The organism is Arhodomonas sp. KWT2 (genome assembly GCF_041949875.1).
Classification (GTDB): domain Bacteria; phylum Pseudomonadota; class Gammaproteobacteria; order Nitrococcales; family Nitrococcaceae; genus Arhodomonas; species Arhodomonas aquaeolei.
Genome location: NZ_JBHFPQ010000053.1, coordinates 53,346 through 95,733, shown reverse-complemented (window position 1 = coordinate 95,733; position 42,388 = coordinate 53,346). Strand labels below are relative to the sequence as shown.

Genomic DNA, 42,388 nt, shown 5'->3' with positions numbered 1-42,388 from the left:
GTGTCACCGTCCCTGGTCGATCGCCGGATCGCGCCGGTGCGGCGCGTCATCGCCTTCCGCCCTCCTGGCGGTCGGCATGGGCCCGGGGGCAGGCCCCGGCCCGGATATCAAAAGCCTACCGCAACGCGGCGCGGATGCCGAGTCCCGCGCCGCGCTGTTTCCCGGTGGCCCTGCTAGGGGCAGGGGTTGGCGTTGTCCCGGTGGATCGCCTCTATGCCCTCGATCACCGTCTCCGGCAGCGCCAGCGTCTCGCTGTCCATGTTGCTGTGGAGCTGCTCCATGGTGGTGGCGCCGATGATGTTGCTGGTGAGGAACGGCCGCGAGTTGACGTAGGCGAGGGCCATCTGCGCCGGGTCCAGTCCGTGCTCCCGTGCCAGCGCGACGTAGCGTGCCGTTACCGTCTCGCCGGGCTCGCCCAGGTAGCGCTTGAACTGGGTGTAGCGGGTCAGGCGGGCGCCCTCCGGGCGTGCGCCGTTCAGGTACTTGCCGGTGAGCGCGCCGAAGGCTAGGGGGGAGTAGGCCAGCAGCCCGGTGTACTCGCGGTGCGCGATCTCCGCCAGTCCCACTTCGAAGCTGCGGTTGACCAGACTGTACGGGTTCTGCACCGAGACCACCCGGGGCAGGCCGTGACGCTCGGCGAGCTGGAGGAAACGCATCACGCCCCAGGGGGTCTCGTTGGAGAGGCCGATATAGCGGATCTTGCCCTCGTCGACGAGGTCCGCGAGGGCGCGCAGGGTCTCCTCGATCCCCGGCTCCACGTCCTCCTCGGGATAGGTGTAGCCCAGGCGGCCGAAGTAGTTGCTCGGACGCTTGGGCCAGTGGAGCTGGTAGAGGTCGACGTAGTCCGTCTGCAGGCGCCGGAGGCTGCCCTCCAGGGCCTGGCGCAGTCCCTGGGCGTCGTAGCTCGGCCTGCCGTCGCGGATGTGCTTCACCCCCGGGCCGACGCACTTGGTCGCCAGGAACACCGAGTCGCGGGGCGCGCCGGCGGCGAAGTAGCTGCCGATGTAGCGCTCCGTGGTGCCCCAGGTGTCCGCGTGGCTCGGCACGGGGTACATTTCGGCGGTGTCGAAGAAGTTGATCCCGCGCTCGCGGGCGGCATCCATCTGGGCGTGGGCCTCGGCCTCGGTGTTCTGGTGGCCCCAGGTCATGGTGCCCAGGCAGAGCCGGCTGACCCGTACGTCGGTATCCCCGAGTTGGCGGTATTCCATGCTGTCCCTCTCGTGGCTGGTGGGTGCCATAAGGCGGATGGGCGATCTTGCCGGAGGCATTGCCATGCGTCAGCCGCGCCGGCGCCCGGGGGCCCGAACGGGTGGCTGTATCGGCGCACCTGTCGCCGCGGTCCCGCGGTGCCCTGACGTGTGGGAATGCCTCTGGACGGATTAGTGTGCGGTGTGCCGGCCACGCGCGTCCAACCCGCGGCGGGGCCTGCGTCAAAGCTGGTATCCTCGCGGCTTCCGTTGGGTCAGGAGGGATGGCGGATGCGCGAGCTCGTACTCGGTGGCGTGAAGTCGGGCAAGAGCCGTTATGCCGAATCCAGGGCGGCGGAGACGGCCGACGTCGTCTACGTCGCGACCGCCTGTGCCGGTGACGACGCGATGGCCGAGCGTATCCGCCGCCACCGGGATCGTCGTCCCGTCCACTGGCGGACCCGCGAGACTGATATGGATCTCGCCGGGGTGCTTGCCGGCGAGGCCGCGCCCGGACGCTGTCTGCTGGTGGACTGCCTGACCTTGTGGCTGACGCGGTTCCTGGAGCAGCCGGACGCCTGGCCTGACGCCCGTACCGATCTCCTTGATGCCCTGCCCGGCCTGCCCGGCCGGGTGCTGATGGTCAGCAACGATGTGGGAGGCGGCGTGATCCCCGCCGACGCGGTGTCGCGCTGGTTCGTGGACGAGGCCGGCCGGCTCCACCAGGCCGTCGCCGAGCGCTGCGAGCGCGTCGCCCTCGTGACCGCCGGTCTCCCCCAGATACTGAAGGACGAGCGATGAGCACATCCCCAGCGATCGCACCGCCGGACACGGCGGCCATGGACCGCGCCCGGGCGCGGCAGGCCAACCTCACAAAGCCCCCGGGTTCACTGGGCCGGCTGGAGGAACTGGCCGTGCGCATGGCGGGGTTCCAGGGCAGCGAGCGCCCCTCGGCGGACCGGGTGGGCATCGTGGTGTTCGCCGCGGATCATGGCGTCGCCGCCCGGGGCGTGTCGGCCTTTCCCGCCGAGGTGACGGTGCAGATGATCGCCAACTTCGCCGCCGGCGGTGCCGCGGTAAGCGTGCTCGCTAACCGGCTCGGCGCGTCGCTGCGGGTGGTGGACGTCGGCTCAGCCACCGACTACTCGGTCCCCGAGGGCGTGACGCTGGCGCGTGCCGGCCGCGGGACAGCCGATTTTACTGTCGGGCCGGCGATGTCCGCGGAGGCCCTGGCGGCGGCCTCGGCCAGCGGCCGGGCCGCGGCGGACGAGGCCGTGGACGCCGGGGCGCAGGTGTTCGTCGGCGGGGAGATGGGTATCGCGAACACGACCGCCGCCGCCGCGGTCGCGTGTGCGCTGCTGGACGCCGAGCCCACTGAGCTGGCCGGGCCGGGCACCGGCCTCGACGCCGCCGGCGTCAGCCGCAAGGCGGCGGTGATCGGCGAGGGGCTGGCACGGCACCGCGATGCTATCAACGGGCCGGACGATGCCCTCCGTTGCCTCGGTGGTTTCGAGATCGTCGCTCTGGCGGCGGCCATGGAGCGGGCGGCGGCCAGCGGCGTGCCGACCCTGGTGGACGGGTTCATCGTGACCGTGGCGGCCCTGGCGGCGGTCCGGCGCACGCCCTCGTTGGCACCGTGGCTGATCTTCGCCCATACCTCGGACGAGCCCGGCCATCGCGCGGTGCTCCGGGCACTGGACGCCGACCCCCTGCTTGCGCTCGGGCTGCGGCTCGGCGAGGGCAGTGGCGCCGCGGCGGCGGTGCCGCTGCTGCGTCTGGCCTGCGAGGTGCACGGCGGCATGGCCACCTTCGAGGAGGCGGCGGTGGCCGCCGGGGAGGGCTGAGCGATGCAGCGTATCGACACCGGTGATGCGGTGTTCATCGATCTTATCCGCCATGGCATGCCGGTGGGCGGGCGCCGCTACCGGGGGCACCGGGACGACCCGCTATCGGAGGAGGGCTGGGCGCAGATGTGGGCGGCGGTGCCGGAGGCGCCGCCGTGGCAGCGGATCGTGACCTCTCCGCTCACGCGTTGCCGGGCATTCGCTGAGGCCCTCGGCGAGCGGATCGGCGCGCCCGTGGCCGTGGAGCCGGCCTTCACCGAGATCTCCTTCGGCGAGTGGGAGGGTCGTGAGGTCGCGGAGATCCTGGCGCAGACGCCGGAGGCGATGCAGGCCTACTGGGCGGATCCGGTGGCCGCCACGCCGCCCGGCGGCGAGTCGCTCGCCGGGTTCCGTGAGCGGGTGGTCCCCGGCTGGGAACGGCTCGCCGGCGCCGCCGACGTGCACACCCTGGTGGTGGGCCACGGGGGGCTCATTCGCATGCTGCTGGCCCACGTCCTCGACATGCCGCTGGCGGCGGTCCTGCGCCTGGAGGTGCCGAACGCCGGCGTGACCCGGCTGCGGGTGCAGTCCGACATCAACGGCCGGCCGGCGCCGAGCCTGGTGTTCCACGCGAGGTCACGGGCATGACGGAGCCGCTGCGCGTGGCCTTCGCCTTCCTGACCCGTCTGCCGGTGCGGCCGCGGCGGATGGACGCGGCGACCACCGGGCGCTCGCTCGCGTGGTATCCGCTTGTCGGTGCCGTGATCGGCCTGCTTGCCGCCGCAGCGGTGCTGCTCGCCGGCACGGCGGGGCTGCTCGGCGGGGCGCTGGCGGTCGCAGTGCTGGTGGTCGTCTCCGGGGCGCTGCACCTGGACGGGCTGGCCGACAGCGCGGACGCGTGGGTCGGCGGCCTGGGGGATGCGGAGCGCACCCTGGCGATCATGAAGGATCCGAGCTGCGGACCGGTGGGCGTCGCGGCGGTGGTCGTGGTCCTGCTGGTGGAATTCGCGGCGGTGGCCACGCTCGCCGGCACCGGTGCGGTGGCGGCCCTGCTGGTCGCCGGCGTGCTCAGTCGTGCTGCGGCCCCGGCGCTATTCCTGACGACACCCTATCTCCGCTCCGCCGGCCTGGGCACGGCGCTGGCCGGCGGTGCGGACCCAACCGCCGTGCGCCTGGGGCTGCTGGCGGCCGCGGCGGCGAGCCTGCTGGCCGGCGGTGCCGGGCCGGTGGCGCTGATTGCCGCCGGGGCGACGGTCTACGCGGTGCGTGCGGCCTGCCTGCGGCGGCTCGGCGGTATCACCGGCGACACCACCGGTGCCGCCATGGTGCTGGTCGAGGTCGTGGTGCTGGTGGTCCTGGCGCTGCTGGGCTGACGCGTTACCAGAACACGAACAGCAGCACCGCCCCGAGCAGGAGCCGGTAGATCACGAACGGGGTCATGCCGATGCGGTCGAGCAGCGCCAGGAAGGCCGCGATGCAGGCATAGGCTGCCACGGCGGAGACGCCGGTGCCGATGGCGATCGCGCCCCAGTCCACCGGTGTCGCGGTGGTGAGCAGGTCGAGTCCCTTCCAGGCCCCGGCGATGGCGATGGTGGGGATGGAGAGCAGGAACGAGAAGCGCGCCGCCGCGGTCGGCGCCAGCCCCACCATGAGCCCGGCGGTCATGGTCACGCCGGAGCGTGACGTACCGGGGATGATCGCCAGGCACTGGGCGAGGCCGATGGCGAGTGCCGCGGGCAGGCGGATGGCCTGCTCGTCGCCCGTGCCGCGGCAGTAGCGCGCGGCGGCCCAGAGCGCCACGGCGAAGACCAGATTGGCGGCCGCGATGACCAGCGGTCCGCGCAGGGCGTCGTCGCCGGCCAGGGCCTCGAAGGCGCCCCCGGCGAGCACGATGGGCACTGTTGCCGCCACGATCATCACCCCGAGCCAGCCCTCGCCCCGAAGGTGGCCGGTGCGCAGGCCGAGCAGTGTCTCCGTGATCAGCCGCCAGAGCGTGTGCCGGAAGTAGGCGAGGACGGCGGTGAGCGTGCCCACATGGACGGCGATGTCGAAATCGAGTCCCTGGTCCGGCCAGTGGGTGACGATCGGCACGAGGATCAGGTGGGCCGAGCTGGAGATGGGCAGGAATTCGGTCAGTCCCTGCAGCAGGCCGAGAATCAGTGCGTGCAGCCAGTCCATGATCGTCAGTGTTGCTCCGTGGTGGTGACGGGGGCGAGAGAGTACACACGTACGGGGGCGGCAAGTCCGCGCAGGCGGCGCTCGCGCGGGCGCGCGAAGGGCAGGCCGTCACCGGCGAGATGGCGGGCCGCCTCCGAGACCAGGACCTGGCCGGGGCGGGCGGCGCTGCACAGCCTGGCGGCCACGTTCACCGGGGCGCCTATGGCCGTGTAGTCCAGGTGCTGCGGGCTGCCCAGGTCCCCCAGCGCGACCTGGCCGGCATGCAGGCCGGCGGCGAGGGGCAGGGCGGTGTGGTCGTCGCGGTCTGTGGCGAGGATCGCCAGGGCACAGGTGGCGGCGCGCCGGCCACGCTCCGGGCCGTCGAACAGGGCCATCAGCCCGTCGCCGCTGAATCCGGCCACGAAGCCGCCACGGTCGTGAATCGCCGTTACCTGGGCCGCGAGGCGGGCGCTCACCATCCCGAACAGCCTCTCCGCGGACCCGCCGGTCTGCGACAGCGCGGTAAAGCCGCAGAGATCCGTGAACAGGACGCAGGCGTCGACCGTCTCGGTGTCGCCGTGACCGGTGGCGGTGCCAGCGGTGAGCCGCTGATGCAGCCGTGGTCCCAGGTGCCGGGCGGCGGCGCGCTGGTAATCGGCACGCCGCAGCAGTCCGTCGATGCGTGCACGCACGACCGCCGGTGGGCACGGGGGGGTGAGGACATCGTCGCAGCCGGCGGCGATGGCCGTGCCGATGGCGGGGTCAGCGGGATCCGTGGCAGCGACCAGGATGGGGGTGACGCCGTCCGGCTCGTGCCCGCGGAGCTCGCGTACCAGCTCAAGTGACGCCGGCCGGGGGCCGACGACTACGGCCGCGGGCCAGCGTGCGGCGAGCCATTCGCGGGCGGCGTCGGTGTCGGCATGGTGGATCATCCGGAGGTCCGCGGCGCGCAGGGCGTCGGCAATGCCGCCCTGCTGTTCGCCGATGACCAGGATGACGGACGTCATCGCCTGCTGGTCAGCGCCCCGAGGCGCCCGGTCTGGTCGGCGACGGACAGGCCGGTGAGCGGCTCGTTCATGCCCCGGCCGAGATAGAGGACCTTGAAGCGCTCGCCCATGCCCGCGGGCATGACCAGCGGTTTCGCCTGCTGTGCGGCGATGACGCCGGCCTCGGTGCCGGCGGCCATCTCCGCCTCGATCAGCCCGGGCAGCCCGGCACCGAGGAGGAAGTGTGCCTGGGTGGTGAAGCCGAGCACGTCCAGGCCCGCGGCGCAGGCCGCGCGCGCGGCGGCGGTGAAGTCCACCGACGCCGTGATGTCCTGGAGACCGGGGTACCAGAGCGCGTCGTCATGGGCGCGGTGGCGGTAATGGCACAGCAGCGTGCCCATGGCCCGCTCCGGGTGGTAGTACTCGCGTCGCGGGTAGCCGTAGTCCACGAGCAGGGCGACGCCGTGGCGAAGGCTGTCGGCGAGGGCGCCGATCCAGCCGTCCAGAGCGGGGCAGTACTCGCTGCTGTATCCCCGCGGCAGGGGGGTGTCCAGGTCCGCCTCGATGGCGGCGACGGCCTTGCGGGTGGCGGTGTCCGGTTCGCTCAGGCGGTATGCCAGGTGTCCGCGGTCATGGCCCACCGCGAGGCTGTGAAGGCCGTCTTCGCTGACCTGGAAACGCCGCACCGGCAGGGCGTCGAGCACCTCGTTGGCGAGGATCACCCCGTCCAGCGGTGCCTCCGGCAGGCGTTCGAGCCAGTCCACGCGTTCGTACAGACCGTCAGGCAGGGCGTCGGCGAGGGTGCGCGCCTGCTCCTCGCGCAGCGCGGCACTGACCTCGAGGATGAAGTAGCGCCGGGGCGCCTCGCCGAGGGCGTCGAGCTCGAGGAGGATGTCCGCGGCCATGCGGCCGGTGCCGGCGCCGAACTCCAGGATATCGCCGCCGTCCATGCGCGCCAGGACCTCCGCGCACTGCCGCGCCAGCGTGCGCGAGAACAGCGGCGTGGTCAGCGGCGCGGTGGTGTAGTCGCCGCCGGCGCCGAAGCGGGGCTGCCCGGCGCTGTAGTAGCCGAGCCCCGGTTCGTACAGCGCCATTTCCATGAAGCGGTCGAAGCCGACGGTGCCGCCGGCGGCATCGATGGCTGCGACGATGCGCTCGACCAGCCGCCCGCTGTGTGCGGCGGCGTCGGTATCGGGCAGTGGCAGGGCATCGGCCACGGGATCACTCCAGGTGGATGCGGCGCATGGCCTGATCGCTGGCGTCGAAGTCCGCCCAGAGATCCGCGTAGCGCCGGCCGAGGGTGGGGTGGCGGCGTTCGCCGGCGATGTCCGCGAGGGGGCGCAGGACGAAGGCGTAGCGCTGGATCTCCGCCCGGGGCAGGTGGATGCGGCCGTCCTCGTAGGCCTCCTCGCCCCAGGTGAGGAGATCGAGGTCCAGGGTGCGGGAGTTGTAGCGCCCCTGGGCGCGGCGCTCACGGCCGTGCTCGTGTTCCACCGCCTTGAGCTCGTCGGTGAGCGTGGCCGGGTCGGAGTCGGCGTCGAAGCCGACCACGAGGTTGAGGAAACTGTCCCCGTCGAAGCCCACGGCCTCGGTCTCGTAGACCGGCGAGATCTCCAGCTCGCCGTAGCGCGCGCGTAGCGCGGCCAGCGCCGAGCGGACGTTGCGCTCGCGGTCGATGTTGCTGCCGATGCTGACGTAGACCCGCGTCATGCCTGCCCGGTGGCTCCCCGTTCGATGCGTACACCGACACCCCGGGCGCCGGCCACGGCGCCGGGCTTGGTCAGCGACAGACGCAGCCAGGACACGCCGAAGCGCGTGCGCACGCCGTCCGCCAGGTGTTCGGCGAGGGCCTCGAGCAGCCGGAAGTCGCTGGCGCCGGCGGCCTCGACCAGCCAGGCGGCGACGTCGGCGTAACTGACCGCATCGGCCAGCTCGTCGCTGGCTGCGGCGGCGGCGACGTCGGCGGCGAGCTCCAGGTCCAGGCGCAGCCGCTGGTTCAGCGCCCGTTCCCAGTCCCACACGCCGATGCGTGCGCGCAGCTCCAGGCCCTCGATGAATACGCTGTCCATGTTGGTGATCCCGTAACGAGTCGCGTCATGATACCCGCGGGGCGCGGTGGCTTACCAACTCACCGGGCCGTGCGCCGGGCTTGACCCCGGCCCGGGCACCGGCTGGAATGGCGGCACTATGACGATTGTACTCGTGCTCATCGGTTATCTGGTCGGCTCGGTGTCCTCGGCGGTGCTGGTCTGCCGGCTCATGGGCCTGCCCGATCCCCGCGGCGGGGGCTCCGGCAATCCCGGCGCGACCAACGTGCTGCGTCTCGGCGGGCGGCCCGCGGCGGCACTGACGCTGGCTGGCGACTTCTTCAAGGGCACACTGCCGGTATGGGCGGCGATGGCGTTCGGGGCCGCGCCGGTGGTGGTGGGGCTGACCGGCCTCGCCGCGTTCCTGGGGCACCTCTACCCGGTCTTTTTCGGTTTCCGCGGCGGCAAGGGCGTGGCGACGGGTCTGGGGGTGCTGCTCGGCTGGTCCTGGGCGGTGCTCGCCGTCACGGCGGCGACGTGGGTGCTGGTGGCTGCGGTGACACGACTCTCGTCGCTGTCTGCCCTGACGGCCTTCCTGCTGGCGCCGCTCTACGTCTGGGGGCTGACCGGCGAGCCGGCGCTGGCCGCGGCCATGGCGGCGATGACGGCCTTCTCCTTCTGGCGCCACCGCGGCAACATCCGTCGTATCGTCGCGGGGGAGGAGCCGCGAATCGGTCAGCGCAGCGCCTGACTACGCTCCGCCGGAGGCGTCCTCCTCCCCGTCGGCGGGCTCCAGACGGCGTCGCAGCCAGCGCAGCACCCGCTGGACCCGTGGGGAGGTCAGCCGGAAGGCCTCGTCGAAGTCCATCCAGCGGTACTCCTGGTGCTCCGGGCGCCCGAGCTCGGGATTGATGCCCATCACGACCTCTTCCTCCGGCGTCTCGGCGATGTAGTAGCGCGCGAGCTTGCCCTGGGCGTAGGGGCCGGTCTCGAAGTAGCAGTGGCCCCAGTGGAACGCGAGCCGGGTGATTCCGGTCTCCTCCGCCACCTCCCGGCGCGCGCCTTCCAGGGGCGTCTCGCCGGACTCGACCTGCCCTTTCGGGAAGTCCCAGTACTGGTAGGCGCGCAGCATCAGCAACCGCCAGTCGCCGGAGTCGTCGTCGCGGCGGATCACGGCGACCCCGGCCGAGAGCACGCGGACACCGCCGCGGTGACGGTTGCGTGGACGCCTAGCGGCCATGGCGGGCGGGGCTCAGCTCGTGGACCGCCTCCACCATGGCGGCCACGTGCTCCGGCGGGATCTGCGGATGGACCCCATGGCCGAGGTTGAAGACGTGTCCGGGACCGTCACCGAACTCCGCCAGAACGCGGGCGACCTGCTCGCGGATCACCGACGGACGGGCGTAGAGGATGCTCGGGTCGAGGTTGCCCTGCAGCGCCACGCGGTCACCGATGCGCCGGCGCGCCTCGCCCAGATCGATGGTCCAGTCCATGCCCAGGCCGTCGGCGCCGCAGTCGGCCATGGCCTCAAGCCACAGCCCGCCGCCCTTGGTGAAGAACACCACCGGCACCCGCCGGCCCTCGCGCTCGCGCACGAGTCCCTCGATGACACGCCGGGCGTAGGCCAGGGAGAACTCGCGGTAGGCGTCATGGGCCAGTGCCCCGCCCCAGGTGTCGAAGATCATCAGCGCCTGGGCGCCGGCGGCGCTCTGGGCGTTGAGATAGTCCGTGACGGCGTCGGCGGTGCGCGCGAGCAGGCGGTGCAGCGCGGCGGGCTCGTCGTAGGCCAGGGCCTTGATGTGGCGGAAGTCCCGGCTCGACCCGCCCTCGACCATGTAGGTCGCCAGCGTCCAGGGGCTGCCGCTGAAGCCGATCAGCGGGACCCGGCCCGCGAGCTCGCGGCGGATGACCGAGACAGCATCGGTGACGTAGGCGAGTTCCGTACCCACGTCCGGCTGCGGCAGGGCGTCGATGGCGGCGACGTCGCGCAGCGGGCGCTCGAAACGCGGGCCCTCGCCGGGCTCGAAATACAGTCCCAGGCCCATGGCGTCGGGCACGGTGAGGATGTCGGAGAACAGGATGGCAGCGTCCAGATCGAACCGCTCCAGGGGCTGGAGGGTGACCTCGCAGGCGAGGTCCGCGTTGCGGCACAGGTCCATGAAGCTGCCGGCATGCTGGCGCACACGGCGGTATTCGGGCAGATAGCGGCCGGCCTGGCGCATCAGCCAGACCGGGGTGCGGTCTACCGGCTCGCGTGCGAGCGCGCGCAGGAGTCGGTCGTTTTGGAGTTCACTCACGGTGGCGTCCCGGCCGGTTGGATGACGCGCGGCAGTGTATCACGCCAGGGTCGGCCGGCCCGGTACGCGCTGTCCTGCAGCCGTAGTGCGACCGCGGCGGCCGGGATCGGCCGCCGCTCAGGTGCACGGGCGCTGGCGGTTCACACCCCGAGGTAGGCGAGGATGCCCTTGGCCGCCTCGCGGCCCTCCCACACGGCGGTGACCACGAGGTCCGATCCGCGGACCATGTCGCCGCCGGCAAAGACCTTCTCGTTGCCGGTCTGGTAGGGGTAGCGCCCGGCCTTGTCGACGATCACGCGGTCGCGATCGTCCACGCCGATGGCGTTGGACTCGAACCACTCCGCCGGGCTCGGCCGGAAGCCGAAGGCGATGAGCACGCGGTCGGCGGGGATGACCTCCTCGGTGCCGGGCACGGGCTCCGGGCGCCGGCGGCCGCGCTCGTCCGGGGCGCCGAGCTGGGTCTCGATGACCTTCACGCCCTCGACCCGGCCGTCGCCCAGGATCTCCACGGGCTGGCGGTTCCAGCGGAACTGCACGCCCTCCTCCTTGGCGTTGTAGACCTCGCGGCGGGAGCCCGGCATGTTGGTCTCGTCGCGCCGGTAGGCGCAGGTCACGCTCTTGGCGCCCTGGCGCAGGGAGGTGCGGTTGCAGTCCATGGCAGTGTCGCCGCCGCCGAGGACCACCACGCGCTTGCCGCGCATGTCGATGTACTCCGAGCGGTCGCGCTCGAAGCCCATCAGGCGGTTGATGTTGGACACCAGGAAGGGCAGGGCCTCGTAGACACCCTCCTTGTCCTCGCCGGGGAAACCGCCGCGCATGTAGTTGTAGGTGCCCATGCCCAGGAACACCGCGTCGTATTCCTGCTCCAGGGTCTCGAAGCTGACGTCGCGCCCCACCTCGACGCCGAGGCGGAACTCGACGCCGGTGTACTCCATGATCTCGCGGCGCTTGGCGATGACCTCCTTCTCCAGCTTGAACGGCGGGATGCCGAAGGTCAGCAGGCCGCCGATCTCCGGGTAGCGATCGTAGACCACCGCGTCCACGCCGTTGCGCACGAGGATGTCCGCCGCGCCGAGGCCCGCCGGGCCGGCGCCGATGATGGCCGCGCGCCGGCCGGTGCGGACCACGCCGGACATGTCCGGGCGCCAGCCCTGCTTGAAGGCCTCGTCGGTGATGTAGCGCTCCACCGAGCCGATGGTCACCGCCCCGAAGCCGTCGTTAAGGGTGCAGGCGCCCTCGCAGAGACGGTCCTGGGGGCAGACCCGTCCGCACACCTCCGGCAGGGAGTTGGTCTTGTGGGAGAGCTCCGCCGCCTCGAAGAGGTTGCCCTCGGCGACCAGCTTCAGCCAGTTCGGGATGTAGTTGTGGACCGGGCACTTCCACTCGCAGTAGGGGTTGCCGCACTCCACGCAGCGGTCGGCCTGGGCGCCGGCCGTCTCGGCATCGAAGTTGCCGTAGATCTCCTTGAACTCGACCTTGCGGGCCGCTGCCGCCTTCTTCTCCGGGTCCTGACGGGGGACCTCGATGAACTGAAAGTTGTTACCCATAGCTCGCTTCGTCTCGGGGCGTGGCGGCACCGGGCCGCCACGCGCGGTTGTCGATCGCTCAGGCCGCCTGGCGCAGCGTATCCAGCACCTCGTGGATGTCCGCCGCCTTGGGCTTGACCAGCCAGAAACGCCCCACGTAATCGCGGAAGTTGTCGAGGACCTCGCGGCCCCACTCGGAGCCGGTTTCCTCCACGTACTCCTCGATCATGTCGCGGAGGTAGTGGCGGTGGGCCTCCATGGCCTCGGAGCGGATGCGGTGGATGTCGATGAGCTCGTGGTTGTAGCGGTCCACGAAGCGGTTCTCGAGATCCAGCACGAAGGCGAAGCCGCCGGTCATGCCTGCGCCGAAGTTCAGGCCGGTGGTGCCGAGCACGCAGACCACGCCGCCGGTCATGTACTCGCAGCCGTGATCGCCGATGCCCTCGACCACCGCGTGGGCGCCGGAGTTGCGCACCGCGAAGCGCTCGCCGGCGGTGCCGGCGGCGAAGAGCTTGCCGCCGGTGGCGCCGTACAGGCAGGTATTGCCGACGATGGCGGTCTCCTGGCTGGCGAAGGTGCTGCCCTGCGGCGGGTGGATGACCAGTTTGCCCCCGGCCATGCCCTTGCCCACGTAGTCGTTGGCGTCGCCGGCGAGGTGCATGTGCAGACCCGCGGCGTTCCACACCCCGAAGCTCTGGCCGGCGGTGCCGGTGAGCCGCAGGACGATGGGCTGCTCGGCCATGCCGAGGTTGCCGTAGCGCCGGGCGATCTCGCCGGACAGGCGCGCGCCGATGGAGCGGTTGTTGTTGCGCACCGTGTACTCGAACTCGCCGCCGGACTTGGCCTCGATGGCGGGCAGGGTGTCGCGCACCATCTGCTCGGCGAGCTCGCCCTTGTCGAAGGGCTCGTTGTGCGGCTCGAGGCAGTACTGGGGCTTGTCGTCGCCGAGGCCGCCGTCGGAGAGGATCGGCGAGAGGTCGAGCCGGGCCTGGCGGGCGGTCTCGGGCTCACGTTGCTCGAGCAGGTCCAGCCGGCCGATGAGTTCCTGGAGCGAGTGTACGCCGAGGGCGGCGAGGCGCTCGCGCACCTCCATCGCCACGAAGGTGAAGTAGTTGGCGATGCGCTCCGGGGTGCCCACGAAGTGCTTGAGCCGCAGGACCTTCTGCTGGGTCGCCACCCCCGTGGGGCAGTTGTTGAGGTGGCAGATGCGCAGGTACTTGCAGCCCATGGCCACCATCGGTGCGGTGCCGAAGCCGAAGCTCTCGGCGCCGAGGATGGCCGCCTTGATCACGTCCAGGCCGGTCTTCAGACCGCCGTCGGTCTGCAGCCGGACCTTGTCGCGCAGGTCGTTGGCCCGAAGGGTCTGGTGGGTCTCGGTCAGCCCGAGCTCCCAGGGCGTGCCCGCGTACTTCACCGAGGTGAGCGGGCTCGCGCCGGTGCCGCCGTCGTAGCCGGCGATGGTGATGAGGTCAGCGTATGCCTTGGCGACGCCTGCCGCCACCGTGCCCACGCCCGGCTCGGCGACGAGCTTCACCGAGACCAGTGCCTGCGGGTTGACCTGCTTGAGATCGAAGATGAGCTGCGCCAGGTCCTCGATGGAGTAGATGTCGTGGTGCGGCGGCGGCGAGATCAGCGCCACGCCGGGCTTGGAGTAGCGCAGCCGGGCGATCATTTCGTTGACCTTGTGCCCGGGCAGCTGGCCGCCCTCGCCGGGCTTGGCGCCCTGGGCGACCTTGATCTGCAGCACCTCGGCGTTGACCAGGTAGTGCGGGGTCACGCCGAAGCGGCCCGAGGCCACCTGCTTGATCTTGGACATGCGCTCGGTGCCGAAACGGGCCGGGTCCTCGCCGCCCTCGCCGGAGTTGGAGCGCCCGCCCAGGCGGTTCATGGCGATCGCCAGGGCCTCGTGGGCCTCGGGCGAGAGCGCACCGAGGGACATGCCCGCGGAGTCGAAGCGCTTGAGGATCTCGGTGAGCGGCTCGACCTGCTCCACCGGGATGGCCCGGGTGTCGTCCCTGAGCCGGAACATGTCGCGGAACGTCGCGACCGGGCGGCGGTTCACCGTCTCGGAGAACTCGCGGTAACGCGCGTACTCGCCGGTGTAGACCGCCTCCTGAAGGGTGCGCACCACGTCCGGGTTGAAGGCGTGGTACTCGCCGCCGTGGACGAACTTCAGCAGCCCGCCCTGATCCAGCGGCAGGCTGCGCCGCCAGGCCCGGGCATGGAGGTCGCGCTGGTCGCCCTCCAGGTCCGCGAAGCCCGCGCCCTGCACCCGGCTGACGGTGCCGGGGAAGCAGCGCTCGACCACCTCGTCCGCGAAGCCGACGATCTCGAAGAGCTGGGCGCCACGGTAGCTGGTGATGGTGGAGATCCCCATCTTGGAGAGGATCTTGTAGAGCCCCTTGTTGACGCCCTTGCGGTAGTTGCGCAGCAGCTCCGGCAGGGGCGAGCCCTTGAGCTGGCCGCTGCGGTTCATCTCCTGGATGACCTCGTAGGCCATGAACGGATAGACCGCCGTGGCGCCGTAGCCGATGAGCACCGCGCACTCGTGGGAGTTGCGGGCGGTGCCGGTGGCGACCACCAGGTTGGCGTCGCAGCGCAGGCCGCGGTGCACCAGGTGGTGGTGGACGGCGCCCGTGGCGAGCAGCGCGTGGACCGGGATGCGATTCTCGTCGAGGCCACGGTCGGAGAGCACGAGGATGGTGTGGCCATCGCGCACCAGCGACTCGGCGCGCTCGCAGATGGCGTCCAGTGCCTCCGCGAGCCCGCCTTCGCGGTCGTGGCTGAGGTCGATGATGCCGTGGCGGTACTCCTCGCCGGTCTCGGCGAGCAGGGCCTCGAACTTCTCGTCGGAGAGCACCGGCGAGTCGACGACCAGCCGCCGGGCGTGGGCCTCGGACTCCTCGAAGAGGTTCTTCTCGCGGCCGAAGCAGGTCTCCAGCGACATCACGATCTGCTCGCGCAGCGGGTCGATCGCCGGGTTGGTGACCTGGGCGAACTGCTGGCGGAAGCTGTCGTAGAGCGGCCGGACCTGCTTCGAGAGCACCGGCATGGGCGTGTCGTCGCCCATCGAGCCGACGGCCTCCTGGCCGCCCTGGGCGAGCACGCGCAGGACCTGGTCACGTTCCTCGAAGGTCACGCCGAACTGCTTCTGGTAGGCGCCGAGCTGGTCCGGGGCCAGACCGCGGCGCTCGCCGTGGCCGTTGAGCCGGGACTTGAGGTTGCGCGCGTGCTGCTGGAGCCAGCGCTTGTAGGGCTGGCGGTTCTTCAGCCGCTCGTCGATGTCGGCGGGCAGCAGCAGCTCGCCGGTCCCGGTGTCGGCGGCGAGCATCTCGCCCGGCTTGAGCCGGCCCTTGGAGACCACGTCCTCGGGGGCGTAGTCCCATACCCCGACCTCGGAGGCCAGGGTGATGTGGCGGTCGCGGGTGACCACCCAGCGCGCCGGGCGCAGGCCGTTGCGGTCGAGCGCGCAGGCGGCATGGCGGCCGTCGGTGAGCACGATGCCCGCGGGACCGTCCCAGGGCTCGATGTGCTGGGAGTGGTACTCGTAGAACGCGCGCAGGTCGGCGTCCATGGTGTCGACGTTCTGCCACGCCGGCGGCATCAGCAGCCGCATGGCGCGGAAGATGTCCATGCCGCCGGTGATGAGTACGTCGAGCATGTTGTCGAGGCTGGAGGAGTCCGAGCCTTCCAGATTCACCAGCGGCTGGATCGCCTCGATGTCGGGCAGCAGCGGGGTCTCGAACTTGTATGCCCGCGCCATGGCCCAGTTGCGGTTGCCCTTGATGGTGTTGATCTCGCCGTTATGTGCGAGGTAGCGGAAGGGCTGGGCGAGCCGCCACTGGGGCAGCGTGTTGGTCGAGAAGCGCTGGTGGAACACCACCATGGCGCTGGTCATGCGCTCATCCTGGAGGTCGCGGTAGAACGCCGGCAGGTATTCCGGCATCACCAGACCCTTGTAGGAGAGCACGCGACCGGAAAGGCTCGGCAGATAGAACTCCGGGTCGTCGTCCAGGGCCTTCTCGGCGGCGCGGCGGGCGAAGAACAGACGCCGCTCGAACTCGAGTTCGTCGATATCCGCCGGCGCGTTCACGAAGACCTGCTCGATGTGGGGCATAGAGGCGAGTGCCTGCTCGCCGCAGGCCTCGGGATCGATGGGGACCTCACGCCAGCCCGCCAGTGCCAGATCGTGCTCCGCGATGGCGGCGGCCAGGGCGTCGCGCGCGGCGCGGGCGCGGCCTTCGTCCTCGCGGGAGAGAAAGACACAGCCGGCGGCGAAGCGCTCGGCGAGCTCGATGCCGGCCTCGTCGGCGACGGTGCGCAGGAACGTCTGTGGGAGCTTCATCAGCAGGCCGCAGCCGTCTCCGGTCTTGCCGTCGGCGGCGACGGCGCCGCGGTGGGTGAGGCGGGTGAGCGCGCCGATGGCGGTCTCGATCAGCCAGTGGCTGGCCTCGCCGTCCATGTGGGCGATCAGGCCGAAGCCGCAGTTGTCCTTCTCGAATTCCGGGCGATACAGCGTCGCCTTCTTGAAGTCGTGATGGTTCACGGGAGATAGCCTCTGCGTGTTGGGCCGTGGGGGCGCTCGCCGGGTGAGCTGTCTTTGCCGTTCTTCTGGCGGGCTCGGTGGGGCGGGCGCACCCCCCGTTTGACGCTTTGCCGGCGCCCGTGGGCCGCCGCGTTCTTGCCGCCCCGAAGGGCGGTCGTCACGGGGTGCGGTGGCCGGACGCCGGTGCCCATTTTTTTGGGCAAATGGCTGGGCAGAATACCCGCTGCGGGGCGTGTTCGTAAAGAGGCAAGCCGGGTTGCACGGCGCCGGGACGGGCTCAGGCGAGGCGGCGGGGGTCGTGCAGCCGCTCGTGCTCGGCGATGGCGAAACGGTCGGTCATGCCGGCGATGTAGTCGGCCACGGCCCGGGCGCGTCCCCGCTCGCCGAGGCGCTGTTCGAGAGTGCGTGCGCTCTCGTGGGCCTGGGGCGGGAGCAGCTGGGGGTCGCCATGCAGGAGGGTGAAGAGCTCCTCGATCACCCGCTGGGCCTTCGTGGTCATGCGGTGGACGCGGTAGTGGCGGTAGAGGTTGTGGAAGAGGAAGTGTTTGAGCCCGCGGTGGGCCTCGGCCATCTCCGGGCTGAATGCCGCGAGGGGGGCTTCCGCGGTGCGCACGGCGTCGGCGTCGACGGGGGCGGCGGCCTCGACCCGGGTGCGGGTGGTGGTGATCAGGTCGTCGACCTGATGGCTGATGAGGTGGCGTACGGTCTGGTAGATCGTACGCCGTGCGTCCAGGCCCGGGTGACTCTCGCGCACGTGGGTGAGGATCTCTCCCACCAGCGGCACCTCGATAAGCGCGTCGAGTTCGAGCAGGCCGGCGCGAAGGCCGTCGTCGACGTCGTGGCTGTTGTAGGCAATCTCGTCGGCGAGGTTGGTGAGCTGCGCCTCCAGGCTGGGGTGGGTGCCGTCGAGGAAGCGTTGGCCCACGTCGCCCAGGCGCTCGGCGTGGCGGCGCGCGCAGCGCTTGAGCACGCCCTCGCGGGTCTCGAAGGTGAGGTTGAGACCGTCGAATTCCGCGTAACGCTGCTCCAGGCTGTCGACCACCCGCAGGGACTGGAGGTTGTGCTCGAAGCCGCCGTGGTCGCGCATGCAGCGGTTGAGCGCCTCCTGGCCGGCGTGGCCGAAGGGGGTGTGGCCGAGGTCGTGGGCGAGGGCGATGGCCTCGACGAGGTCCTCGTTCAGGCCCAGGGCCCGGGCCATCGTGCGGGCGACCTGGTTGACCTCCAGGGAATGGGTGAGCCGGGTGCGGAAGAGGTCGCCCTCGTGGTTCAGGAAGACCTGGGTCTTGTACTCCAGGCGCCGGAACGCGCCGGCGTGGATGATCCGGTCGCGGTCGCGCTGGTACTCGCTGCGCCACTCCGGTGCCGGCTCCGGGTGGCGCCGGCCGCGGCTCGTGCGCACCGCCCAGGGGGCGAGGCCGTCGTGCGCGTCGGGGCGGGTCACGGCAGGGGGCTCGGCGGGCGGTGCATGGGCGGGACCTCGCGGTTCATTCCGCCCCGGGGGCCTCGAGGTATTCGGCGAGGGTCGCCTCCAGGGCGGCGTCGTCGAATCCGCCGGTCACCATGGCGTTGCCGATACCCTCGAGCAGGACCAGGCGCAGCCGTCCGCCTCGGGCCTTCTTGTCGATCTCCATGCACCCGCGGAAGCGCCCGGCGTCGACCGCCGGGGGACGGGTCGGCAGGCCGGCGGCCGCGATGAGGTCGTGGATGCGCTGGAATGCGGTGCGCGCCATGCGGCCCTCGCGAACGGACATCCAGGCCGCCATGCATATCCCCGCGGCCACCGCCTCGCCGTGGAGCCAGTCGGTATAGCCGGTGACGGTCTCGATGGCATGGCCGAATGTGTGGCCGAGATTGAGCAGCGCACGCTGTCCCGTCTCGCGCTCGTCCGCGGCGACCACGCGTGCCTTGTCGCGGCAGGATTGCTCGATGACGTGGGCGAGGGCCTCCGGATCGCGGGCGAGAACCTCGTCGAGGTGGCGCTGCAGCCACTGGAAGAAGGCGTAGTCCTGGATTACCCCGTACTTGATGACCTCCGCCAGACCGGCGCGGAACTCGCGTTCCGGCAGGCTCTCGAGGGTGGCGGTATCGGCGAGCACCAGCCGCGGCTGGTGGAAGGCGCCGATCATGTTCTTGCCTTCCGGGTGGTTCACAGCCGTCTTTCCGCCCACGGAGGAATCCACCATGGCGAGCAGGGTCGTCGGTACCTGGATGAAGTCGACACCGCGCTGGTAGGTGGCCGCGGCGAAGCCGGTGAGGTCGCCGATCACGCCGCCGCCTAGGGCGAGCAGGGTGGCGCTGCGGTCGAAGCGTGCGGCGACCAGGGCGTCGTAGACCCGTTCCAGGGTGGCGAGGGTCTTGTACGCCTCTCCGTCCGGCAGCACCAGCGTTTCCACGTGGCGGTCGTACAGCGCGGTGCGCACGGCCTGGAGGTACAGCGGGGCCACGGTCTCGTTGGTCACAATGAGGACCTGATCGCCGCGCAGCTGCCGGGTGAACGCCTCGCCGCCGAGCAGGCCGTGACCAATGGTGATGGGATAGCCGCGCTCGGCGAGATCCACGTGAACGGTTCGGGGCGTTGCGGTCACGGCGCGATCCTTTCGAGTTGTTGCACGATGCCCTCGACCACAGCATCCACACTGCCCTGGTCCGTGTCCACCACCACGTCCGCGAGGCCCTCGTAGAGCGGCGCGCGTTCCGCCATGAGCGCCTCCAGGCGGGCTTTGGGGTCTTCGGTGCGTAGTAGCGGACGGTCGCTGTCGTGTACACGGGCGAGCTGCGTGGCGAGCCCGATGCGCAGGTAGACCACCCGCCCTCGGCCGCCGAGCAGCCGCCGGTTCGAGGCGTCGAGCACCGCGCCACCGCCGGTGGCCAGAACGGTGCCGTGACGCTGGGTCAGCTCGTCGAGCAGCCGCGACTCCCGGGTGCGGAAGCCGGCCTCCCCCTCGATGTCGAAGATGCGCGGGATGTCGACCCCGGTACGCTCCTCGAGGGCGGCGTCGCAGTCAATGAAATCAAAACCGAGCCGGCGCGCGAGGCGCCGGCCGATGGTGCTCTTGCCGGCCCCCATCGGGCCGATCAGGAAAACGGAAGCGGAACTCTTGCGCATGGACAGGTGGTAACGCCGTGGTTGAGCGGACAGGCGGGGCGGCTGCCTCGCCGCTTTCAGTCACGGACTATACTAACCGGCCGCCGGGTGCCGCCACCGCTTTCGCGGCGGCGGCACCGGATATCAGCGCTTGACGTTGACGGCTTCGTCCAGGATCCGCGGGGTCACGAAGATGAGCAGCTCGCGGTTGTCATCCACGCGCGTGCGGGAGCGGAAGAGGTTGCCGATGACCGGCAGCTCGCCGAAGAACGGCACCCGCTCGACGTCGTTGCGCTTGGTGCGCTCGTAGACACCACCGAGCACGACGGTCTCCCCGTTGTCGACCAGGACCTGGGTGCCCACGGCCTGGGTGTCGATGGCTGGGCCTTCCTCGGTGGTGTCGCCGCGGCTGTCCTTGGAGACCTCGAGGTCCAGCAGGACCCGGTCGTCCGGGGTGATCTGCGGGGTCACCGTCAGCCCGAGCACCGCCTCCTTGAACTCGACGTTGGTGGCGCCGCTGGACGTGGACTCCTGGTAGGGGATTTCCTCACCCTGCTTGATGTAGGCCTCCTTCTGGTTGGCCGTGATCACCTTCGGCGAGGAGATGATCTGGCCGCGGCCCTCGCTTTCCATGGCGGAGAGCTCGAGCTGCAGGAGGTAGCTGCCGAGCTTGCCGACGGCGAGGCCCAGCGAGGACGTCGCGTCCGCCGCCGGCAGATCGACCATCAGGCCTTCGCTGTCGTCGACGGTGAAGCCGGTCGGGGTGCCTGTCTCGTAACCGTTGCCCTGGGTGCCGCCGACGATGAGGCCGCCGTCGCCGGTGAGGTCGCTCGTGCGCTTGGACAGGCCGAACTGGACGCCGAGCTCGTGGGAGAAGCTCTCCTCGGCGATGACCACGCGGGACTCGATCAGGACCTGGCGTACCGGGATGTCGAGCCGGTTGACCATCCGGCGGATATCGCTGATGTTCGCCGCGGTGTCCTGAACGATCAGGGTGTTGGTGCGCTCGTCAATGGTGACGCTGCCGCGCTCGGAGAGCAGTGACTGGCCCTCGGAGCCGCGGATCAGCGAGGCGAGCTGCGTGGCCTTGGCATAGTTCACCTGGATGAACTCGGAGCGCAGCGGCGCGAGCTCTTCCTGCTGGCGCTGGGCCTCGGCGATCAGGCGCTGGCGCTCGGCGATCTCCGCCGCCGGGGCGACCCACACGACGTTGCCGGTGCGGCGCATGTCGAGCCCCTTGGCGCGGAGGATGATGTCCAGGGCCTGATCCCACGGTACGTCCTGCAGGCGCAGGGTGATGCTGCCGCTGACGCTGTCGCTGACGACCATGTTGAGGCCCGTGAAATCCGCGAGGAGCTGGAGTACGGAGCGGACCTCGATGTCCTGGAAGTTCAGCGAGAGCTTCTCGCCGGTGTACTCTTTCTCCTTGCGCTTGCCGTCCTGCTCCTCCGGGGTGAAGGGGCGGACCTCGATGGTGAACACCCCGTCGGCCTGGTAGGCGACCTGCTCGAACTCCTGGCCGGCCGCGATGGTCACACGGGTGCCGTCCCCGTGCTGGCGCGTCTCGATAGTGCTGACCGGTGTGGCGAAGTCGGTGACATCGAGCCGCCGGTGCAGCCGGTCGGGACTGGCGGCGCCCATGAAGTCGGCGATGACGGAGTTGCCCTGGCGCTCCACGTCCACCGGGATGCCGGGGTCGCTGAGACTGATCTGTACCCGCCCGGCGCCTTCCTCTCCGCGGGTGAAGTCCACCTTGGTAATCCGGGCGCCGGTCGGCGCATTCGTCGAAGTGCCCGCGGTGCCGGCGGTACCGTCGCCGGAGTCGTTGGACGCCGTCCTGGCGCCCGGGGCGGCGAGCAGCACGCGCACCGTGTTGCCGGATCGGGTGATGTCGTAGGGCACCATGCGGGTGAGGCCGATCACCGCGCGCAGGCGGTTGCCGCCCTTGGCGGTCGCTACGTCCTCGACAGCGCCAACACCGATGTCCAGACGGCGCTTGCCGGAGGTGTTGGTAGTGCCCTCGAAGTCCAGGGCGACGCGGGCCGGATCCACCGTGCGGAAGCTGCGCGGCTCGGGCGCCGTGCCGTCGAAGGTGAATGTGACGCGCACGCGGTCGCCCGAGAGGGTGGCGTAGTCCATGCTGGTGAGGCTGGCGGCGAGCGCCGTACCGACGGGCAGGAGCGCGAGCACCACGGCGATGATGAGGGCGCCGAGAAGGCCGGCCGCCGTGCGCTGGCGCGAGGCGGGCGTGAGGTTGGTCCGTTCTTGTCTCATTTCGGTCTCAGCTCCCGAGAAATCAGTCCTTGAGTGCCAGTTCCGACTGGCGCCTCTCCCAGTCGCCGTTGGCCTTCTGCACGAGCTCGCGAAGCTCGATCGCCGTGGGCGTGATGGCCGTTATGCGGCCATAGTTCTGCCCCATGTAGTTGCCGATCTGCACCCTGTGGATGGTGCCGTCCGGCGCCTGGACGAGGGCCCAGAGCTCGTTGTTCCGCGAGAGCGTGCCCACATAGGCGAGCGCGTCCAGCGGAAAGCCCTCGAGCGCCTCGCGCGGGCGTGTCGGGTCCGGCTTCGGCCCGGCGTTGGAGCCGCCCTGGTCGACCTCCGGCTGCGCGAACGACAGTGCGCGGAATGGGTTGCGCAGAGGCTGATCCGGGTAGGTGTAGCCCTCGAACGGCTCCATGTGGGGGATCGGCTCGATGTCCCCGCCCGGCCGCGCCTTGACCTTGGCGACGTACTCGCGCAGCCCGCTCATGTCCTCGTTGCAGCCGGCCAGCGCCAGGCCGGCAACCGTTGCGATGACGGCGACGCGCAGTCCCGGCCACCGGTGAATGCTCATCCCCCGCCCTCCGTGTCGAGGTACCAGTAGGTGCGCGCGGTCAGGTTCATGACGAGCTCGCCGTCATCGCTCTTGTCGCCGCTGTCGGAATTGATCGAGACATCGTGCAGGGTCACGATGCGCGGCAGGTTGGCCACGCCGCTGATGAACTGCGCGAACTCGTGATAGGTGCCCCGCACCCGGATGCTGACGGGAAGCTCGGCATAGAATTCCCGCTTGATGGACGACTGCGGCTTGAACAGCTCGAACGCCAGTCCGGCGCTCAGCCCGGTCTCGGAAATGTCCACCAGCAGCCGTGCGACCTCGGCACGGCTGGGGAGCTGGCTGAGCATGGCGCCGAAGGACTCGCGCATCTGGGCGAGCTGTTTCTCGTAGGCCTCGAGGTTGGCCGCGCGTTCCTGTTTCTTCTCGAATTCCTGTCGCAGGTCCTGCTCCTTGGAGCGGACCTGGGCGAGCTCGTCGCGCTGGTCCTGCCAGTCGAAGTACCAGCCGGCGCCGGCGATGACGGCGACGACGAGCACCAGTGAGACGAGCTTCGCCCCCAGGGGCCAGCCGCCGGGGTTGTTGAGGTCCAGGTTGCGGTACTGTTCCAGACTCATCCGGCGTCCCCCTCACCGTCGGCCTTGTTGTCGGCGGCGGTCTCACGGACCTTGAGGGTGAAATCGCTGACCCGGCGGCCGTTACGTTCCTCGACCTCGATGACCGTCAGGTCCGGGTCGGTCATCCAGGGTGAGCCATTGAGGTTCTCCATGTAGCTGGAGACCCGGGCGTTGGATTCGGCGAGGCCGTCGATGGTGATGCTGTCGTCCTTTTCAACGAGCTTGTCGAGGTAGAGGCCGTCCGGGAGGGTCTCCGACCACTGCTCGAACAGGTGCACGATCTGCGGGCGCCCGTGCTGGAGCTTCTGGATGACCTCCATGCGCGAGATCAGCCGCTGCTTTGTCTCCTCGAGCTTGCGGATCTTGGCGATCCGCTGGTCGAGCCGGGATATCTCGGTACGCAGCAGGTCGTTGCGCTCCTGCTGGTAGTCGATGCGGCCGGCGAAGTACATGTGTACGCCGCCCCAGACCAGGGCGCCGACCACCACTGCCGCACCGAGCATGCCGTAGAAGCGTTGCTGGCGGCGCTTGCGCGCGGCTTCCCGCCAGGGTAGGAGGTTTATCCGGGTACTCATGGTCAGTCGAAGCTCCGCATCGCCAGCCCGCAGGCGATAAGCAGTGCCGGCGCGTCCTCGGTCAGTGCATCCTTGCCGACCCGTGAGGCGGCCGACATGCTCGCGAACGGGTTGGCGACGTGGACGGGGATGCCTACCTCCCGTTCCGCCTCCTCGGCCACGCCGGGGATGCTCGCGCAGCCGCCGGCGAGCAGGACGTGATCGACGCTGCCCTGCTGGCCGGCGCCGTAGAAGAACTGCAGCGAACGGGTGATCTGCTGGACCATGGCCTCGCGGAACGGCGCCAGTACCTCGTGCTCGTATTCGTCGCCGAGTCCGCCCTGGCGCTTGGCACGTCCGGCCTCGGCATAGCTCATGTCGAAGCGGCGCATGATCTCCTCGGTGAGCTGCCGCCCGCCGAAGACCTGGTCCCGCGTGTAGGTGATGCGTTCGCCCTCGAGGACGGTGAGGGTGGACATGGTCGCGCCGATGTCCATGACCGCGATGGTCTGCTCGCCCTCGCCCTCGAGGGACTGGATGATGGGCTCGCAGGCGCGCTCGACCGCGAAGCTCTCGACGTCGACCACCTTGGGCTTGATGCCGGCGGATTCGAGGGCGTCGACACGGATCTCGACGTTCTCGCTGCGGGAGGCGACCAGCAGGACCTCGATCTCGTCGTCGCCGCCCTGACGGGCCGGGCCGAGGACCTCGAAATCCAGGTCCACTTCCTCGAGGGGGTAGGGGACGTACTGCTCCGCCTGCAGGTTGACCTGGGACTCGATGTCCTCGTCGCTGGCGCTCTTCGGGAGGGTGAGGATGCGGCTGATCGCCGACGAGCCGGGCACGGCCACGGCGGCGTCGTGAAGCTTCGTGCGCGAGCGCTTGACGGCCCCCTTGATCGCCCGCGACACGGCCTCGAGATCGGTGATGTTCTTCTCGACCACTGCGTTCTGCGGCAATGGCTCGACCGCGTAGCTCTCCACGCGATAGCCCCTACCCTGACGACTCAGCTCTATCAGCTTGATGGCGGACGAGCTGATGTCCAGCCCCAGCAGTGGCGAAGACTTCTTCCTGAAGAGTGCCACTATTTTTCCTTATTGCATTATCATTTACAGACAATTGTTGTGTCTGTATTCAAACGCAGCCCCGCACGGAGTTCAAGATAAATACGTCACGCTGTGAACACCGGATGATATCGATCAATCCGTGAGCAGCATGGCACGGCTTTGGCGGGTTGTCACTCAGTTGTGCCGGGCTGCGTAACCCCGCACGTCGGCGTATCGGAAGGCGGTGATATACTCCTGCTTCAGGCGCAGACTCAACCCCACGGCCCGGAACGGCAATAGTCTATGAGATCCCTGTTGCGCGTGTTGAAGTACGCCCTCGCCTCGGTCGCGGCGCTGGGGCTCGCCGGTGTGGTCACCGCCGCCGTCGGCTATTATCTCCTCGCCCCCGATCTGCCGCCGGTGGAGCGGCTGCGGGAGGTGGAGTTCCAGCAGCCCCTGCGCGTGTACACGCGGGACGGGGCGCTGATCGGGGAGTTCGGCAGTCAGCGGCGTATCCCGTTGCGTTACGGTGAGTTCCCTCCGAAGCTGATCAACGCCTTTATCGCCGCCGAGGACCAGCGCTTCTTCGAGCATCCGGGCGTGGACTACCAGGGCATCATGCGCGCGGTCTGGCACCTGGTGCGCACGGGTGAGAAGGGGCCGGGCGGCAGCACCATCACGATGCAGGTGGCGCGCAACTTCTTCCTCTCGCCGGAGCAGACCTACATCCGCAAGGCCCGCGAGATCCTCCTCGCCCTGGAGATCGACCGACTCCTCCCGAAGGAGGAGATCATGGCGCTGTATCTCAACAAGATCTATCTGGGCGAGGGCGCCTACGGGGCGGCCGCGGCCGCGCAGATCTACTACGGCCGCAAGCCCTCCGGGCTGACGCTCGCGGAGACGGCGATGATCGCCGGGCTGCCCAAGGCGCCGTCGGCCTGGAACCCGGTGGCGAACCCGGATCGCGCGGTGGAGCGGCGCAACTACGTCCTGCGCCGGATGCACGAGCAGGGCATGATCGACGACAGCGCCTACCGCGAGGCACGGCAGGCGCCGGTCACTGCCGAGGTCCATCGCGTGCGCCCCGAAGTGTCCGCGCCCTACGTGGCCGAGGCGGTGCGCCGGCGGCTGGTCCAGCGTTTCGGCGAGGAGGCCGCCTACACCCGCGGCTACCGGGTTTACACCACTATCAGTGCCGATCGCCAGCGGGCCGCGCAGAGCGCCTTGCGCAAGGCGCTGCACGGCTACGACGAGCGCCACGGCTGGCGCGGTCCGGCAGGACACTGGGAGCTCGGCGAGTCCCCGGACGCCGAGGCGTTGCGCGAGCGTCTGGATGACAACTATCCCGGTGTGGCCTCCCTGACCAACGCGGTGGTGACAGGGATCGGTGAGGATGCCGTGACCGTGGTCTCCGCCGACCGTGGGGAGGCGTGGCAGCTCCCGTTCGATGCGATGGCCTGGGCGCGGCCGTTCGTGAACCGCCAGGTCGTGGGTAAGAAGCCCGGCGGACCGGGGGATGTCCTTGAGCGCGGCGACGTCATCCGGGTGCGCGATACCGATGAAGGCCCCCGCCTCGCCCAGGTGCCCGAGGCCCAGGGGGCGCTGGTCTCGCTGCGCCCGGAGGACGGTGCGGTGGAGGCGCTGGTGGGCGGCTACGATTTCGGGCTGTCCAAGTTTAACCGTGTCCTCCAGGCCAGGCGTCAGCCCGGGTCCGCGTTCAAGCCGCTGATCTATTCCGCCGCCCTGGCAAACGGCTTCACGCCGGCGACGCTGGTCAACGATGCGCCGGTCGTCTTCCATGACCCGTCACTCGAGTCGACCTGGCGTCCGGAGAATTACAGCCAGAAGTTTTACGGGCCGACGCGCCTGCGCCAGGCGCTGATCCATTCGCGCAACCTGGTCTCCATCCGTGTCCTGCGCCGGGTGGGTATCGGCCCGGCGCTGGCGCATCTCGCGCGTTTCGGCCTCGACCCGGAGGCGCTGCCCCACAATCTGTCACTCGCGCTGGGCACCGCGAGCCTCACCCCGATGCAGCTCGCGCGCGCGTATACCGTGTTCTCCAACGGCGGCTACCTGGTGGACCCTTACCTCATCGACCGCGTGGAGAACGATGTCGGCGAGGTGGTCTACGAGCCGGTCCGGCTGCGCGTCTGCGACGACGGCTGCCCCAGCGGTCATGCCGTGACCGCCGAGGGGGCGGCGCGCTCCGCCGCCGACCAGGGCATGATGCAGACGGCGCTGGCGGACGTGATGCCGCTACCCGAGCGAACGCAGAGCATCCTGCCGGCACCGCGGGTGCTGCCCGCCGACAACGCCTGGCTGATAACCAGCATGATGCAGGACGTGATCCGTCAAGGCACCGGCCGTGGAGCCCTGGTGCTGGATCGCGACGACCTCTCCGGCAAGACCGGCACCACCAACGATCAGGTCGACGCCTGGTTCTCCGGCTTCAATCATTCCCTCGTGACCACCTCATGGGTGGGCTTCGACGAGTCCCGGCCGCTTGGCCGCGCGGAGACCGGTGCCCGGGCAGCGCTGCCGATGTGGATCGACTACATGGGGGCGGCCCTGGAGGGCGAGCCGTCCTCCACCCTTTCGCAACCCCCGGGGATCGTCAGTGTCGGCATCAACCCGGAGAGCGGGCTGGTCGCCCGGGAGGGCTCGGAATCGATGACCGAGTATTTCCGTGAGGGCAACGTGCCGGACCGCGAGCCGCCGAATGCCGGTGGTGGCTACGGTAGCACCGCGGACGGCTCGTCGAGCGGTTCTGGCGGTGGCAAGACACTGTTCTGAGTACGCCATGGTGAAACGACAGGCTACCCGCGCCGAACGCATGCGCGAGCGCCTGACCCAGGAGGCGGCCCGCATCATGGTCGAGCAGGGGGTCAAGGATTTCCAGCTCGCCAAGCGCAAGGCCGCTGAACGGCTGGGTGCGCCGGATACCCGTAACCTGCCGCAGAACCGCGAGATACAGGCGGCGGTGGAGGACTACCAGCGGCTGTTCGGCGGCGCGGCCCAGCGCAATCGCCTGCGTACGCTGCGCGAGGCGGCGCTGGAGGCGATGCGCTTTTTCGCCCGTTTTGAGCCGCGGCTGGTGGGCGGGGTGCTTGACGGTACGGCCGGCGAGTTCTCCGACGTGCACCTGCACGTGTTCGCGGACACGCCGGAGGAGCTGGTGCTCTTCCTGGTCGAGAACGACATCCCCTTCGACATCGACGAGCGGCGTTTCCGTTTCGGCGAGAGCTACGTCTTCCAGCCGGTCTACCGTTTCGCCGCGGGGGATGCGCGCTTCGATCTGACCCTGTTCGACCGCCGCGGGCTGCGCCAGGCCCCGAACAGCCACGTAGACGGCCAGGCGATGCGCCGGGCCGGTGTCGCCGAGCTCGAGCGCCTGCTCGCGGACCCGCCGGAGCCGGAGGCGCTGTAGCCGGGAGCGGGGCGCCCAAAAGAGAGAGGCCCGGCGGTGCCGGGCCTCTCGGACGGTCGTCCTGGACGTGGCCGGCGCTCAGGTGCGCCGGTGCAGCGGCACGTAGTCGCGTTTCGCCGCACCGGTGTAGAGCTGGCGCGGGCGGCCGATACGCTGCTCCGGATCGGCGACCATCTCCATCCACTGCGCGATCCAGCCCGGGGTCCGGCCCAGGGCGAAGAGCACCGTGAAGAACTCCGTGGGGATGCCCAGCGCGCGGTAGATGATCCCCGAGTAGAAGTCCACGTTGGGATAGAGCTTGCGCTCGACGAAGTAGTCGTCGGCCAGCGCGATCTCCTCGAGCTTCATCGCGAGCTCGAGCTGCGGGTCGCCGCCCATGCCGAGCTCCGCGAGCACGTCGTGGCAGGCCTTGCGGATCACGGTGGCGCGCGGGTCGTGGTTCTTGTAGACCCGGTGGCCGAAGCCCATGAGGCGGAACGGGTCGTCCTTGTCCTTGGCCTTCTCGATGAACTTCGGCACGTTCTTCACGTCGCCGATCTCCTCGAGCATGTTCAGCACCGCCTCGTTGGCGCCGCCGTGGGCGGGTCCCCACAGGGCCGCGCAGCCGGAGGCGATGGCGGCAAAGGGATTGGTGCCGGTGCTGCCGGCGAGCCGAACCGTGGAGGTGCTGGCGTTCTGCTCGTGGTCCGCGTGGAGGATGAGCAGCTGGTCCAGGGCCTTCTCCGCCACCGGGTTGATCTCGTAGTCCTCGGTGGGCCGGGCAAAGAGCATGTTCAGCAGGTTGCCCGTATAGGAGAGGTGGTTCTGCGGATAGACGAAGGGCTCGCCCATCATGTGCTTGAACGCCGCCGCGGCGATGGTCGGCATCTTGGCGATGATCCGGTGGGCGCACAGGGTGCGGTTCTCCGGGTCATTGATGTCGATGGTGTCGTGGTAGAACGCCGACAGGGAGCCGACCACGCCGGTGAGCATCGCCATCGGGTGGGCGTTGTAGTGAAAGCCGTTGAAGAAGTTCTTCAGGCTCTCGTTGACCATCGTGTGCCGGGTGATGGACTCGGAGAATCCCTCGAGCTCGCCCTGGCGCGGCAGCTCCCCGTTGAGCAGCAGGTAGGAGACCTCTAGGAACGAGCTCTGCTCGGCGAGCTGGTCGATCGGGTAGCCGCGGTAGAGCAGTGTCCCCTTGTCGCCGTCGATGAAGGTGATGTCGCTGCGGCAGCTGGCCGTGGAGGTGAAGCCGGGGTCGTAGGTGAACCGGCTGGTCTGCTGATACAGCGCCTTGATGTCGATCACGTCCGGACCATGGGTCCCCTCACGCACGGGGAAATCCACCTTCTCTCCCGTGCTGTTGTCGGTCAGCGTGACGGTCTTCTCGGACATGGATAGCACTCCTGATTGGTACGGCGCCCGGTGCTGCGGCTCGCTCCGCGTGAAACGCGGCGTCGCCCGCGCCGGCGCTGGACGCCGGTGTCCCGCATGTGGTGACGACTTCGCCCGGGGGCGCGTCGACGAGGCTCAACGACCGGCGCCGGCCGGCTCCCGTGGGGCTGAGGGATGAGGGCAGCGGCGGGCCGTCAGGACAGGGCCGCGGAGATACTATCAATAATCCCAATAAGCGGGAAGCTTAACCGCCAGATTAGGTGATGATCGCGGGGCGGGTACGAAAAAAAGGGGCGCCACCCTGGTGGCACCCCTTTCTCTCCGGGATCCGGAGGGCCGGCTTACTTGCCCTTGGCCATGTTTCCGTAGCGCTTGCGGAACTGGTCCACCCGGCCGCCGCTGGAGAGCACGCGCTGCTTGCCGGTGAAGAACGGATGGCTCTTGCTGGAGACCTCGACGCGGACCAGCGGATACTCCTGGCCGTCCTCCCAGGTGATCGTCTCCTCGGTCCGGACCGTGGAGCGGGTCTTGAACGCGAAATCCGCGGACGGGTCCTGGAAGACCACTTCGCGGTACTCGGGATGGATGTCCTTCTTCATGCCGTCACCTTGATCTTGCGCGTGGCCCCGGACTGCGACCCGGGGGTTGCGAGCCGATGGAAACGCGCGATGGTAGTCCATCCGTCACTCGGGGACAACCACCGTGCGGCGGTCAGCGCCGGCGGGAGGGGAAGGGGAGTATCCGGCCCGGCGGCCGTGGGGGCGCCGGTTCGCCTGCCAGGGCGTTGAGCCGTTCCGTGAGTCCGCCGGGGCCGGCAAAGCTGCGCCACATCATCCGGTGCAGACGCACGCAGGCGTCCACGGGGTTGGCTGCGCGCTCGCGCTCGCGGTCGATGCGCCACTGGAGGCGCCGCAGCCGCACGGTGCGCCGGCCCGGTAGTGCCATTATGGCCGCCTCCAGGGCCGCCCGCCGGCGGTGCTCGAAGGCCTCCGGCCGGCTGCGGGCCAGCTCGGCCCATTCGTCGAAATCGAAGCGCTCGCCGCCCATTCCGGAGCCCTCCCCTTATGATCCTCTCAGCGCTCCCTTCGGGCCGATGTGGGCGCCGATGCTGCGGCGTTACTCACCGCGCATGTCGCCCGGCTGCGCCGCGCGACTCGCGTCCCGCCCCATCGGCTGACGCATGACCGGGCCGCCGGGAAGACGTATCCCAAAAGATAGCAGCGGGGCGACAGGGCAAGGGCGGCGGCCCGGGCGGGGGTGACGGACGGCCGGGACGGCCCGCCCCAGCGGTGGCTGGGCGCGGCGCCGCAGGATTGGCATACTGGCCGGCCTTTACGCGGGGCCTCACGCACGGGAGTTGCCGACGATGTACATGGCGGTCAAGCACATCCATCTCACCACCGTAGCGATCACGCTCGCGCTGTTCCTGCTGCGCGGGGGCTGGATGATCGCGGGTTCAACGATGCTGCAGCGCCGCTGGGTGCGCATCCTGCCCCACGTCAACGATACGGTGCTGCTGATCAGCGCGCTGTGGCTGGCGATCTCCGTGTACAGCTACCCGATGGTGCCCCATGCGTGGATCACGGCGAAGATCGTGGGGCTGTTGGCCTACATCGCCCTCGGGACGATCGCACTCAAGCGCGGGCGGACCTTCGGCGTCCGGCTGACGGCGTTTGCGGGTGCGCTGGTGGTCTTCGCCTACATCGTGCACACGGCGCTGACACGCTCGCCCTGGCCATTCTGACGGCCGCCGGCTCAGTCGTCGTCGCGGGCGACGTCCACGCGTTCGGGCTGGCCGTCCGGGGTGAGCGCGAGCCGGAACTCGATGGGGCGGCAGCACACCTGGCAGTCCTCGATGTAGGTCTGGGCGCCCGCCGACCAGTCCACCAGGGTGGTCACGGGCTCGCCGCAGTAGGGGCACTCGATGGTGATCTCCTCGGTCATCGCGGTCATGAGGGCTCCGGCAGGAAGCAGGCGAGCAGGTCGTTGAGGAACAGCTGTCCGCGCTCCGTGGGGCGGAGCGTATCGGGGTCGTCCGCCATCAGCCCGAGGGCGACGGCGCGTCCGCGTCCGGACTCGAACGCCGACAGCGGCATTCCCGCGCGCTCGCAGGCGCTGCCGGCAGCGATCCCGTCCGGCAGGCGCATGGCGTTCATCATCAGCTCCAGCACCCGCTCGTCGTCGTTGAGGTCGCGCCAGGTGGCCGGGCCCCGCGTGGGCGCGCTCATGTACTGGCGCGGCATGTGATGGCGCTGGTAGCGCCGGATCGTGCCGTCGGCTAGGGTGAGCTTGCCGTGGGCGCCGGCGCCGATGGCGAGGTAGTCACCGAAGCGCCAGTAGTTGAGGTTGTGCCGGCACTCGTGCCCCGGCCGGGACCACGCGGACACCTCGTAGCGCCGGTAGCCCGCCTCGCGCAGGCGCGCGTGGACGCGCTCCTGGATGTCGAAGGCCGCGTCCTCGTCCGGCAACGCCGGCGGGCGCGCGGCGAACGCGGTGCCGGGCTCCAGGGTGAGCTGATAGCAGGACAGGTGCGGGGCGTCCAGCGCGATCAGTGCCCGGGCGTCCGCCTCGGCCGTCTCCGGCGTCTGCCCCGGCAGGGCGTACATGAGGTCGAGGTTGTGGCTGGCGAGCCCCGCGGCGGCAAGCTCGCGGGCGGCGGCGCGCGCCTCGTCCGGCCCGTGGATGCGCCCGAGCGTGTGCAGCTGGGCGGCGTCGAGGCTCTGTACGCCGAGGGAGACACGGGTCACGCCGGCCTCCCGGTAGGCGGCGAAGCGGCCGGTCTCGGCGGTACCGGGGTTCGCCTCCAGGGTGATCTCCGCCGTCGGGCTCAGCGCCAGGCGCTCGCCGAGGCCGGCGAGCAGCCGGCCGATGGCCTCCGGCGGGAACAGGCTTGGCGTGCCGCCGCCGATGAACACGGTCTCCACGCGCCGGCCGCCGGCGGCGACCGCCTCCTCGTCGGCGTCCCGCAGCAGCGCCGCCAGGTAGTCGTCCACCGGCAGCGTGCCGTGCAGGGGGTGGGAGTTGAAGTCGCAGTACGGGCACTTGCGCACGCACCAGGGTAGGTGGACGTAGAGCCCGAGGGGTGGTGGCGTCATTGCCCGAGGTACGCGCCCAGGCGTTCGCGCAGCGCCGCCAGGGCGCGGGCGCGATGGCTGTGGCGGTTCTTTGCCGATGCCTCGAGCTCGGCGGCGGTGGCGCCGAGTTCCGGGACGAAGAACAGCGGGTCGTAGCCGAAGCCGGCCTCGCCCCGCGGGGTCTCCAGGATCCGGCCCTCCCAGCTGCCCTCGCAGATCAGCGGGGTCGGGTCCCCGGCGTGGCGCATGCACACGACCACGCAGCGGAAGCGCGCGCGGCGCGCGGCCTCCGGGAGGTCGCAGAGCTCGTCGAGCAGGCGCTGGTTGTTGGCCGCGTCGTCGGCGTCCTCGCCGGCGAAGCGGGCCGAGCGCACGCCGGGGGCGCCGTCGAGCCCGTCCACCTCGAGGCCGGAGTCGTCGGCGATCGCCGGCCGCCCGGTGTGGGCGCAGGCATTGCGCGCCTTGATGATCGCGTTCTCGACGAAGGTGAGCCCGGTCTCCTCGGCCTCGGGGACGTAGTAGAACGACTGCGGCACCAGACGCACGCCCACCGGGGCGAGCAGCGCTTCGATCTCGCGGGCCTTGCCCGGGTTGTTGCTGGCCAGCACCAGCAGGGTGTCGTCGCTCATGGTCCGTGCGGCTCCCGTGGGTCCCGTTACTCGGCGAGGGCCTCGCGCTGGCCGTCGATGAGCGCCGCAATGCCCTTCTCCGCCAGGGCGAGCATGGCATCGAGCTCGTCGCGACGGAAGGCGTGGCCCTCAGCGGTGCCCTGGATCTCGATCAGCCCGCCGGCCTCGTTCATGACCACGTTCATGTCCGTCTCGGCGTCGGAGTCCTCGGCGTAGTCCAGGTCCAGCACCGGCTCGCCACGGTAGATGCCCACCGATACCGCCGCCACCTGGCCGACGAGCGGGTTGCGCCGCACGCGGCCGCTGCGGGCGAGCCCGCGCATGGCGTCCGCCAGGGCGACGTAGCCGCCGGTGATGGCCGCGGTGCGGGTGCCGCCGTCGGCCTGGATGACGTCGCAGTCGATCACCACCCGGCGCTCGCCCAGGGCCTCCAGGTCGACGCTGGCGCGCAGGGCACGGCCGATCAGCCGCTGGATCTCGATGGTGCGGCCCTGCTGGCGCCCGCGGGCGGCCTCGCGGTCGTTGCGGGTGCCGGTGGCGCGGGGCAGCATGCCGTACTCGGCGGTGACCCAGCCCTTGCCGCTGCCGCGCAGCCACGGCGGGATGCGCTCCTCGACCGAGGCGGTGCAGAGCACGCGGGTGTCGCCGAACTCCACCAGCACGGAGCCCTCGGCATGGCGGGTGAAGTTGCGGGTGAAGCGCACCGTGCGCCCTTCGTCGGGCTGGCGGCGACTCGGTCGCTGCATGGTCATCCCCTTGGGTCGGGTTGATTTGAAGGGTGGCAGAGCCTAACACACCCGGCTCCCGCAGCGGTTTTTTCCCGGGGGCGTAAGGGGTACCATTGATCGTTTAACGGTCAGTGGGGCAGCGGGCGATGATACGGAGCATGACCGCCTTCGCGCGACGGGATGCGGAGGGTGAATGGGGCAGCCTCACCTGGGAGCTGCGTACCGTCAATCACCGGTATCTCGATATCTCGCCACGCCTGCCGGAGGACCTGCGTTTCCTCGAGGGCGCGCTGCGCGAGCGCGTCGCCGCGCGGCTGTCGCGCGGCAAGGTGGAGGCGACCCTGCGCTACCGTCCGCCCAAGGGCGGCGGTGGCGAGCTCGCGATCGACTGGGGCTACACCGAGCAGGTGGTCGTGGCCTGCGAGCGTATCGCCGAGCGGCTCTCGGAGCCGGCGCCGGTCTCGCCGCTGGAGGTGCTCGGCATGCCGGGCGTGGTCGCCGAGACCGAGCGGGACCTGGAGCCCGTGGCGGCCGCGGCGCTGGCGCTCCTCGATGACGCGCTGGACGAGCTCGTGCGGGTGCGCGAGGGTGAGGGTGAACGGCTCTCCGCGGTGATCGCCGAGCGTGCCGCCGGCGTCGCCGAGCTGGCGCGCGTCGTGCGCGGCCGCCGCGAGGCGGTCAACCAGGAGGTGCGCGAGCGCCTGCAGCGGCGGCTGGACGACATCGCCGGAAACGCCGACCCGGGCCGGCTGGAGCAGGAGCTCGTCTACATCGCCCAGCGCATGGATGTCGACGAGGAGCTCGAGCGCCTGGATGCCCACGTCAGCGAGGTTCGCTCGGTGCTTGAGCGTGACGACCCGGTGGGGCGGCGTCTGGACTTCCTGATGCAGGAGCTCAACCGCGAGGCCAACACCCTGTCGTCGAAGTCCGGCGATGCCGAGACCACGCGCGCGGCGGTGGACATGAAGGTGCTCATCGAGCAGATGCGCGAGCAGGTGCAGAACATCGAGTAGCATGAGCGGAACGCTGTTCATCATCGCCGCGCCCTCGGGTGGCGGCAAGACGAGCCTGGTCCGGGCGTTGCGTGACGACGACCCGGCGATCGCCGTGTCCGTCTCCCACACGACCCGGCCGCGCCGCGAGGGCGAGACCGACGGCGAGGATTACCACTTCGTCGGCGAGGAGGACTTCGCGGCGCTGGTCGCGGACGGGGAGTTCCTGGAGCATGCGGAGGTGTTCGGCAACCGCTACGGGACCACCCGTACCGCGGTGGAGCGGGAGCTCGCCGCGGGGCGCGACGTCATCCTGGAGATCGACTGGCAGGGGGCCCGCCAGGTCCGCACGCTGATGCCGGGGACGGTCTCCATCTTCGTGCTGCCGCCCTCGCGCCGGGAGCTCGAGCGGCGCCTGCGTGGCCGCGGCCAGGACAGTGACGAGGTCATCGCCTCGCGCATGCGGGCCGCGGAGGCCGAGATGGCCCACTACCACGAGTTCGACTACCTCGTGATCAACGAGGTCTTCGATCACGCCCTCGCGGACCTTGCCGCGATCGTGCGCGCTGCGCGCCTGCGGCTGTCGCGTCAGCGCGTCCGGCATGCGGAGGCGATCGCGACGCTGCTGCCCGACGGGGGATGAAAGGGCTTTCTGCCGGCCCCGTCCGGGGGCTAGAATCGTTTCGTAATATATTGATTGACCGGTTAACGTTGGAGGTGCGCTGAATGGCGCGTGTGACCGTTGAAGACTGCCTCGAGCACGTCGAGAACCGTTTCGATCTCGTCCTGCTCGCCACCCGCCGGGCGCGTCAGCTCGAGCGGGGCCGCCAGCCGTTCGTCGACTGGGAGAACGACAAGCCCAGCGTTGTCGCCCTGCGTGAGATTGCCGAGGCACGCGTGAATGCGCAGATGCTGGACGCCCAGGAGGCCGAGGCCGCCGTGGAGTCCGCCGAGGCCGAGATCGAGCAGCGTGCCGGCGAGATCGAGCAGCAGCCGCCCGGCGAGTAACCGGGGAGTGCGTCCATGAGCAGCGGCGAGGCGGTGGTCGAGCGGAGCGTCGCGGCCGTTGATCCCGCCGCGCGTGCTGCCGATCTGTGCGCGACGCTGGAGTCCTACCTCTCGCCGGCGCAGATCAACCTCGTCTACGAGGCGTACCGCTTCGGCGCGGAGGCCCATCGCGGCCAGCGCCGGCTCTCCGGCGAGCCCTACATCACCCATCCGCTGGATGTCGCCAAGATCCTCGCGGGGATGCGGCTCGACACCGAGAGCCTGGTGGCGGCGATCCTCCACGACGTGATCGAGGACACGCCCACCGCCAAGGCGGAGCTCGCCGAGCGCTTCGGCGAGGAGGTCGCCGAGCTGGTGGACGGCGTCTCGAAGCTCACCCAGATCAACTTCAAGAGCAAGGCCGAGGCCCAGGCGGAGAACTTCCGCAAGATGGTGCTCGCGATGTCCCAGGACATCCGGGTCATCCTCATCAAGCTCGCCGACCGGCTCCACAACATGCGCACGATCTGGGTGATGCCGCCGCACAAGCGCTGGCGTATCGCCCGCGAGACCCTCGAGATCTATGCCCCGATCGCCCAGCGCCTGGGTATCAACACCCTGCGCGTCGAGCTCGACGAGCTCGGCTTCGCCGCGCTCTATCCCATGCGCTACCGGGTGCTCAAGGAGAAGGTCCGGCGCCAGCGGGGCAACCGCCGCGAGGTCATCTCCAAGGTCCGGGAGACCCTGGAGGAGCGCCTCGCCGAGGCGGGCATCGAGGGCCGGGTCGAGGGCCGCGAGAAGCACCTGTGGAGCATCTACCAGAAGATGCGCCACAAGCACGCGAGCTTCCACGACGTCTTCGACGTCTACGGCTTCCGCCTGATCGTCGGCGACGTGGACACCTGCTACCGCGTGCTCGGCGTGCTCCACCAGCTCTACAAGCCCTTGCCCGGGCGCATCAAGGACTACATCGCCATCCCCAAGGCGAATGGCTACCAGTCCCTGCACACGACGCTGCTCGGCCCCCGGCGCATGCGCATCGAGGTGCAGATCCGCACCGAGGAGATGGACAAGGTAGCCGAGGCCGGCATCGCCGCGCACTGGCTCTACAAGGAGGCGGAGCAGGCGAGCCACGTGGCGCACGCCCGGGCCCGCGAGTGGGTACGGGGGCTGCTGGAGATGCAGCGCGCGGCGGGCAACTCGCTGGAGTTCATCGAGAACGTCAAGATCGACCTGCTGCCGGACGAGATCTACGTGTTCACGCCCTCCGGAGACATCATGGAGCTGCCCCGCGGGGCGACCGTGGTGGACTTCGCCTACGGCGTGCACTCCGACATCGGCGACGCCTGCATCGCGGCCATGGTGGACCACCGCCTGACACCGCTGCGCACGCCGCTGGAGACCGGTCAGACCGTGGAGGTGATCACCGCCCCGGTGGCACGGCCGAACCCCGCGTGGCTGGACTTCGTGGTCACGGCCAAGGCGCGTACCGCCATCCGTCACAGCCTCAAGCGCCTGCGCGGCGCCGAGGCCGTCAGCCTCGGGCGGCGCCTGGTGAGCCAGGCCCTGCAGGCCTTCGAGATCGAGCTGGAGGACCTGGGCGAGGAGCGGGTCAATGCCGCACTGGCCTCGCTCGGCGCGCCCGACCTGGAGACCGTGCTGCGCGACGTGGGCCTCGGCCAGCGCATGCCCTGGCTGGTGGCCCAGCGTCTCTCCGGCCTGAACACCGAGGACGCCGGCGAGCGCCAGCGCCCGGGCAGCGGCTCGTTCACGGTGCGTGGCACCGAGGGTGCCGTGGTTACCTTCGCGCGCTGCTGCCGGCCGATCCCCGGCGATCCCATCGTCGGCTTCGTCAGCGCCGGCCGCGGCGTGGTGATCCATCACCGCGACTGCAACAACATCCGCGACTACCGTAACCACCCGGAGAAGTGGCTGGATGTGCAGTGGGACGAGTCGGTGGGGGGCGAGTTCCCGGTCACCCTCGCGGTGGACGTGGTCAACAAGCGCGGCGTGCTGGCGAGTGTCGCCGCCACCGTCTCCGAGCTGGACTCCAACATCGAGGCCGTGGACCAGGAGGAGAAGGAGGGGATGATCGCCACCATCCGCGTGACCATCTCCGTGCGTGATCGTGTCCACCTCGCCCGGATCATGCGCCGGCTGCGCGGGCTCAACTCGGTGCTGCGCATCAGCCGCCGCCGCGGGTGAGCCGCGGTGTTTGAGCCGGCGGCCCCACGCTGGCTATGCTTGCTTGCCCGTGGCGCGTTGCCGTGCCCACTATCCCGAACCAACGGAGTGACCCGATGTCCCGCGAGATCATCCATACCGACGACGCCCCGGCCGCCATCGGCCCGTATTCCCAGGCCGTGCGTATCGGCGACACCGTCTACCTCTCCGGCCAGATCCCCCTCGATCCCGAGTCCATGACCCTGGTCGAGGGCGGCTTCGAGACCCAGGCCCGGCAGGTGTTCGAGAACCTGCGCGCGGTCTGCCGCGCCGCCGGCGGTGACCTCGCGGATATCGCCAAGCTCAATATCTACCTCACCGACCTCGCCAACTTCGCCACCGTGAACGATCAGATGATGGCCTACTTCGCCGAGCCGTATCCGGCACGGGCGGCGATCGGCGTCGCCGCGCTGCCCAAGGGCGCGCAGGTGGAGATGGAGGGGATCCTGAGCCTCGCCGGCTGAACGCGCATGGCCGTGACAGGCCCGCTGGAGCGGCCGGTCACCGACCTGCCGCGGGTGGGGCCCCGGCTGGCCGAGCGCCTCGCCCGGCTGGGGCTGCACCGCGTTGGTGACCTGCTCTTCCATCTCCCGCTGCGCTACGAGGACCGCACCCGGGTGGTGCCCCTGGGCGAGCTGCGTCCGGGGCGTACCGGCCTGATCGAGGCCCGGGTAGCCCATGCCGCCGTGGTGCCCGGCCGTCGCCGGCGCCTGGTCTGCCGGGTGGAGGACGGCACCGGTGCCGCCGAGCTGGTCTTCTTCCACTTCCATGCCGCGCAGCAGCGCCGGCTTCAGCCGGGCACCCGCGTGCGCGCCTTCGGCGAGGGCCGTCCCGGGGCGGGCATGCTGCAGATGGTCCATCCGGAATGGGAGGTGATCACCGGCGACGCCCCGGCGCCGGTGGATGACGGTCTCACCCCCGTCTACCCGACCACGGAGGGTGTCACCCAGCCGACGCTGCGCCGGATCGTGGCCCACGCCCTGGATACCGGGGCGCGGGCGCTGCCCGAGCTGCTGCCGGATCGGCTGCGCGAGGCGCTGTCGCTGCCGCCCCTGGACGAGGCGCTGGCCATCATCCACCGGCCGCCGCCGGACACGTCGGTCGAGGCCCTGCTCGACGGCCGCCACCCCGCGGTGCGCCGGCTCGCCTTCGAGGAGCTGCTGGCCCATCGCCTCAGCCTCCTGCGCCTGCGCGAGGCCCATCGCCGGAGCCTGCCGGCGCCGCGGCTCACCGGCGACGGTGGGCTGCGCGAGGCCCTGCGGCAGGCCCTGCCGTTCGCGCTCACGGAGGCCCAGGAACGGGTCCTGGCCGAGGTGCTGGCGAATCTCGCCGAGCCGCAGGCCATGCTGCGGCTGGTCCAGGGCGATGTCGGCTCGGGCAAGACGGTGGTCGCCGCGCTCGCCGCACTCGCCGGGGTCGAGGCGGGCTGCCAGGCGGCGGTGATGGCGCCCACGGAGCTGCTCGCCGAGCAGCACTTCCGTGCCTTCCGTGACTGGCTGGCACCGCTCGGCGTGAGCGTGGACTACGTCTCCGGACGGCTGTCCGGGCGCGCCCGGCGGGACGCCCTGGCCGCGCTCGCTGATGGCACCACGCGGGTCGCCGTGGGCACCCACGCGCTGTTTCAGTCGGAGGTCGCGTTCCATGCCCTGGGACTGGTGATCATCGACGAGCAGCACCGCTTCGGCGTGCATCAGCGCTTGGCGCTGCGAAACAAGGGCGCGGACGGCGCCAGCCAGCCCCACCAGCTGATCATGACCGCCACGCCGATCCCGCGGACGCTGGCGATGACCGCCTATGCCGACCTGGACGTCTCGGTGATCGACGAGCTCCCGCCCGGGCGCCAGCCGGTGGCCACCGTGGCGGTGCCGGACACCCGCCGCGACGATGTCGTCCAGCGGGTGCGTGCCGCCTGCGCCGAGGGCCGGCAGGCGTACTGGGTCTGCACCCTGGTGGAGGAGTCCGAGGTGCTGGAGGCGGAGGCGGCCGAGGAGCGTGCGCGGCTGCTCGGCGAGGCCCTGCCGGACCTGCGCGTGGGGCTGGTCCACGGCCGGCTTACGGGCAGCGAGAAGGAGGCGGTGATGACCGCCTTCGAACACGGCGGGCTGGATCTGCTGGTGGCCACCACGGTGATCGAGGTGGGCGTGGACGTGCCCAACGCCTCGCTGATGATCATCGAGAACCCGGAGCGCCTGGGCCTGGCCCAGCTCCATCAGCTCCGCGGCCGGGTCGGCCGGGGCAGTGCCGCGAGCAGCTGCGTGCTTCTCTATCACGGCCCGCTCTCGGAGACCGCGAAGGCCCGGCTCGGGGTGCTGCGCGAGAGCGGCGACGGCTTCCGGATTGCCGCCCGGGACCTGGAGATACGTGGCCCGGGGGAGCTGCTCGGCACCCGCCAGACCGGCGCGATGGAGTACCGCATCGCAGACCTCGGGCGTGACGCGGACCTGCTGGACGACGTCCGCACAGCGGCGTCGCGGCTGTTCGCCGGGGACGCCGCTACCGTGCAGGCGCTGATTGAGCGCTGGGTGGGCGAGGGCGAGCGCTACGCCCAGGCGTGAGCAATCCGTTCAGGCGTCACGGATCTGAAAGGAGTCGAACAGCCGTTCTATAGGGTGTGCCCGGGTCGTCTCCAGCAGCCCGGTCACTCCGGGCGCGCCGTAGGCGGGATCGGTGGCGCCGGTCGCGCGGCAGGCCTGTAGCGTATAGTGCCGCACGCCGAGCCTGGCCAGCTCCCTGGCCAGGTGCAGTAGCCCATCCGGGCTGATCACAAGGGGGTGAACCGTGGTGCGGACTTCGTAGGTGACGCCGCTGCCGAGCAGATAGTCCAGGCTCTGCCGGGCTCGCTCGCCGCTGCCGGGCACGCCGGTGACCCGCTCGTAATCGCTGAACCGGGTCTTGACGTCGAATCCCACCCAGTCCACCTGCGGCAGCAGCCGGCGCAACCGCTGCGGATAGGCGCCGCCGGTGTGCAGACCCGTCTCGAAGCCCAGGGATCGGACCTCGGCGAGGGCGTGCGCAAGCCCCCGTTGGAGGGTCGGTTCGCCGCCGGAGAAGACCACGCCGTCCAGTAGCCCCCGGCGCTGGCGCAGGAACTCGCGCACCGACGGCCAGCCGATCGTCTCCGGACCCGTGGCCGGGATCAGGTGGGGGTTGTGGCAGTAGCCGCACGCCCAGGGGCAGCCCTGGCAGAACACCACGGCGGCGAGCCGTCCGGGCAGGTCCACCGCGGTCATGGGGACGAGGCCGGCCACCTGGAGGGCGGCCGGCGGTTTCCGGTCAGTCAAGATGCGTGCGCTCCTCGCGGAAGTGTCGCCGCTCACGGTGCTCGCCCCGCTTGCCGACGTTGAACGACGAAACCGGACGGTGGTAGCCCATGACGCGGGTCCATACCTCGCAGGGCTGACGCTCCTCGTCGCGGAGCGCCTCGTGGCTGTCGTGCTCGGGTCGTACTGTCGTCATGGCGTATGCCCTCCTTACGTATTGCTGATGGTGTCGTGGTCCTGCCTGCCCGTCTCTCGCCGTCGGCGCGCGAGGATCTCCTCGTCGCACCGGGGGCAGTAGGGGTGCTCGCCGGCGAGGTAGCCGTGCCTGGGGCAGATGGAGAAGGTCGGCGTGATCGTTATGTAGGGCAGGTGGAAGCGCTCCAGCGAATGCCGGACCAGTTTGCGGCAGGCCGCCGTGCTGGAGATCCGTTCGTTCATGTACAGGTGCAGTACGGTGCCCCCGGTGTAGCGACGCTGCAGCGCCTCCTGGTGTGCCAGCGCCTCGAACGGGTCGTCAGTATGGCCCACTGGCAGCTGCGAGGAGTTGGTGTAGTAGGGCGTCTCCTCGGTGCCGGCCTGGAGGATGCCGGGGAAGCGCCTGCGGTCCTCCCGGGCGAAGCGGTAGGTGGTGCCTTCCGCGGGCGTCGCTTCCAGGTTGTACATGTGTCCGGTCTCTTCCTGGAATCCGGCGATGACGTCGCGCACGTGATCGAGGAACTCGGCCGCGAACCGTTGACCCCAGGGCGTGGTGATGTCGTGGGCGTCGTCGGTGAAGTTGCGGATCATCTCGTTGATCCCGTTCACGCCGAGGGTCGAGAAGTGGTTGCGCAGCGTGCCAAGGTAGCGCCGGGTATAGGGGAACAGCCCGGCGTCCATGTGCCGCTGGATGACCCTGCGCTTGATCTCCAGGCTGCGGCAGGCCAGCGCGAGCAGGGTATCGAGCTGTTCGTACAGCGCCGCGGCGTCGCCGCGGTAGAGGTGGCCGAGGCGGGCACAGTTGATGGTGACCACCCCGAGCGATC

At 70.3% G+C, this 42,388-nt stretch carries 42 protein-coding genes (1 of these 42 running past the window's edge); 14 read left to right on the top strand and 28 right to left on the bottom strand.

The window, feature by feature from the left end:
• Window positions 1-173: 173 nt before the first annotated feature.
• A complete protein-coding gene (locus ACEZHJ_RS18010) occupies window positions 174-1,208 on the bottom strand; it encodes an NADP(H)-dependent aldo-keto reductase (protein WP_018718641.1) in 1,035 nt (344 codons plus the stop codon).
• A gap of 270 nt (window positions 1,209-1,478) precedes the next feature.
• Here ACEZHJ_RS18010 and cobU point away from each other — a divergent pair, with 270 nt between their 5' ends.
• From cobU to cobS, 4 genes are read left to right on the top strand one after another with little or no spacing between them, the layout of a single operon-like run.
• Window positions 1,479-1,988: a bifunctional adenosylcobinamide kinase/adenosylcobinamide-phosphate guanylyltransferase gene (gene cobU, locus ACEZHJ_RS18005; RefSeq protein ID WP_018718642.1), complete on the top strand. Its 510-nt coding sequence runs from the start codon at window positions 1,479-1,481 to the stop codon at window positions 1,986-1,988.
• A complete protein-coding gene (gene cobT, locus ACEZHJ_RS18000; RefSeq protein WP_163138815.1) occupies window positions 1,985-3,031 on the top strand; it encodes a nicotinate-nucleotide--dimethylbenzimidazole phosphoribosyltransferase in 1,047 nt (348 codons plus the stop codon). Before cobU ends, cobT begins: the two co-directional genes overlap by 4 nt.
• A gap of 3 nt (window positions 3,032-3,034) precedes the next feature.
• Window positions 3,035-3,658, top strand: coding sequence for a histidine phosphatase family protein (locus ACEZHJ_RS17995; protein WP_163138814.1), 624 nt, complete (start codon window positions 3,035-3,037; stop codon window positions 3,656-3,658).
• On the top strand, window positions 3,655-4,383 hold the full coding sequence (cobS, locus tag ACEZHJ_RS17990; protein ID WP_163138813.1) for an adenosylcobinamide-GDP ribazoletransferase: 729 nt from the start codon (window positions 3,655-3,657) through the stop codon (window positions 4,381-4,383). Before ACEZHJ_RS17995 ends, cobS begins: the two co-directional genes overlap by 4 nt.
• Before the next feature lie 4 nt (window positions 4,384-4,387).
• Here the strand turns inward: cobS and ACEZHJ_RS17985 are convergent, their stop codons facing one another.
• The 5 genes from ACEZHJ_RS17985 to folB are packed head-to-tail and all read right to left on the bottom strand — an operon-like array spanning window position 4,388 to window position 8,222.
• On the bottom strand, window positions 4,388-5,188 hold the full coding sequence (locus ACEZHJ_RS17985; protein WP_163138812.1) for an undecaprenyl-diphosphate phosphatase: 801 nt from the start codon (window positions 5,186-5,188) through the stop codon (window positions 4,388-4,390).
• Window positions 5,189-5,193: 5 nt separating this feature from the next.
• Window positions 5,194-6,174: an adenylate/guanylate cyclase domain-containing protein gene (locus ACEZHJ_RS17980; RefSeq protein WP_375036750.1), complete on the bottom strand. Its 981-nt coding sequence runs from the start codon at window positions 6,172-6,174 to the stop codon at window positions 5,194-5,196.
• On the bottom strand, window positions 6,171-7,370 hold the full coding sequence (locus tag ACEZHJ_RS17975) for a class I SAM-dependent methyltransferase (RefSeq protein ID WP_018718648.1): 1,200 nt from the start codon (window positions 7,368-7,370) through the stop codon (window positions 6,171-6,173). The genes ACEZHJ_RS17980 and ACEZHJ_RS17975 overlap by 4 nt, the downstream gene beginning before the upstream one ends.
• 4 nt (window positions 7,371-7,374) lie before the next feature.
• Window positions 7,375-7,863 carry a 2-amino-4-hydroxy-6-hydroxymethyldihydropteridine diphosphokinase gene (gene folK, locus ACEZHJ_RS17970; RefSeq protein ID WP_163138811.1) on the bottom strand — a complete coding sequence of 163 codons (489 nt, stop codon included), beginning with the start codon at window positions 7,861-7,863 and terminating at the stop codon, window positions 7,375-7,377.
• Window positions 7,860-8,222: a dihydroneopterin aldolase gene (gene folB / locus ACEZHJ_RS17965; protein ID WP_018718650.1), complete on the bottom strand. Its 363-nt coding sequence runs from the start codon at window positions 8,220-8,222 to the stop codon at window positions 7,860-7,862. The genes folK and folB overlap by 4 nt, the downstream gene beginning before the upstream one ends.
• Window positions 8,223-8,340: 118 nt before the next feature.
• Between folB and plsY the strand changes: the two genes are divergently transcribed.
• Window positions 8,341-8,931 (top strand): glycerol-3-phosphate 1-O-acyltransferase PlsY, encoded by a 591-nt coding sequence (plsY, locus tag ACEZHJ_RS17960; protein WP_018718651.1) that lies wholly within the window; start codon window positions 8,341-8,343, stop codon window positions 8,929-8,931.
• Here the strand turns inward: plsY and ACEZHJ_RS17955 are convergent, their stop codons facing one another.
• The 12 genes from ACEZHJ_RS17955 to ACEZHJ_RS17900 all read right to left on the bottom strand — a co-directional run bounded on the left by ACEZHJ_RS17955 (window position 8,932) and on the right by ACEZHJ_RS17900 (window position 24,708).
• Complete coding sequence (locus ACEZHJ_RS17955) at window positions 8,932-9,420, bottom strand: NUDIX domain-containing protein (RefSeq protein ID WP_051088233.1); 489 nt, start codon at window positions 9,418-9,420, stop codon at window positions 8,932-8,934.
• The gene (gene hemE / locus ACEZHJ_RS17950; RefSeq protein ID WP_018718653.1) at window positions 9,410-10,477 is read right to left on the bottom strand and encodes a uroporphyrinogen decarboxylase; all 1,068 of its coding nucleotides are present in this window, start codon (window positions 10,475-10,477) and stop codon (window positions 9,410-9,412) included. The genes ACEZHJ_RS17955 and hemE overlap by 11 nt, the downstream gene beginning before the upstream one ends.
• Window positions 10,478-10,617: 140 nt before the next feature.
• Window positions 10,618-12,024: an FAD-dependent oxidoreductase gene (locus ACEZHJ_RS17945; protein WP_163138810.1), complete on the bottom strand. Its 1,407-nt coding sequence runs from the start codon at window positions 12,022-12,024 to the stop codon at window positions 10,618-10,620.
• Window positions 12,025-12,082: 58 nt separating this feature from the next.
• Window positions 12,083-16,549, bottom strand: a complete 4,467-nt coding sequence (gene gltB / locus ACEZHJ_RS17940) for a glutamate synthase large subunit (protein WP_163138809.1) — start codon at window positions 16,547-16,549, stop codon at window positions 12,083-12,085.
• Window positions 16,550-16,826: 277 nt separating this feature from the next.
• A complete protein-coding gene (locus ACEZHJ_RS17935) occupies window positions 16,827-17,990 on the bottom strand; it encodes a deoxyguanosinetriphosphate triphosphohydrolase (RefSeq protein ID WP_018718656.1) in 1,164 nt (387 codons plus the stop codon).
• A gap of 43 nt (window positions 17,991-18,033) precedes the next feature.
• Complete coding sequence (gene aroB, locus ACEZHJ_RS17930) at window positions 18,034-19,134, bottom strand: 3-dehydroquinate synthase (RefSeq protein WP_026321148.1); 1,101 nt, start codon at window positions 19,132-19,134, stop codon at window positions 18,034-18,036.
• Complete coding sequence (aroK, locus tag ACEZHJ_RS17925; protein WP_018718658.1) at window positions 19,131-19,655, bottom strand: shikimate kinase AroK; 525 nt, start codon at window positions 19,653-19,655, stop codon at window positions 19,131-19,133. Before aroK ends, aroB begins: the two co-directional genes overlap by 4 nt.
• Window positions 19,656-19,778: 123 nt before the next feature.
• Entirely contained in the window at window positions 19,779-21,908 is a 2,130-nt protein-coding gene (pilQ, locus tag ACEZHJ_RS17920) for a type IV pilus secretin PilQ (RefSeq protein ID WP_018718659.1), read from the bottom strand.
• Between the two features lie 22 nt (window positions 21,909-21,930).
• Window positions 21,931-22,470: a pilus assembly protein PilP gene (locus tag ACEZHJ_RS17915; RefSeq protein ID WP_018718660.1), complete on the bottom strand. Its 540-nt coding sequence runs from the start codon at window positions 22,468-22,470 to the stop codon at window positions 21,931-21,933.
• Window positions 22,467-23,069, bottom strand: a complete 603-nt coding sequence (locus ACEZHJ_RS17910) for a type 4a pilus biogenesis protein PilO (protein ID WP_163138808.1) — start codon at window positions 23,067-23,069, stop codon at window positions 22,467-22,469. Before ACEZHJ_RS17910 ends, ACEZHJ_RS17915 begins: the two co-directional genes overlap by 4 nt.
• A complete protein-coding gene (locus ACEZHJ_RS17905) occupies window positions 23,066-23,644 on the bottom strand; it encodes a PilN domain-containing protein (RefSeq protein WP_163138807.1) in 579 nt (192 codons plus the stop codon). Before ACEZHJ_RS17905 ends, ACEZHJ_RS17910 begins: the two co-directional genes overlap by 4 nt.
• Window positions 23,645-23,646: 2 nt before the next feature.
• On the bottom strand, window positions 23,647-24,708 hold the full coding sequence (locus ACEZHJ_RS17900; protein WP_305792306.1) for a pilus assembly protein PilM: 1,062 nt from the start codon (window positions 24,706-24,708) through the stop codon (window positions 23,647-23,649).
• A gap of 282 nt (window positions 24,709-24,990) precedes the next feature.
• Between ACEZHJ_RS17900 and ACEZHJ_RS17895 the strand changes: the two genes are divergently transcribed.
• Both ACEZHJ_RS17895 and ACEZHJ_RS17890 read left to right on the top strand, forming a co-directional pair.
• Window positions 24,991-27,462: a penicillin-binding protein 1A gene (locus tag ACEZHJ_RS17895; protein WP_375036751.1), complete on the top strand. Its 2,472-nt coding sequence runs from the start codon at window positions 24,991-24,993 to the stop codon at window positions 27,460-27,462.
• Window positions 27,463-27,469: 7 nt separating this feature from the next.
• Window positions 27,470-28,096, top strand: a complete 627-nt coding sequence (locus ACEZHJ_RS17890; protein ID WP_163138805.1) for a hypothetical protein — start codon at window positions 27,470-27,472, stop codon at window positions 28,094-28,096.
• A gap of 78 nt (window positions 28,097-28,174) precedes the next feature.
• Here ACEZHJ_RS17890 and ACEZHJ_RS17885 read toward each other — a convergent pair whose 3' ends face one another.
• From ACEZHJ_RS17885 to ACEZHJ_RS17875, 3 genes are all read right to left on the bottom strand, one after another.
• The gene (locus ACEZHJ_RS17885; RefSeq protein WP_163138804.1) at window positions 28,175-29,473 is read right to left on the bottom strand and encodes a citrate synthase; all 1,299 of its coding nucleotides are present in this window, start codon (window positions 29,471-29,473) and stop codon (window positions 28,175-28,177) included.
• 341 nt (window positions 29,474-29,814) lie between these two features.
• A complete protein-coding gene (locus tag ACEZHJ_RS17880; protein ID WP_018718667.1) occupies window positions 29,815-30,072 on the bottom strand; it encodes a type B 50S ribosomal protein L31 in 258 nt (85 codons plus the stop codon).
• A 112-nt stretch (window positions 30,073-30,184) separates the two neighbouring features.
• Window positions 30,185-30,520 carry a DUF3135 domain-containing protein gene (locus tag ACEZHJ_RS17875; protein WP_163138803.1) on the bottom strand — a complete coding sequence of 112 codons (336 nt, stop codon included), beginning with the start codon at window positions 30,518-30,520 and terminating at the stop codon, window positions 30,185-30,187.
• A gap of 319 nt (window positions 30,521-30,839) precedes the next feature.
• Between ACEZHJ_RS17875 and ACEZHJ_RS17870 the strand changes: the two genes are divergently transcribed.
• Window positions 30,840-31,217: a SirB2 family protein gene (locus tag ACEZHJ_RS17870; protein ID WP_018718669.1), complete on the top strand. Its 378-nt coding sequence runs from the start codon at window positions 30,840-30,842 to the stop codon at window positions 31,215-31,217.
• 11 nt (window positions 31,218-31,228) lie between these two features.
• Here ACEZHJ_RS17870 and ACEZHJ_RS17865 read toward each other — a convergent pair whose 3' ends face one another.
• Genes ACEZHJ_RS17865 through rph form a run of 4 tightly spaced genes read right to left on the bottom strand, consistent with a single transcriptional unit; the run spans window position 31,229 to window position 33,922 of the window.
• Window positions 31,229-31,426, bottom strand: coding sequence for a CPXCG motif-containing cysteine-rich protein (locus tag ACEZHJ_RS17865; RefSeq protein ID WP_018718670.1), 198 nt, complete (start codon window positions 31,424-31,426; stop codon window positions 31,229-31,231).
• A complete protein-coding gene (gene hemW / locus ACEZHJ_RS17860) occupies window positions 31,423-32,568 on the bottom strand; it encodes a radical SAM family heme chaperone HemW (protein WP_163138802.1) in 1,146 nt (381 codons plus the stop codon). The genes ACEZHJ_RS17865 and hemW overlap by 4 nt, the downstream gene beginning before the upstream one ends.
• On the bottom strand, window positions 32,565-33,176 hold the full coding sequence (gene rdgB, locus ACEZHJ_RS17855) for an RdgB/HAM1 family non-canonical purine NTP pyrophosphatase (RefSeq protein ID WP_018718672.1): 612 nt from the start codon (window positions 33,174-33,176) through the stop codon (window positions 32,565-32,567). Before rdgB ends, hemW begins: the two co-directional genes overlap by 4 nt.
• A 26-nt stretch (window positions 33,177-33,202) precedes the next feature.
• Window positions 33,203-33,922 carry a ribonuclease PH gene (gene rph, locus ACEZHJ_RS17850; RefSeq protein WP_018718673.1) on the bottom strand — a complete coding sequence of 240 codons (720 nt, stop codon included), beginning with the start codon at window positions 33,920-33,922 and terminating at the stop codon, window positions 33,203-33,205.
• Between the two features lie 140 nt (window positions 33,923-34,062).
• Here rph and ACEZHJ_RS17845 point away from each other — a divergent pair, with 140 nt between their 5' ends.
• From ACEZHJ_RS17845 to recG, 6 genes are all read left to right on the top strand, one after another.
• Window positions 34,063-34,917, top strand: coding sequence for a YicC/YloC family endoribonuclease (locus ACEZHJ_RS17845; RefSeq protein WP_018718674.1), 855 nt, complete (start codon window positions 34,063-34,065; stop codon window positions 34,915-34,917).
• 1 nt (window position 34,918) lies between these two features.
• Complete coding sequence (gene gmk / locus ACEZHJ_RS17840) at window positions 34,919-35,539, top strand: guanylate kinase (protein WP_018718675.1); 621 nt, start codon at window positions 34,919-34,921, stop codon at window positions 35,537-35,539.
• An 83-nt stretch (window positions 35,540-35,622) separates the two neighbouring features.
• Window positions 35,623-35,904, top strand: a complete 282-nt coding sequence (gene rpoZ, locus ACEZHJ_RS17835) for a DNA-directed RNA polymerase subunit omega (protein WP_018718676.1) — start codon at window positions 35,623-35,625, stop codon at window positions 35,902-35,904.
• 15 nt (window positions 35,905-35,919) lie between these two features.
• Window positions 35,920-38,088, top strand: a complete 2,169-nt coding sequence (gene spoT, locus ACEZHJ_RS17830) for a bifunctional GTP diphosphokinase/guanosine-3',5'-bis pyrophosphate 3'-pyrophosphohydrolase (RefSeq protein WP_018718677.1) — start codon at window positions 35,920-35,922, stop codon at window positions 38,086-38,088.
• A gap of 95 nt (window positions 38,089-38,183) precedes the next feature.
• A complete protein-coding gene (locus tag ACEZHJ_RS17825) occupies window positions 38,184-38,570 on the top strand; it encodes a RidA family protein (RefSeq protein ID WP_018718678.1) in 387 nt (128 codons plus the stop codon).
• A 6-nt stretch (window positions 38,571-38,576) separates the two neighbouring features.
• Window positions 38,577-40,661 carry an ATP-dependent DNA helicase RecG gene (gene recG / locus ACEZHJ_RS17820; RefSeq protein ID WP_375036749.1) on the top strand — a complete coding sequence of 695 codons (2,085 nt, stop codon included), beginning with the start codon at window positions 38,577-38,579 and terminating at the stop codon, window positions 40,659-40,661.
• A gap of 9 nt (window positions 40,662-40,670) precedes the next feature.
• Here recG and ACEZHJ_RS17815 read toward each other — a convergent pair whose 3' ends face one another.
• The 3 genes in view from ACEZHJ_RS17815 to ACEZHJ_RS17805 are tightly spaced (at most 14 nt apart) and all read right to left on the bottom strand, a layout consistent with a single transcriptional unit that may run on beyond the window.
• On the bottom strand, window positions 40,671-41,387 hold the full coding sequence (locus tag ACEZHJ_RS17815; protein ID WP_018718680.1) for an anaerobic ribonucleoside-triphosphate reductase activating protein: 717 nt from the start codon (window positions 41,385-41,387) through the stop codon (window positions 40,671-40,673).
• A complete protein-coding gene (gene nrdD / locus ACEZHJ_RS17810; protein WP_018718681.1) occupies window positions 41,380-41,562 on the bottom strand; it encodes an anaerobic ribonucleoside-triphosphate reductase in 183 nt (60 codons plus the stop codon). Before nrdD ends, ACEZHJ_RS17815 begins: the two co-directional genes overlap by 8 nt.
• Window positions 41,563-41,576: 14 nt before the next feature.
• Window positions 41,577-42,388: the 3' end of a ribonucleoside triphosphate reductase gene (locus ACEZHJ_RS17805; protein ID WP_375036748.1), read on the bottom strand. The gene runs 1,264 nt beyond the window's last position; 812 of the gene's 2,076 nt are visible here — the last part of the coding sequence; its start codon lies off the right edge, out of view — the gene reads right to left on this strand; it ends in the stop codon at window positions 41,577-41,579.

What these genes read in the sequence shown, in the direction of transcription:
- ACEZHJ_RS18010 (WP_018718641.1), bottom strand. Translation starts at nt 1,208, where the DNA reads ATGGAATACCGCCAACTCGGGGATACCGACGTACGGGTCAGCCGGCTC.
- cobU (WP_018718642.1), top strand. Translation starts at nt 1,479, where the DNA reads ATGCGCGAGCTCGTACTCGGTGGCGTGAAGTCGGGCAAGAGCCGTTAT.
- cobT (WP_163138815.1), top strand. Translation starts at nt 1,985, where the DNA reads ATGAGCACATCCCCAGCGATCGCACCGCCGGACACGGCGGCCATGGAC.
- ACEZHJ_RS17995 (WP_163138814.1), top strand. Translation starts at nt 3,035, where the DNA reads ATGCAGCGTATCGACACCGGTGATGCGGTGTTCATCGATCTTATCCGC.
- cobS (WP_163138813.1), top strand. Translation starts at nt 3,655, where the DNA reads ATGACGGAGCCGCTGCGCGTGGCCTTCGCCTTCCTGACCCGTCTGCCG.
- ACEZHJ_RS17985 (WP_163138812.1), bottom strand. Translation starts at nt 5,188, where the DNA reads ATGGACTGGCTGCACGCACTGATTCTCGGCCTGCTGCAGGGACTGACC.
- ACEZHJ_RS17980 (WP_375036750.1), bottom strand. Translation starts at nt 6,174, where the DNA reads ATGACGTCCGTCATCCTGGTCATCGGCGAACAGCAGGGCGGCATTGCC.
- folK (WP_163138811.1), bottom strand. Translation starts at nt 7,863, where the DNA reads ATGACGCGGGTCTACGTCAGCATCGGCAGCAACATCGACCGCGAGCGC.
- folB (WP_018718650.1), bottom strand. Translation starts at nt 8,222, where the DNA reads ATGGACAGCGTATTCATCGAGGGCCTGGAGCTGCGCGCACGCATCGGC.
- plsY (WP_018718651.1), top strand. Translation starts at nt 8,341, where the DNA reads ATGACGATTGTACTCGTGCTCATCGGTTATCTGGTCGGCTCGGTGTCC.
- ACEZHJ_RS17955 (WP_051088233.1), bottom strand. Translation starts at nt 9,420, where the DNA reads ATGGCCGCTAGGCGTCCACGCAACCGTCACCGCGGCGGTGTCCGCGTG.
- ACEZHJ_RS17945 (WP_163138810.1), bottom strand. Translation starts at nt 12,024, where the DNA reads ATGGGTAACAACTTTCAGTTCATCGAGGTCCCCCGTCAGGACCCGGAG.
- aroK (WP_018718658.1), bottom strand. Translation starts at nt 19,655, where the DNA reads ATGCGCAAGAGTTCCGCTTCCGTTTTCCTGATCGGCCCGATGGGGGCC.
- pilQ (WP_018718659.1), bottom strand. Translation starts at nt 21,908, where the DNA reads ATGAGACAAGAACGGACCAACCTCACGCCCGCCTCGCGCCAGCGCACG.
- ACEZHJ_RS17915 (WP_018718660.1), bottom strand. Translation starts at nt 22,470, where the DNA reads ATGAGCATTCACCGGTGGCCGGGACTGCGCGTCGCCGTCATCGCAACG.
- ACEZHJ_RS17910 (WP_163138808.1), bottom strand. Translation starts at nt 23,069, where the DNA reads ATGAGTCTGGAACAGTACCGCAACCTGGACCTCAACAACCCCGGCGGC.
- ACEZHJ_RS17905 (WP_163138807.1), bottom strand. Translation starts at nt 23,644, where the DNA reads ATGAGTACCCGGATAAACCTCCTACCCTGGCGGGAAGCCGCGCGCAAG.
- ACEZHJ_RS17890 (WP_163138805.1), top strand. Translation starts at nt 27,470, where the DNA reads ATGGTGAAACGACAGGCTACCCGCGCCGAACGCATGCGCGAGCGCCTG.
- ACEZHJ_RS17885 (WP_163138804.1), bottom strand. Translation starts at nt 29,473, where the DNA reads ATGTCCGAGAAGACCGTCACGCTGACCGACAACAGCACGGGAGAGAAG.
- ACEZHJ_RS17880 (WP_018718667.1), bottom strand. Translation starts at nt 30,072, where the DNA reads ATGAAGAAGGACATCCATCCCGAGTACCGCGAAGTGGTCTTCCAGGAC.
- ACEZHJ_RS17875 (WP_163138803.1), bottom strand. Translation starts at nt 30,520, where the DNA reads ATGGGCGGCGAGCGCTTCGATTTCGACGAATGGGCCGAGCTGGCCCGC.
- ACEZHJ_RS17870 (WP_018718669.1), top strand. Translation starts at nt 30,840, where the DNA reads ATGTACATGGCGGTCAAGCACATCCATCTCACCACCGTAGCGATCACG.
- ACEZHJ_RS17865 (WP_018718670.1), bottom strand. Translation starts at nt 31,426, where the DNA reads ATGACCGCGATGACCGAGGAGATCACCATCGAGTGCCCCTACTGCGGC.
- hemW (WP_163138802.1), bottom strand. Translation starts at nt 32,568, where the DNA reads ATGACGCCACCACCCCTCGGGCTCTACGTCCACCTACCCTGGTGCGTG.
- rdgB (WP_018718672.1), bottom strand. Translation starts at nt 33,176, where the DNA reads ATGAGCGACGACACCCTGCTGGTGCTGGCCAGCAACAACCCGGGCAAG.
- rph (WP_018718673.1), bottom strand. Translation starts at nt 33,922, where the DNA reads ATGCAGCGACCGAGTCGCCGCCAGCCCGACGAAGGGCGCACGGTGCGC.
- ACEZHJ_RS17845 (WP_018718674.1), top strand. Translation starts at nt 34,063, where the DNA reads ATGACCGCCTTCGCGCGACGGGATGCGGAGGGTGAATGGGGCAGCCTC.
- gmk (WP_018718675.1), top strand. Translation starts at nt 34,919, where the DNA reads ATGAGCGGAACGCTGTTCATCATCGCCGCGCCCTCGGGTGGCGGCAAG.
- rpoZ (WP_018718676.1), top strand. Translation starts at nt 35,623, where the DNA reads ATGGCGCGTGTGACCGTTGAAGACTGCCTCGAGCACGTCGAGAACCGT.
- spoT (WP_018718677.1), top strand. Translation starts at nt 35,920, where the DNA reads ATGAGCAGCGGCGAGGCGGTGGTCGAGCGGAGCGTCGCGGCCGTTGAT.
- ACEZHJ_RS17825 (WP_018718678.1), top strand. Translation starts at nt 38,184, where the DNA reads ATGTCCCGCGAGATCATCCATACCGACGACGCCCCGGCCGCCATCGGC.
- recG (WP_375036749.1), top strand. Translation starts at nt 38,577, where the DNA reads ATGGCCGTGACAGGCCCGCTGGAGCGGCCGGTCACCGACCTGCCGCGG.
- nrdD (WP_018718681.1), bottom strand. Translation starts at nt 41,562, where the DNA reads ATGACGACAGTACGACCCGAGCACGACAGCCACGAGGCGCTCCGCGAC.